The 57,671-nt window shown below is 40.6% G+C and carries 50 protein-coding genes, 1 other RNA gene and 1 riboswitch (2 of these 52 running past the window's edge); of the genes, 46 read left to right on the forward strand and 5 right to left on the reverse strand.

Going from position 1 to position 57,671, the window contains the following annotated elements:
- Window positions 1-746 carry the 5' portion of a 3-deoxy-7-phosphoheptulonate synthase gene (aroF, locus tag NQ560_RS00550; protein ID WP_005331864.1) on the reverse strand. It extends 268 nt beyond the left edge of the window, so only the first 746 of its 1,014 coding nucleotides appear in the window; it begins with the start codon at window positions 744-746; its stop codon lies off the left edge, out of view.
- Between the two features lie 294 nt (window positions 747-1,040).
- Between aroF and NQ560_RS00555 the strand changes: the two genes are divergently transcribed.
- From NQ560_RS00555 to tadA, 4 genes are read left to right on the forward strand one after another with little or no spacing between them, the layout of a single operon-like run.
- Window positions 1,041-2,360 (forward strand): hypothetical protein, encoded by a 1,320-nt coding sequence (locus tag NQ560_RS00555; RefSeq protein ID WP_005331866.1) that lies wholly within the window; start codon window positions 1,041-1,043, stop codon window positions 2,358-2,360.
- A gap of 35 nt (window positions 2,361-2,395) precedes the next feature.
- Window positions 2,396-3,835 (forward strand): deoxyguanosinetriphosphate triphosphohydrolase, encoded by a 1,440-nt coding sequence (locus NQ560_RS00560; RefSeq protein ID WP_005331867.1) that lies wholly within the window; start codon window positions 2,396-2,398, stop codon window positions 3,833-3,835.
- A 35-nt stretch (window positions 3,836-3,870) separates the two neighbouring features.
- Entirely contained in the window at window positions 3,871-4,902 is a 1,032-nt protein-coding gene (locus tag NQ560_RS00565; RefSeq protein WP_005331868.1) for a hypothetical protein, read from the forward strand.
- A gap of 12 nt (window positions 4,903-4,914) precedes the next feature.
- Window positions 4,915-5,388 carry a tRNA adenosine(34) deaminase TadA gene (gene tadA, locus NQ560_RS00570; protein ID WP_005331869.1) on the forward strand — a complete coding sequence of 158 codons (474 nt, stop codon included), beginning with the start codon at window positions 4,915-4,917 and terminating at the stop codon, window positions 5,386-5,388.
- Between the two features lie 49 nt (window positions 5,389-5,437).
- Here the strand turns inward: tadA and ffs are convergent.
- Window positions 5,438-5,701, reverse strand: an RNA gene (ffs, locus tag NQ560_RS00575) — signal recognition particle sRNA large type.
- A gap of 160 nt (window positions 5,702-5,861) precedes the next feature.
- Between ffs and NQ560_RS00580 the strand changes: the two genes are divergently transcribed.
- The 28 genes from NQ560_RS00580 to NQ560_RS00715 all read left to right on the forward strand — a co-directional run bounded on the left by NQ560_RS00580 (window position 5,862) and on the right by NQ560_RS00715 (window position 37,837).
- Window positions 5,862-7,610, forward strand: coding sequence for a B12-binding domain-containing radical SAM protein (locus NQ560_RS00580; RefSeq protein WP_005331870.1), 1,749 nt, complete (start codon window positions 5,862-5,864; stop codon window positions 7,608-7,610).
- A 182-nt stretch (window positions 7,611-7,792) separates the two neighbouring features.
- The gene (locus NQ560_RS00585; RefSeq protein ID WP_233420462.1) at window positions 7,793-9,265 is read left to right on the forward strand and encodes a VanW family protein; all 1,473 of its coding nucleotides are present in this window, start codon (window positions 7,793-7,795) and stop codon (window positions 9,263-9,265) included.
- A gap of 114 nt (window positions 9,266-9,379) precedes the next feature.
- Window positions 9,380-10,249, forward strand: a complete 870-nt coding sequence (locus NQ560_RS00590; protein ID WP_005331872.1) for an AIR synthase-related protein — start codon at window positions 9,380-9,382, stop codon at window positions 10,247-10,249.
- Window positions 10,250-10,276: 27 nt separating this feature from the next.
- Window positions 10,277-10,768 (forward strand): Lrp/AsnC family transcriptional regulator, encoded by a 492-nt coding sequence (locus NQ560_RS00595; protein WP_005331874.1) that lies wholly within the window; start codon window positions 10,277-10,279, stop codon window positions 10,766-10,768.
- Window positions 10,768-11,934: an aminotransferase class I/II-fold pyridoxal phosphate-dependent enzyme gene (locus tag NQ560_RS00600; RefSeq protein ID WP_005331879.1), complete on the forward strand. Its 1,167-nt coding sequence runs from the start codon at window positions 10,768-10,770 to the stop codon at window positions 11,932-11,934. The genes NQ560_RS00595 and NQ560_RS00600 overlap by 1 nt, the downstream gene beginning before the upstream one ends.
- A 252-nt stretch (window positions 11,935-12,186) precedes the next feature.
- Window positions 12,187-12,699, forward strand: a complete 513-nt coding sequence (locus NQ560_RS00605; protein WP_005331883.1) for a tRNA (cytidine(34)-2'-O)-methyltransferase — start codon at window positions 12,187-12,189, stop codon at window positions 12,697-12,699.
- 339 nt (window positions 12,700-13,038) lie between these two features.
- Window positions 13,039-13,599 carry a hypothetical protein gene (locus NQ560_RS00610; RefSeq protein WP_005331887.1) on the forward strand — a complete coding sequence of 187 codons (561 nt, stop codon included), beginning with the start codon at window positions 13,039-13,041 and terminating at the stop codon, window positions 13,597-13,599.
- 12 nt (window positions 13,600-13,611) lie between these two features.
- Entirely contained in the window at window positions 13,612-14,133 is a 522-nt protein-coding gene (locus NQ560_RS00615) for a hypothetical protein (RefSeq protein ID WP_005331888.1), read from the forward strand.
- A 13-nt stretch (window positions 14,134-14,146) separates the two neighbouring features.
- Complete coding sequence (locus NQ560_RS00620) at window positions 14,147-15,877, forward strand: V-type ATP synthase subunit A (RefSeq protein ID WP_005331889.1); 1,731 nt, start codon at window positions 14,147-14,149, stop codon at window positions 15,875-15,877.
- Between the two features lie 11 nt (window positions 15,878-15,888).
- Window positions 15,889-17,184, forward strand: coding sequence for a V-type ATP synthase subunit B (locus NQ560_RS00625; RefSeq protein ID WP_005331890.1), 1,296 nt, complete (start codon window positions 15,889-15,891; stop codon window positions 17,182-17,184).
- Window positions 17,185-17,196: 12 nt separating this feature from the next.
- Window positions 17,197-17,811: a V-type ATP synthase subunit D gene (locus NQ560_RS00630; protein ID WP_005331891.1), complete on the forward strand. Its 615-nt coding sequence runs from the start codon at window positions 17,197-17,199 to the stop codon at window positions 17,809-17,811.
- On the forward strand, window positions 17,808-19,658 hold the full coding sequence (locus NQ560_RS00635) for a V-type ATP synthase subunit I (RefSeq protein WP_005331893.1): 1,851 nt from the start codon (window positions 17,808-17,810) through the stop codon (window positions 19,656-19,658). Before NQ560_RS00630 ends, NQ560_RS00635 begins: the two co-directional genes overlap by 4 nt.
- Before the next feature lie 23 nt (window positions 19,659-19,681).
- Window positions 19,682-20,116 carry an ATP synthase subunit K gene (locus tag NQ560_RS00640; RefSeq protein WP_005331894.1) on the forward strand — a complete coding sequence of 145 codons (435 nt, stop codon included), beginning with the start codon at window positions 19,682-19,684 and terminating at the stop codon, window positions 20,114-20,116.
- Between the two features lie 105 nt (window positions 20,117-20,221).
- Entirely contained in the window at window positions 20,222-20,605 is a 384-nt protein-coding gene (locus NQ560_RS00645) for a hypothetical protein (RefSeq protein WP_005338039.1), read from the forward strand.
- Window positions 20,606-21,025: 420 nt separating this feature from the next.
- Window positions 21,026-23,437, forward strand: coding sequence for a glycyl radical protein (locus NQ560_RS00650; RefSeq protein ID WP_005331901.1), 2,412 nt, complete (start codon window positions 21,026-21,028; stop codon window positions 23,435-23,437).
- Entirely contained in the window at window positions 23,438-24,346 is a 909-nt protein-coding gene (locus tag NQ560_RS00655) for a glycyl-radical enzyme activating protein (RefSeq protein WP_005331903.1), read from the forward strand. It abuts the gene before it with no gap.
- A 16-nt stretch (window positions 24,347-24,362) separates the two neighbouring features.
- The gene (locus NQ560_RS00660) at window positions 24,363-25,844 is read left to right on the forward strand and encodes a rhamnulokinase (RefSeq protein ID WP_005331905.1); all 1,482 of its coding nucleotides are present in this window, start codon (window positions 24,363-24,365) and stop codon (window positions 25,842-25,844) included.
- A 63-nt stretch (window positions 25,845-25,907) separates the two neighbouring features.
- Window positions 25,908-27,410: a sugar ABC transporter ATP-binding protein gene (locus tag NQ560_RS00665; protein ID WP_005331906.1), complete on the forward strand. Its 1,503-nt coding sequence runs from the start codon at window positions 25,908-25,910 to the stop codon at window positions 27,408-27,410.
- Complete coding sequence (locus tag NQ560_RS00670; protein WP_005331909.1) at window positions 27,400-28,353, forward strand: ABC transporter permease; 954 nt, start codon at window positions 27,400-27,402, stop codon at window positions 28,351-28,353. The genes NQ560_RS00665 and NQ560_RS00670 overlap by 11 nt, the downstream gene beginning before the upstream one ends.
- 58 nt (window positions 28,354-28,411) lie before the next feature.
- Window positions 28,412-29,497 (forward strand): sugar ABC transporter substrate-binding protein, encoded by a 1,086-nt coding sequence (locus NQ560_RS00675; RefSeq protein WP_040015372.1) that lies wholly within the window; start codon window positions 28,412-28,414, stop codon window positions 29,495-29,497.
- 28 nt (window positions 29,498-29,525) lie between these two features.
- The gene (locus NQ560_RS00680) at window positions 29,526-30,173 is read left to right on the forward strand and encodes a class II aldolase/adducin family protein (protein WP_005331912.1); all 648 of its coding nucleotides are present in this window, start codon (window positions 29,526-29,528) and stop codon (window positions 30,171-30,173) included.
- A 192-nt stretch (window positions 30,174-30,365) separates the two neighbouring features.
- Complete coding sequence (locus tag NQ560_RS00685) at window positions 30,366-31,382, forward strand: LacI family DNA-binding transcriptional regulator (protein WP_005331914.1); 1,017 nt, start codon at window positions 30,366-30,368, stop codon at window positions 31,380-31,382.
- Window positions 31,383-31,446: 64 nt separating this feature from the next.
- Window positions 31,447-31,857 (forward strand): C-GCAxxG-C-C family protein, encoded by a 411-nt coding sequence (locus NQ560_RS00690; protein ID WP_005331915.1) that lies wholly within the window; start codon window positions 31,447-31,449, stop codon window positions 31,855-31,857.
- 102 nt (window positions 31,858-31,959) lie between these two features.
- Entirely contained in the window at window positions 31,960-32,454 is a 495-nt protein-coding gene (locus tag NQ560_RS00695; RefSeq protein ID WP_005331916.1) for a shikimate kinase, read from the forward strand.
- 272 nt (window positions 32,455-32,726) lie between these two features.
- Complete coding sequence (locus tag NQ560_RS00700; protein ID WP_005331917.1) at window positions 32,727-34,019, forward strand: UDP-N-acetylglucosamine 1-carboxyvinyltransferase; 1,293 nt, start codon at window positions 32,727-32,729, stop codon at window positions 34,017-34,019.
- 86 nt (window positions 34,020-34,105) lie between these two features.
- A riboswitch (SAM riboswitch) is annotated at window positions 34,106-34,204 on the forward strand.
- 135 nt (window positions 34,205-34,339) lie between these two features.
- A complete protein-coding gene (gene metK, locus NQ560_RS00705) occupies window positions 34,340-35,527 on the forward strand; it encodes a methionine adenosyltransferase (protein WP_040015373.1) in 1,188 nt (395 codons plus the stop codon).
- A 131-nt stretch (window positions 35,528-35,658) separates the two neighbouring features.
- Window positions 35,659-37,155, forward strand: a complete 1,497-nt coding sequence (locus NQ560_RS00710; protein WP_005331919.1) for a HAMP domain-containing sensor histidine kinase — start codon at window positions 35,659-35,661, stop codon at window positions 37,153-37,155.
- Window positions 37,148-37,837 (forward strand): response regulator transcription factor, encoded by a 690-nt coding sequence (locus tag NQ560_RS00715; protein WP_005331920.1) that lies wholly within the window; start codon window positions 37,148-37,150, stop codon window positions 37,835-37,837. The genes NQ560_RS00710 and NQ560_RS00715 overlap by 8 nt, the downstream gene beginning before the upstream one ends.
- Window positions 37,838-37,922: 85 nt before the next feature.
- Here the strand turns inward: NQ560_RS00715 and NQ560_RS00720 are convergent, their stop codons facing one another.
- Entirely contained in the window at window positions 37,923-38,684 is a 762-nt protein-coding gene (locus NQ560_RS00720) for a sulfite exporter TauE/SafE family protein (RefSeq protein ID WP_005331922.1), read from the reverse strand.
- 273 nt (window positions 38,685-38,957) lie between these two features.
- On the opposite strand from NQ560_RS00720, the gene rpsL reads away from it, so the two are divergent.
- The 10 genes from rpsL to NQ560_RS00770 all read left to right on the forward strand — a co-directional run bounded on the left by rpsL (window position 38,958) and on the right by NQ560_RS00770 (window position 48,930).
- Window positions 38,958-39,377, forward strand: coding sequence for a 30S ribosomal protein S12 (gene rpsL, locus NQ560_RS00725; RefSeq protein WP_005331923.1), 420 nt, complete (start codon window positions 38,958-38,960; stop codon window positions 39,375-39,377).
- Window positions 39,378-39,634: 257 nt separating this feature from the next.
- Window positions 39,635-40,105 (forward strand): 30S ribosomal protein S7, encoded by a 471-nt coding sequence (rpsG, locus tag NQ560_RS00730; RefSeq protein ID WP_207635665.1) that lies wholly within the window; start codon window positions 39,635-39,637, stop codon window positions 40,103-40,105.
- Window positions 40,106-40,122: 17 nt separating this feature from the next.
- On the forward strand, window positions 40,123-42,240 hold the full coding sequence (gene fusA / locus NQ560_RS00735) for an elongation factor G (RefSeq protein WP_005331926.1): 2,118 nt from the start codon (window positions 40,123-40,125) through the stop codon (window positions 42,238-42,240).
- Between the two features lie 129 nt (window positions 42,241-42,369).
- Window positions 42,370-43,563, forward strand: coding sequence for an elongation factor Tu (gene tuf, locus NQ560_RS00740; protein ID WP_005331928.1), 1,194 nt, complete (start codon window positions 42,370-42,372; stop codon window positions 43,561-43,563).
- A gap of 249 nt (window positions 43,564-43,812) precedes the next feature.
- Entirely contained in the window at window positions 43,813-44,370 is a 558-nt protein-coding gene (locus NQ560_RS00745; protein ID WP_005331930.1) for a hypothetical protein, read from the forward strand.
- A 68-nt stretch (window positions 44,371-44,438) separates the two neighbouring features.
- On the forward strand, window positions 44,439-44,855 hold the full coding sequence (locus NQ560_RS00750) for an immunity 70 family protein (RefSeq protein ID WP_005331932.1): 417 nt from the start codon (window positions 44,439-44,441) through the stop codon (window positions 44,853-44,855).
- Window positions 44,856-44,991: 136 nt separating this feature from the next.
- Window positions 44,992-45,444 carry a hypothetical protein gene (locus NQ560_RS00755; protein ID WP_005331933.1) on the forward strand — a complete coding sequence of 151 codons (453 nt, stop codon included), beginning with the start codon at window positions 44,992-44,994 and terminating at the stop codon, window positions 45,442-45,444.
- 53 nt (window positions 45,445-45,497) lie between these two features.
- The gene (locus NQ560_RS00760; protein WP_005331935.1) at window positions 45,498-47,057 is read left to right on the forward strand and encodes an SMI1/KNR4 family protein; all 1,560 of its coding nucleotides are present in this window, start codon (window positions 45,498-45,500) and stop codon (window positions 47,055-47,057) included.
- Window positions 47,058-47,309: 252 nt separating this feature from the next.
- The gene (locus NQ560_RS00765; protein WP_005331936.1) at window positions 47,310-47,468 is read left to right on the forward strand and encodes a hypothetical protein; all 159 of its coding nucleotides are present in this window, start codon (window positions 47,310-47,312) and stop codon (window positions 47,466-47,468) included.
- Window positions 47,469-47,577: 109 nt separating this feature from the next.
- Window positions 47,578-48,930: a M20 family metallopeptidase gene (locus NQ560_RS00770; RefSeq protein WP_005331938.1), complete on the forward strand. Its 1,353-nt coding sequence runs from the start codon at window positions 47,578-47,580 to the stop codon at window positions 48,928-48,930.
- An 88-nt stretch (window positions 48,931-49,018) separates the two neighbouring features.
- Here the strand turns inward: NQ560_RS00770 and NQ560_RS00775 are convergent, their stop codons facing one another.
- The gene (locus NQ560_RS00775; RefSeq protein WP_005331941.1) at window positions 49,019-49,957 is read right to left on the reverse strand and encodes a LysR family transcriptional regulator; all 939 of its coding nucleotides are present in this window, start codon (window positions 49,955-49,957) and stop codon (window positions 49,019-49,021) included.
- Window positions 49,958-50,111: 154 nt separating this feature from the next.
- On the opposite strand from NQ560_RS00775, the gene NQ560_RS00780 reads away from it, so the two are divergent.
- The 4 genes from NQ560_RS00780 to xylB all read left to right on the forward strand — a co-directional run bounded on the left by NQ560_RS00780 (window position 50,112) and on the right by xylB (window position 57,114).
- Window positions 50,112-51,545, forward strand: coding sequence for an aspartate ammonia-lyase (locus NQ560_RS00780; protein WP_040015375.1), 1,434 nt, complete (start codon window positions 50,112-50,114; stop codon window positions 51,543-51,545).
- Window positions 51,546-51,733: 188 nt separating this feature from the next.
- Window positions 51,734-52,870: an exonuclease SbcCD subunit D gene (locus NQ560_RS00785; RefSeq protein ID WP_005331944.1), complete on the forward strand. Its 1,137-nt coding sequence runs from the start codon at window positions 51,734-51,736 to the stop codon at window positions 52,868-52,870.
- On the forward strand, window positions 52,867-55,560 hold the full coding sequence (locus NQ560_RS00790) for an AAA family ATPase (protein ID WP_005331946.1): 2,694 nt from the start codon (window positions 52,867-52,869) through the stop codon (window positions 55,558-55,560). The genes NQ560_RS00785 and NQ560_RS00790 overlap by 4 nt, the downstream gene beginning before the upstream one ends.
- Before the next feature lie 96 nt (window positions 55,561-55,656).
- Complete coding sequence (gene xylB, locus NQ560_RS00795) at window positions 55,657-57,114, forward strand: xylulokinase (protein WP_005331948.1); 1,458 nt, start codon at window positions 55,657-55,659, stop codon at window positions 57,112-57,114.
- 13 nt (window positions 57,115-57,127) lie between these two features.
- Here xylB and NQ560_RS00800 read toward each other — a convergent pair whose 3' ends face one another.
- On the reverse strand, window positions 57,128-57,671 hold the 3' portion of the coding sequence (locus tag NQ560_RS00800) for a Cof-type HAD-IIB family hydrolase (RefSeq protein ID WP_005331950.1). Its footprint extends 239 nt past the window's final position; 544 of the gene's 783 nt are visible here — the last part of the coding sequence; its start codon lies off the right edge, out of view; the stop codon is at window positions 57,128-57,130.

Raw genomic sequence — 57,671 nt, forward strand, 5'->3', positions numbered from 1 at the left:
GTATTTCTTGTATAGGATTCAAATGTACGGACACCGCGCTCACATAAAATAACATTTTCATTACCGGATGCCATAATGTATTCTGCAGACATCAGCCACTCTTCGTAGGTAGCGTTTAGACCACGTTTCAGAAGAATCGGGCGGTCTACCTGTCCTAACTGTTTCAACAGATCGAAGTTCTGCATGTTTCTTGCACCAATCTGTATCAGGTCAACTTTTTCGTTGAATACATCCAGATATTCGGCGGACATCAATTCTGTAACGATTGGCAGTCCTGTTGCAGCTTTTGCTTCACAGAGGATATTCAGACCTTCAAGACCGAGTCCCTGGAATGAATATGGACTTGTACGAGGTTTGAAAGCACCACCGCGGAGCATGTTGGCTCCGGAAGCTTTCGCAGCTTTTGCAATCTCAAGAACCTGGTCTACAGACTCTACAGAACAAGGTCCGGCGATCAGCGCCAGATTATCTCCTCCAACCTTGACTCCGGACACATCGATGATGGAGTTGTCCGGGTGGAAAGCGCGGCTTGCTAATTTGTAAGGCTCCTGCACATGCATAACCTTTGTGACAGCAGGATCAACTTCGAAGAGTTTCGCGTCGATACGTGATGTGTCACCGATACAGCCGATGATCGTCATCTCTGCTCCTTCAATTACGTGAGTGTCCAGACCTCTTGCTTTGACCATATTTTCAACACGTTCAATATCTTCCTTTGGGGAAAGTGGTTTTAATACAATAATCATAATAGTAACTCCTTCTATACCTTTATATATGTAACATCTATAATATTCACACTGTAAAATTTTAGTTGTTTAAAGTGTGAAACTAATACATATAGTACCCCGTTAGAATAGCATTTGTCAATGGGTTTTATGAAAATATCTCTCATTATGTTCCAGTTTAATTAAGTTGACTTGATACAGGGCATTTGCTAAAATGAAAGAGGAAAAATAAGGGTTTATCTAGCAACAAAAAAGTTTACAAAGACAGAAAATTTTCAAGGGAGAGTAAGGGAAATTTAATAAGGAGGAAATGCGATGTTAGAGTTAACATTTGGGGAACAGGTCAAAATCGTTCTGAACCGTAAAGATATGACGATCAAGCAGCTTGCGGAGATGATTGAAGAACGAACAGGAAAGAAAATGTCCAGACAGAATCTGACGCAGAGACTGGCCAGAGATAATTTTCAGGAACAGGACATGCGTTTAATTGCATCTATATTAGAGTGCCCATTTCATCTGAGTATACTGGAAGAGAATGCGGATAGTGAATATACAACCCGTGAAAATATCAAAATCGATAAGCGAGCTGAAAATAATATTATTATAGATGAAGAACCACAACAGCTGACACTGAATCTGGAGTATGATGAACCAGAGCAGGTACAGGAAGAACAGCCGGTAAAAGCAAGGGAATTTGGCATATCTGGAGCAGAACGTGATATTACAATTGGAGAACTGGTAGATATCCATAAAGATTTAGATCAGATGGAAGAAACATCAGAATATGCAGACCAGACAGAATATGAAGAACCGGCAGAATATGAGGAGCCGGCAGAATATGAGGAGCCGGCAGAATATGAAGAACCGGCAGAATATGAAGAAGAGCCGCAGTCTTCGGAAGTTCCTGAGTATGACAAGCAGGAGGATGTGAAGGATATTCTGGAAGAAATGGCTGCGATAGAGGCTGAAGAGAAGAAGGCAAGAGAAGACAGAGAAGAAAGAGAAAGAGAAAGAGAGCGAGAAAAGGAACAGGAAAAAGAGCAGGAGAAGCCACGTGGCTGGAGGGCTTATTTCCCGCGCCGTAAGAAAAAGCAAGCAGAGGCGGTTCATGAGGACAAGCAGGAAGCTGCCACAGAACAGTTGGAGGCAGAATCTGCGATGAATCAGGCGCAGCCGGAAGACAAGACAGAAGAGGCTGTATCGGAAGAACCATATCAGGAGTCAGAAGAATATCAGGAGCCGAAAGAATATCAAGAAGCTGAAGAGCATCAGGAGCCGGAAGAATATCAGGAAGCTGAAGAGTATCAGGAGTCAGAACCGTACCAGGAAGAGGAGCAGGCATACGAAGAATATGTTGAGGAAAATCAACAGGATATGGAAGAAGAGTTTGCTGATACCGCACAGGATTGGGAAGCTCCGGAAGAAGAAAATGTGGGTGATATCAACCCATATACGGGCATGGAATATGAATCCAACAGTGTGAGAATGCATCCAAAGAGAATCGGTTATGTCCAGGTCTATGACAGAAGTGATCATCAGTGGACCGACATGACAGAGTGGGCATTCCTTGGATATCAGGAGCGCAAGAAAGCGCTTCTCGGCAAGGATTACGAGCCTCCGATTTATCTGGATTAAGTAATAGTAGATCATTTGTGAGGAGAAATAAGAAGATGAGATGGGAAGAACTTCTGTCGGCAAAGAGATGTCGTGGTGGACAGACGAGAGGGAGAAATGCTAAAAGTTCAGACTTGCGGAGTGAATTTGAAAAAGATTACCATCGAATTATTGGCAGTGCTTCATTTCGAAGACTTCAAGATAAGACACAGGTATTTCCACTGGATAAAAGTGATTTTATCCGGACAAGACTAACTCATTCTCTGGAGGTTTCTTCTTTTGCAAAATCTCTTGGACAGAACATCGGAGAAAACATTTTAGTTTACAAAAAAGATTCTGAGTTTACACCACAGATGAAAGAAGATATATGTAATATTTTGCAATGCGCAGGGCTGATTCACGATATCGGGAATCCGCCCTTTGGGCATTTTGGAGAAGATGTGATCCGGGAGTGGTTCGAACGGAAGCTGCCACTTATGACATATCATGGAAAGTCGATGGAACAAGTGATGAGCCGGCAGATGGTAGAGGATCTGTATCATTTTGAAGGAAATGCACAGGCGTTCCGGCTTGTGACGAAACTGCATTTTCTGGTGGATGAGCGAGGTATGAACCTGACGTATGCGCTTCTGAGCACCATTGTAAAATATCCGGTGCCGTCCACAGGAATCGACTTGGATTCCGGGGATATTAAGACGCGCAAGATGGGATATTATCTGGCAGATGAGAAAATGTTCCGTGAGATCGAGAGGGAGACTGGAACGAATGGCTGTCGGCATCCGTTGACGTTTATATTAGAGGCGGCAGATGACATAGCATATAAGACTGCGGATATCGAGGATGCATTTGTAAAAGGGTACTTAAGTTATCATACATTGCTGGAGGAACTTAAGGAACTGCAAATGATGTATCATCAGGAAACGAATATATTTCGCCCGGCGGATAAGCTGGAAGAGTTATATTTTCGGGGGAAAGAGATGCATGTGGCAAATCCAGAGGAGTATGCAGTAAAGAACTGGATCATCCGTGTTCAGGGATTTGTGATCAACTGCGCAACTTATGGGTTTACATCGAATTATGATGCAATTATGAAGGGTGAATATAAGTATGATCTGTTTCACGGTACTTACTGTGAGCGGCTGATGCAGCTTCTTGGTGACCTGGCATACAGAGAAGTCTTTACATCGGAACCTATTTATCGAATGGAAGTGACAGAATCTGTCATGCTGAGTGATCTTTTGAATAAGTTTATGACAGCAATCATCAAATATGATGACCCTTCGCAGAAATTAAATTCCATGGATCTTAGGATTGTGTCATTTATTTCTGATAACTATAAGCGGGCATATCATTGTCAGGCAGAGGGCAAGACGGAGGCGGAAAAACTGTATTTGAGGATTCTGCTTGTGACAGATTATATATGTGGAATGACGGACAGCTATGCAATGCGTCTTTATCAGGAAATGCGAGGAATGTTTTTGAGTGGAACAGAATAGACTGTGGTAAATGATACAAGTCAGGACGGATAGGATTGAAGAGGTTTATTCGATATCTGTATGAATATGAAGGGAATCAGAAAAAAAGAAATGTCGGGTTTGTAAAAGTCGAACAAGATGGGAAAGAAACAACGATTTCTGTACATGGGAAAGGGCTGTGTGGAAAAAGCAATGAAAACATTTCCTGTTATCTTATAAAATTGGATTCTGAGATGGGAAATATACTTTTCGTTCCGGCAGGAGAGATACAGATTGGAATGATTTCCTGCGGGGGATGTTTTTGCTATACAGAAGAACTGATAGGAGCTGGCTATGGAAAGACAGAGCAGAGTGTCGGTCAGACGTGTGAGAAAAAAGACGACATTTGTGGGCTTGGTCTTGGTGATCCCAAGGAAGCATTTTATGTAGCGCTTTGGAATGAGGAAATGTATGGAGACCTTGATATTGCGAGGGCGAAGGTCTTTCAAGAATTCGATAGTGATAAAACCGCCGGGGAATCTAAGAGTATTAAGAGTATAGACGAAAAAGAGGCAGAGGTAGAAACGCAGTTCGGGGACGATGAAGAGACAGAAAATCTGGAAGAAGAACAGCCAGAGAAAAAAGAACAGGAAACAGTAGAAGAATCCTCGGAGAAAAAGGAACAGGAAACAGTAGAAGAGTTCCCAGAGAAAAAAGAACAGGAAACAGTAGAAGAATCCTCGGAGAAAAAAGATCTGAAAAAAGACGATAGAGACACAGATTTGCAAAATTTCCGGCGGCAGATCATGAAAATCCAGCGTGGAGAAATCAGTATCCTGCCACGATGCGAGTGGAAACTTGCCAATAATAATTTTCTGCTTCATGGATATTATAATTACCGGCATCTTGTTCTGATTGACGAAGGTAATCAATTAAAGCTGGGAGTTCCTGGCATTTATCATGAACGGGAAGCAAGAGCGGCGGCAACATTTGGATTTCCGGAATTTATTGCAGAAGCAGATGTGAATGTGACGCTTGAACCACAGGAACGAAATGAAAATCAGCAATTCGGCTACTGGTGCCGGCAGGTGCGAAGACCGCCGAGATAGTAAGGAGTAAAAATGACTGCAGATGAAAAATATATGCGGGAGGCAATCAAACAGGCGAAAAAGGCATATGCTATCGGAGAAGTTCCGATTGGCTGTGTAATCGTGTATCAGGACAAAATTATTGCTCGCGGATATAATCGAAGAACAATCGATAAAAATACACTGGCTCATGCGGAGCTTCAGGCAATCCGTAAAGCAAGTAAGAAAATGGAAGACTGGCGGCTGGAAGAATGTACGATGTATGTGACTCTGGAGCCGTGCCAGATGTGCTCCGGTGCAATCGTTCAATCTCGAATGACAAGAGTTGTAGTTGGCTGCATGAACCCAAAGGCAGGATGCGCAGGATCTATATTAAATCTATTGCAGATGCCGCAGTTCAATCATCAGGTAGAGCTTACAACAGGGGTTCTGGAAGAAGAATGCAGTCAGATGATGAAAACATTTTTTAAAGAACTGAGAGAAAAACGTAAAAAAAATAAGCAATAATCCGTAACTTTGGATTATTGCTTTTATTTGTGCACGAATAATATTTTTTTCGTGCGTTGTGCGTCGAACACGATCCAACGAACGTTACCCTGGCAGTAAACTCAACCCAGGCACCCTTACGGCACCCGAAAGATTCCACTTAGTGCTGCTTCGTTCCCGACCTGACACGGTTCATGGATTTTCGTCGCGTAAGACCCAGATATCAACGCCACATACCAGGGGCGGCTTCACCAGACCAATGCCCTCGGCACAACATCACCCCTGCTATAGCGGATTGCAGGTTCAAGGTACCGCTACCACCCCGGCTGCACAAGTCCATATTATAACGGAAGATGGTGGAAAAGTCAATTGGGGACGGGGTTTTTTCAGTTTTACCCCGGTTCTTTTTCAAAAAAACCCCGTCCCCAATTGAACTTTAACCTGTCCCTTTTTGATTTCAGGTGGTATAATCGTTCGAAAAGGAGCATATATTTATGAAGATTTTACTTGTCGCGATCAATGCGAAATATATACATTCGAACCTTGCCGTGTATTGTCTGAAGACATATGCCGAAAAGAATATGCCGCAGGATGTGAATGTTCAGATAGAACTGGCGGAATATACGATCAATCAGAACAGAGATGAGATTTTAAAAGATATTTATAGGAGACAGGCAGAGATGATCTGTTTTTCATGCTATATCTGGAATCTGGATTATGTGGAGTCGATGATTCGGGATGTGAAAAAAGTTATGAAAGATGTAATCATCTGGGCAGGGGGACCGGAGGTGTCCTATGACTCCCGGGAGACTTTGGGGAGGCTGCCGGAACTGACTGGTGTGATGAAAGGGGAAGGTGAGAAGACATTTGCAAAATTATGTAAAGTGTATGGGAAGCGTTCCGAAACATCAGAATTATCGCTGGAGCAGATAGACGGGATTACATTCCGATGTCCGGATGGGACGATCTGTGAGCGGCCGTGGCGTGTGCCAATGGATCTGAGTGAGGTTCCATTTGTCTATCACGATATGAAAAAGTTCGAGAACAAGATCATTTATTATGAGACGAGCCGGGGGTGTCCATTTTCATGCAGCTATTGTCTGTCTTCGATTGATAAGCGGCTTCGATTCCGGAGCCTGGATCTAGTGTTTAATGAACTGCAGTTTTTCCTGGATCATAAGGTTCCGCAGGTGAAGTTCGTGGATCGTACATTTAACTGTAAACATGACCATGCTATGGCAATCTGGAAATATATTCAGGAGCATGACAATGGAATCACGAATTTTCACTTTGAAGTTGCGGCGGATTTGCTGAATGATGAGGAAATCAGACTGATCCGGCAGATGCGTCCGGGACTGATCCAGCTGGAAATCGGGGTGCAGTCTACGAATACGGATACGATTCGGGAGATTCGAAGAACAATGAGGCTTGAGGAAGTCCGTGAGCATGTGGCAAGGATAAAAGAAAAGGGAAATATCCATCAACATCTGGATCTGATCGCAGGACTTCCGTATGAAGACATAAAAAGCTTTCGAAAGTCATTTGATGATGTCTACAGCATGCGCCCGGACCAGTTACAGCTTGGTTTTCTGAAAGTGTTAAAAGGTTCGTATATGCAGGAGATGCAGCAGGAATATGAGCTGCGATATAAAGATGAGCCGCCGTATGAAGTACTTTCTACAAAATGGCTTCCATATTCAGATGTAATTGAGCTGAAAGGGATTGAAGAAATGGTGGAAATCTACTATAATAGTGGACAATTCACCCATGTAGTGGAAGCGTTGGTGAAAAACTATGCATCTGCATATCAGATGTACCAAGATTTGTGGCAGTATTATGAAGAGCATGATTACATGGGGATTCAGCACCGAAGAAGCGCCCGGTATGAGATCGTGCTGGATTTTGTGAAAGAAAAATATCCAGAGCAGGCAGACGTAATGCGGGAACTTCTGACTTATGATTATTATCTCAGGGAAAATGCGAAGAGCCGTCCGGAATTTGCAGGCGAAGATGCAACAGACAAGCGGTTTGTCAGAGCATTTTATGAAGAAGAGGAAAAAGAACGAAAGCATTTGCCGGGATATGAACAGTTTGATAGAAATCAGATGCGCAAGATGACGCACCTGGAATATTTCCCGCATATGGGGAAAATGTTACTTTTTGATTACAAGTTTCGAAATCCATTGAATCAGGAAGCGAGAACGTGTATGATAAAGAAAGATTCGTTGGAAAGAAGAGGATAGAGAATGAATTTCAATGATAAAAAGACAAGGAGAATCATTTCAATCGTAGTACTTGTTGTGATTGTCGCGATGGTGGCAACGATGATTATCCCTTATATGATGGCCTAGAATAAACCGGAAAGGATGCAGAAAATAAGATGGCGCGAAGAAGACGCAGGAGAATGACCAGGAAACAGGCGAGAATGAGAAGACGCAGAATCAGGATTGCAGGATTTTGTCTTGCAGGCTGTATTCTGATACTTGGAATTGTCTGTGGCGCGTTTCATCACTATGTATCACAGTTTCCGGAGGATAAGATTGCAGAGAATATCTATGTCGGAACCGTAGATCTGTCCGGGCTTTCAAAAAAAGAGGCACTAGAGAAACTGGCCGGTCAGAAGAAAGCAGATCAGAAGCAGACGGTATCGTTGACTGTGGAAGGTCAGAAGGCAGAAGCGACACTTGAGGAATGTGGATTTGATTACGCAGACGTGAAGGCGAATGTGAAGGCTGCCATGGACTATGGAAAAAGCGGCGGACTTTTTGGACGATATAAGAGTCTTCGTAAACTATCTAAAGAAAAAGTTGTCCTGAGCCCGGAATATACATTGGATCAGAAAGCGACGGAGAACATTCTGGAAGAACGGGCAGTTCCATTTGCAAAGCACGCACAGAATGCGACCATTACGAAAAGTGGAAGCGGACTTCAGATTAACAAAGAGGAAATTGGCGAGACCGTAGATAAGAGTGGAACTATAAAAGCAATTAAGAAACATTTAAATGACTCCTGGGATCATGGATCATTCGCCATGGAGGCAAAGGTAAAAGAAGAACAGCCAAGTGTGACAGAGGCGGATCTGTCCACGATACAGGATGAACTTGGCTCATTTTCTACAGATGCCGGAGGCGGAGAACGCTGGAAGAATCTGAAAAATGGTGTGGAGAAACTGAATGGTACAGTCGTGATGCCGGGAGAACAGATTTCGGTTCACGATGTAACAGCACCATATGATGAAGAACATGGATATGTGCAGGCAGGTTCTTATGAGAATGGTCAGGTCGTAGATACATATGGCGGTGGCATCTGTCAGGTTTCCACGACACTCTACAATGCAGTGCTATTCTCTGAATTGAAAGTCGTAAAACGGTATCCACATTCGATGCTGGTGTCCTATGTACCGCCGTCAAGAGATGCGGCAATTGCCGGTGACACGAAAGATTTTGTGTTTGAAAATAACTATGATACTCCGATTTACATTTTTGGAGAGATTGATGACGATAATCAGCTTTGTTTTGCAATTTACGGAAAAGAGACAAGAGATAAGACAAGAAAGATTGAATTTGAGTCGGAAGAGGTATCGACAGAAGAGCCGGGAGTCAAGTATAAAGCAGATGCTGAACTGGCGCTTGGAGAGATGGAAGTGACCGGAAGTGCACATACGGGGAAAGAAGTAAAACTTTGGAAGATTGTCTATGAGAATGGTAAGCAGGTGAGCAAAGATGTCATTAACGAAAGTACTTACAGCAAAGCGGACAAAACCATTTCTGTAGGAATCAAGACAAAGAACAGCAGTGCGGCAGCGGTTGTGAAAGAAGCAGTCTCAACACAGGATAAAGTAAAGATACAGGCGGCGATTGGCGAGGCGAGTTCCATGGAATCTTCGTCTGAGCAGTAAGAATGCCGGGAGGAATTTTCTGCCGGGTAAAAAGAACAGATTTGTTTTTTTTGAAAATCAGGAAATCAATGAGAAAATAAATGGAATAAAAGACAGGAGGTGAACAGACAAGATATGAAGTTTGAGACAGAACATGGCTGTGTGGTCAGTGAGATGGCAACAGCTTACGGAAATTCAAAACAGATAGGAAGATATGCAATTGCGGCGGCAATGAATGAAGTGCTGACGCGGGCGGAACGGGTGGATCAGATGGAAATCAGAGTCTGTGCACCGCTGGAAGAAAAGAAAACGCATCTTTATGATGTGAAAGCTGAAGCCGCGCGCTGCGCAAGAGAACACGGTCAGACGTTTTGGGAGCCGGAGATTATCCGCGCAGCCTGGGCAGCAGGTACATTTGTACAGGTGAACGCTTTGGCGGCTGATGTAAAGCAGCAGGCGTGGAACAAGGAGACGATGCGAGCCGGTCAGGACATTGTCCTTACAAAATGGATTGGTCTGGAGGGAACTCTACGTATTCTGGATGAAAAAAGAAGAGAACTTGGAAAGCGTTTTTCCGGAACTTTTTTGCATCAGGTAGAGGAATTCCGAGAGACCATCTTCGCAGAACGTGAAATCAGGGTTGCAAAAGCCGGAGGCGTATCTGTCATGCGCCAGGTTGGAGAAGGCGGTATCTTTGCCGCACTTTACAGACTGGCTAAGGAAGCTGATACCGGACTTGTAGTGGATCTCAAGGCAATGCCTGTGAGACAGGAAACAATCGAGATTTGTGAATATTATAAGCTCAATCCGTATCAGCTTGCTTCCACGGGAAACATATTAATGATATGTGATGACGGGGAAGCACTGGCAGATGCGCTTCGAAAAGAGGAGACAGAGGCGGCTGTGATCGGACGCCTTACGGATAATAATGACAAAATAATACAGAATGGGGAGGACATCCGCTATATCGACCGTCCTGCTCCGGACGAATTGATGAAGATATAGCAGAATCCTCCAAAGTGGAGGTTTAAGATGAACGAAATTCGTAGTGAGATATTAAAACATCTGGAAAAGAACAGCAAAGCTGATCTTGGGGAACTTGCAATTTTACTTGGGACAGACGAAATTTCTGTTGCAAATGAAATTGCAGACATGGAGAAAGAAGGGATTATCTGTGGTTACCATACACTGATCGACTGGGACAAAGCCGGAAGAGGTTTTGTGAATGCATTGATCGAAGTTCGCGTGACCCCGCAGAGAGAGCGTGGATTTGACCATATGGCTGACCGTATTGTGAACTATCCGGAAGTAACTGCAGTTTACCTGATTTCCGGATCTTATGATTACCTTGTCAGCATTGACGGAAAGACACTGATGGAAGTATCAAGATTCGTATCAGAGAAGTTATCGACTCTGGAAGGTGTAGTAGGAACAACGACACATTTCGTCTTAAAGAAATATAAGGATCATGGAACGATTCTGAAACATGAGAAAAAAGAAGAAAGGATACCGGTGATGCCATAATGAGAGATCCATTATCTAAGAAAATAACCGGCATTGCACCGTCAGGTATCCGTAAATTTTTTGATATTGTAAGCGAGATGCCAGATGCAATTTCCCTTGGAGTGGGGGAGCCGGATTTTGACACTCCTTGGAGAGTACGGGAGGAAGGAATCTATACTCTGGAAAAAGGACGTACATTTTATACGTCAAATGCAGGACTTAAGGAACTGCGTCAGGAAATCAGCAACTACCTGGACAGAAAGATCCATGTGCGTTATGACTATGTGCATGAGGTTATGGTAACGGTTGGCGGAAGTGAGGGAATTGACCTTACCATGCGTGCTATGCTAAATCCGGGAGATGAAGTGCTTGTGCCTGAGCCGTCTTATGTATCCTACGCACCGTGTGTCACACTGGCAGATGGTGTGCCGGTGCCGATTCCGATGAAAGAGGAGAATGAATTCAAACTAACAGCAGAAGAACTGGAAGCTGCAATCACACCGAAGACAAAAATTCTGGTGCTTCCGTTCCCGAATAACCCGACCGGCGCGATCATGACAAAAGAAGACCTGGAACCGATTGCCAAACTTGTAGAGAAATATGATCTCTATGTATTGTCTGATGAGATTTATTCAGAACTGACTTATAAGACAGAACATGTTTCCATTGCATCCCTTCCTGGTATGCGGGAGAGGACGCTGGTCGTAAATGGATTCTCAAAAGGTCTTGCCATGACGGGATGGAGACTGGGGTACATATGCGGACCGCAGATCATCATGGAGCAGATGGTGAAGATCCATCAGTACGCAATCCTGTGTGCACCGACAAACAGTCAGTATGCAGCAATCGAGGGATTGAAGAACTGTGATGATGAGATTCAGAAGATGCGCACAGCATATAATGAGAGAAGACGTTATCTTATGCATACGTTTAAAGAAATGGGGCTTCGTTGCTTTGAGCCATTTGGAGCATTTTATGTGTTCCCGAACATTCAGGAGTTTGGGATGACGTCTGAAGAATTTGCGACGGAACTGCTTCGAGAGGAGAAGGTCGCAGTTGTTCCGGGAAGTGCATTTGGTGCAAGTGGAGAAGGATATATCCGAATTTCCTACGCATATTCATTGGACGATTTGAAAGAAGCGCTCGGACGGGTAAATCATTTTATCGAAAAACTGAGAAAAAAATAGAGGCTTTGATATTGTTAAAAAAATGCTAATAAAGCCTGAAAATAAAGAAAAAATGAAAGGGAAGAGACATATCTGCAAGCATACAGGTATGTCTCTTTCTGCAAGTAATTTGTTCATAATATGCAAAAAATATCAATTAAGATAGAAAGAAAAACACATTTTTACTAGAAAAACCATTGACTTATTGTATAAAATTAAGTACAATTTTGTACAAATAGTTTTTTTGAATAAATGCAGAAAGGTGATAGATAAATGCTAAATATCGTACTGCACGAACCGGAGATACCAGCGAATACTGGGAATATCGGACGCACATGTGTGGCAACTAATACCAGATTACATCTGATCGAACCATTAGGATTTCGTCTGGATGAGAAAAACCTGAAACGGGCCGGTATGGATTACTGGGGAAGTCTGGATGTGACTACATACATTGATTATGCGGATTTTCTGGAACGCAATCCAGGAGCAAAGATCTACATGGCGACGACCAAGGCACCGAAGGTGTACACGGAAGTGAGTTATGAACCGGATTGCTATATTATGTTCGGAAAAGAGAGTGCGGGGATACCGGAGGAGATTTTGGTACAACATCAGGAAGACTGTGTAAGAATTCCGATGGTGGGTGATATCAGATCTTTAAACTTAAGCAATTCCGTGTCGATTGTTCTTTATGAAGCTCTGCGGCAAAATGGCTTTGCAGGGATGAATCTGGAAGGACATCTGCACAGATTACACTGGGGAGACTCAGGGAAACTATTATAATAGCCTTCATGAAAATATAAAAACACTCTGTAAATATATGAAAAAATGATAAATTTATAGATTTTCCAGGTTTGGTATATTATAATTTCAATTAGAAGGTTTATTCTATCTAAAGGGAGAGGTGGTGAGCAAACGGCAGAAGCAGCCATTGAGAAGAAGGGGGAACGGAAAACCTCTGGAGTTCTTAATGTGAAGCTTGGGGAAGCTTTGTACTGCTGAGTCCCAGACACGGACAATGGGATGAAAGCCTGAAAGAAGAATTAAAAGTCCGAAAAATGCCATAACAGCAGATGCTGTGGCATAACAGAACCAAGAAAATAAAGAAAAGGAAGTGAACTTATGGAATTACAGATTCAAGACTTAGTTTCGTCAATCCGCAAAGACGGAATTGAGGCGGCTAATGCAGAAGCAGAAGCAATTATTTCAGAAGCTAAGAAAAAAGCAGAAACAATTGTAGCAGATGCGAAGGCTGAGGCTAAGAGTGTTCAGGAAGCTTCAGAAAAAGAGATCGGTATTCTTAAAGAAAGCGCTGCAATCAGTGCAGAGCAGGCAAAAAGAGATGCTATGCTTGCATTCAAAACTGAGGTACAGGCTGAATTTGAAAAGATTCTTTCAGCAAAGATTGAGAACAATCTCTCAGACGCAGCTCTTGGAAAACTGATCCACGCTGTAGTATCAGATGAAGATGTGAAGAATTATGCAGTTGAAGTTTCAGAAGTGAACGATTCACTCAAAGCAGAACTTGCAGAAGAGATCAAGAATGGACTTGAAATCAGACCTACAAAGGGTGTCCGCGCAGGATTCCGTTTGGCTGCAAAAGACGGTTCAGGTTATTTCGACTGTTCTGATGATGAGATCATGCAGATGCTGATGCCATACTTCAGAGATCTCGATTTCTAACAGGAGGTGCATATGGCTTCATATTATTACTTGATATCAAGCCTGCCGGACCTGAGAACAGACGGGGAGATGCCATTTTCCTATGAGGAATTTCTTGGCATGTGCCAGTCAAATGTAAGTGAATCAAAGTATGAGTGCTTAAAGAACCTGACACTTTCGTCAGAAGAGGGACCAATCATGAAAGAGTGGGCTGCCTCTTATAAGAATCTTATGAGCGAACTCAACTATCAGAGAAGTGTAAATCTGGGAAGACCATATCTGGCATCCTATGATAAGGATTCTGTGACTGCACAGGTAGCAGGAGCAGCGCTGGCTGCAAAGAATCCGCTGGAAGCAGAGAAGATCTTGCTGGATTATGAATTTGATAATCTTGATTCATTGGTAGGCTTGCATACTTTCGATGATGTATATTTATTCGGGTATGCGATTAAATTAAAATTGCTTGAACGCCAGAGCTGTTTTGTTCAGTCAAAAGGACAGAAGGAATTCAAACGTCTTTTTGATCAGGTGCAGCAACGCGTATATAGCTTATAACAGGAGAGAATTGATGGAAACAGTAACAGGATATGTAACTGGTATTAACGGAAACCTGGCAAACGTCAGCTTTGATGGTGCAGTTCATAAGAACGAAGTTGCTTATATTCTTGTTGATGGAAAACGTCTTAAAGGAGAGGTTATCCGAATCAACAATGGTGTTGCCAGCATGCAGATCTACGAGATGTCAAATGGTATCAAAGTCGGAGATCAGGTAGAGTTTACTGGTGAGCTGATGAGCGTAGAACTTGGACCAGGTCTGTTAACCCAGGTATTTGATGGACTTCAGAACCCGTTGCCGGATCTTGCAGAGCAGTGTGGATTCTTCCTTGAGAGAGGTGTGTATCTTGATCCTATTCCAGATAGAGACTGGGAGTTCACACCATCTGTAGCAGTTGGAGATTCCGTAGAAGCAGGAGATTCAATCGGTAGTGTTCCTGAAGGATTATTTAAACATGAAATTATGGTTCCGTTCACACTGAAAGGTAGTGACTGGACAGTTAAATCTATTAAAGAAAAAGGCTCTTATAATGTAAGAGCAACAATTTGCGTGATCGCAAACAGCAAAGGTGAGGAGAAAGAACTCAGCATGGTAATCTCACAGCCAATCAAACAGGCTGTAAAATGCTATGATGAGAGACTTCGTCCGGACGAGCCGCTGGTAACACAGCTTCGTTGTGTAGACGCATTCCTCCCGGTAGCAAAAGGTGGAACATTCTGCGTTCCTGGACCTTTCGGAGCTGGTAAGACAGTTCTTCAGCATATGGAAGCAAAGAATGGTGAGGCAGATATCGTTATCGTGGCAGCTTGTGGAGAGCGTGCCGGTGAGGTTGTAGAGATTCTGAAAGAGTTCCCTGAACTGGAAGATCCTAAGACAGGAAGATCTCTTATGGAAAGAACAATCATCATCTGTAATACATCTTCCATGCCGGTAGCGGCCAGAGAGGCTTCCTGCTACACAGCCGTAACACTTGCAGAGTACTACAGACAGATGGGACTTGACGTTCTTCTTCTTGCAGATTCTACAAGCCGTTGGGCACAGGCGATGCGTGAGATGTCAGGACGTCTGGAAGAGATTCCAGGTGAAGAGGCATTCCCGGCTTACCTTGAGTCTACAATCGCTTCTTTCTATGAGAGAGCTGGTAAAGTAAGACTTAAGAATGGTAAAGTCGGATCTGTTACAATCGGTGGTACAGTATCACCAGCCGGTGGTAACTTTGAGGAACCTGTAACACAGGCAACACTGAAGGTAGTTGGAGCATTCCACGGACTTTCAAGAGAGCGTTCAGATGCTCGTAAATACCCTGCAATCCATCCGATGGATTCATGGTCTAAATATACCGGTGTTGTAGATATGGGACGTATCGAAGAGGCTCGTGCAATCCTTACAAGAGGAAACGAGATCAATCAGATGATGAAGGTAGTTGGTGAGGAAGGAACATCCGCAGAAGACTACATCATTTATCAGAAAGGCGAACTTCTTGATGCTGTATATCTTCAGCAGAACTCATTCGATCCGATTGACGCAGCATGCCCACCGGAGAGACAGAGACAGGAATTCGATAAACTTTATGAAGCATTAATGGCGTCCTATGATTTGGAAGACAAGAATGAAATTCGAAGCTTCTTCAACCAGTTGAGACAGGAATTCCTTGACTGGCATGGTACTGTCTTTGAGACACCAGAATACCATGAGCAGGCGAAGAAGATTGAGGAATTCTACAAGTCAAAAGCAGTTGAGTAGGAGGTTCTAAAGTGCAGAAAGTATATACAAAAATTGAATCAATCGTCGGTAACGTTGTTACTGTTAAAGCAGAAGGTGTTCGTCTTGGCGACCTTGCTTTAGTAGGTGACAGTTACGCGACAGTTATTAAACTTGACAGAGACATTGTATCTCTTCAGGTATTTGCAGGTGCACAGGGTGTTGGAACCAACGATTCTGTTCGTTTCCTTGACAGACCTATGATGGTTTCCTTCTCAGAGCATCTGCTCGGACGTGTATTTGACGGAGCAGGAGTTCCAAGAGACCACGGTCCGGCACTTACAGAGAACATGATTCCGATTGGTGGACCTTCATTTAACCCTGCAAAACGTATTCTTCCTAAGAATATGATCCGTACAGGTATTCCGATGATCGACGTGTTCAATACACTGGTAGAGAGCCAGAAACTCCCGATTTTCTCTATTTCAGGTGAGCCTTACAATGCGTTACTTTCACGTATCGCTCTTCAGGCAGAAGTAGATGTTATCGTACTTGGAGGTATGGGTCTGAAATATGACGATTACCTTACATTCCGCGATACACTTGAAAAAGGTGGAGCAATGAGCCACACAGTTATGTTTATTCATACAGCAGCTGACCCGATCGTTGAGTGTACACTGGTTCCAGATATGTCTCTTGCTGTTGCAGAGCAGTTCGCTCTTGCCGGAAAGAAAGTACTTGTACTTCTTACTGACATGACAAACTACGCAGATGCACAGAAAGAGATGGCTATCACGATGGAGCAGGTACCATCAAACCGTGGTTATCCGGGAGACCTTTACAGTTGCCTTGCATCTCGTTATGAGAAGGCGGTTGATATCGAGGGTGCAGGTTCTATCACAATCCTTGGTGTTACAACAATGCCAGGTGATGATGTAACTCATCCGGTACCTGATAATACAGGTTATATCACTGAAGGTCAGTATTATTTGAAAAATGGACATATCGAGCCATTCGGTTCTCTTTCACGTCTGAAACAGAACGTAAATGGTAAGACAAGAGATGACCACCGTGCATTGATGGATGGCATGATTCGTCTGTACTCACAGTACAAGGAAGCTCTCGAGAAGAAATCCATGGGATTCCTTATGAGTGAATGGGACGAGAAACTCCTGAAATACGGTGAATTGTTCGAAACAAAATTAATGGACCTTAGTGTTAATATCCCACTTGAAAATGCACTTGATCTTGGTTGGGAAATTCTTGCAGAGTGCTTCGAGCCAAATGAGACTGGTTTGAAGACAAGTCTTCTGAAAGAAAGATGGCCAAAGAAAGAGGCATTAAACTAAAAGGAGTAGTTGATGGCTATCAAACTTACAAAAAATGAGCAGAAGGTGCAGAAAGACCACCTGAAACAGTATCAGCGCTATCTTCCTACTCTGCAGCTTAAAAAACAGCAGTTGCAATCGGTAATTATGAAGACGAAAGCTGAACTGGAGCAGAAGGAAGTCGAACGTGCTCAGATGATTGGAGACTTGGATGACTGGGTTGCAGTTTTCGCGGAGAATGAAATCTTCGATGAAGAGAAAAAACTCGATCACCTGGTACAGCCAGAGACAGTTATCTGTAAGAATGAGAACATCGCAGGTGTAACGGTTCCAACATTTCAGGAGCTGACATTTAAAGACATTGTTTACGATGTTGACGACTATCCTTTGTGGGTTGATACTGCAATTGTAAAACTTCGTGAGATTGCTCGTCTGGATGCATTGGTATCTACACTTCGAAAACAGGAAACACTTCTTGAGAATGAGCTTCGTGCTACATCTCAGAGAGTAAATCTGTTCGAGAAAGTTAAGATTCCGGAGGCAAAGGAGAATATCCGTGTGATTGGTGTATTCCTTGGAGATCAGCAGACAGCGGCAGTTGTTCGCGGAAAGATTTCAAAGAAAAAACTTGTGGAGGCGGCAAAATGATTGAAAAGATGAAAATGGTCTATGTCGTGTCATCCGTCTCCAAGAAAGATGAGATGCTCGATGGACTTCGGGATCTCGGACTTCTGCATCTGGCAGAGAAGAAAAGTCCGGCACGCGCAGCGTCAGAAAGATTTACAACACTTTCTAAGACTGCCGGAGTATTATTAGACTATGCGCCGGATAAAAAATCCAAGGGGAAAGAAGAAGCTCCGATCCTTTCAGACGAACAGTTTGAAGAGATGTATCAGGGCGTGCTTGCAGCACTAGACAAAAAGTCAGCGCTGTCCCAGGAAATGAGTGCAGCAGGTGCAGAGATAGAACGAGTAAAAGCATGGGGCGATTTCGCACCGGCTGAATTAAAAGAATTAAAAGAAGCAGGGTATGATCTTCATTTTTACCGTCTGGCAAAAAATGAATTTGAGATGGCTGAGCAGGATCCGGAAGTTAAAATGATCCGTCTTGCTACTATTGATAAGATGGATACCGTTGCTGTAATCGGAGCTTTGCCGGCAACAATTCCGGCAGCAGAGTTCGCAATTCCGGAAAAAGGAATCAGTGAACTTACAAAAGAGATTGAGGAGTGCCAGCGTCAGAACGCAGAGTGCGACGAGATTCTTAAAAAAGCTGCTGTATATGATGCCAGTTTTCAGGCTCAGATGCTCAAAGCTCAGAACGAGGAGAATTATTCTTCCGCAAGTGAGACCGCAGAAAGCGATGAGGATTTCGTATGGATTTCAGGATATCTTCCAGAGGAAGACCTTCCAAAATTCAAAGAAGCGGCTTCAGCAAATAAATGGGCTTGGGCGCAGGAAGACGTAGCAGAGGACGACGATCAGGTACCTACGAAAGTTAAATACGGAAAAGTCTCCGGACTGATCCAGCCGGTATTTGATATCTTAGGAATCCTTCCGGGATACAGAGAGTCTGATATCTCACTTTGGTTCTTCCTGTTCTTCACACTGTTCTTTGCAATGATCATCGGTGATGCCGGATATGGTATGCTGATTCTGATCGGAACAATAGTATTTGCAGTGAAGACAAAAGGCGAAAAGAAATATAGCAACATAGTTTACTTATTATTTGTACTTTCAATTGCAACCGTTATATGGGGAGCGATTACCGGTACCTGGTTCGGAATGGAGTCAGCAATGAATGTTCCGTTCTTGAAAGCACTGGTAATTCCAAGCTTTGCAAACTATCCGGATTACTTCGGAGTTACAGCTCTTGCACAGCAGAACACGATTATGAAGTTCTCATTCTCTGTAGGAGCAATTCAGATGGCGCTTGGTAGTCTGATCTCTATTAAGAAAAAGATTGCTGAGAAGAACCTGAGCTGGGTTGCAGACCTTGGCTGGCTCGTAGCAATTGTAGCAATGTATTTATTATCACTTTATCTGGTAATCGGAGAGAGCATTAACATCACACCGGTATTTGCAATGATTGGTGTAGCATTTTTACTTGTTGTTCTCTTCGGTGCAATGTCACCGGATCGTACATTTGCACAGGGACTGAAAGCTGGTCTTGCAGATGCGTTTACCGTATTCCTGAATACGATCAGCTGCTTTGGTAACGTAATGAGTTATATCCGTCTGTTCGCAGTAGGTATGGCAGGACTTGCCATTTCTCAGAGCTTTAACGGAATCGCAGCAGGATTCCACGGACCGCTTATTATTCTCGCTGTTGTAGTTGTACTCATCGGACACGGACTGAATATTATCATGTGTTTCCTGTCAGTCGTAGTACACGGTGTCAGACTGAACGTTCTGGAGTTCTCAGGACAGGCAGGACTGGAGTGGACAGGAATTGCATACGAACCATTTAAAGTAAACGATAAAATTATTAAATAGTATTTAATTAAAGGAGAAAAATTATGAATTTAGCATTTGTTGGAATGGCAGCTGCACTTGGTTTATCTGCTTCAGGATCAGCATTCGGTGCAGGATTTGCAGGACAGGCAGCAGTAGGAGCATGGAAAAAGTGTTATGCAAGTGGAAAACCGGCACCGTTCATCATGATCGCGTTCGCTGGAGCACCTCTTACACAGACAATCTACGGATTCCTTCTTATGAACTTTATCAAATCAGCAGTAGAAGGCGGAGCAGACGCAGGACTGGCACTTGGTGTTGGTATCTTCTGTGGACTCGCAATCGGACTTTCAGCATTATTCCAGGGTAAATGTGCCGCTGGAGCATCTGATGCATTAGGAGCAACCGGAAAAGGTACAGCTAACTACTTCATCGTAGTAGGTATCGTAGAGACAGTAGCCCTCTTCACATTGGTATTCGGCTTACTGCTCTTAGGTTAATAAAAAACAGAATACAGAAAAATTTGAGCGGAACAGCAATTGCTGTTCCGCTTTTTTTCTTTCTGCATATGATAAAGCAGATGAATTTTGTGGGAGTGTATGAACATGGATGAAAAACTTCCTTACTATATGGCGTATCCAATGCCGCTATTATATGATGATGAGCGTCAGAACCAGAGGGATTATGAATATATGAAGAGTGTATATCCAGGAACGGCAAAGCGTCTGATACCATATATCGAAGAGGAATGTGACCGTCTGGAGTATACGGGGAGCGTTATGTATGACGAATATCCAGACCGGCTGCAGTTGTTGCTGCTTTGCAGAAGAATTTATAATCGCGCGAAAGAAGATGAAACAAAGAAAGATGAAGCAAAAGAAGGCGAGGAAACAGGCGAGTGGCTGCAGAATCTGATCCAGGTCATGACTTATCAGGAACTGTGTCAGAGAAGACGGGAAAACAGAAGTATGAGACGGAAATATTATTAAAAATTGAAAGGAATAAAAAGAATAAGGGAGCGTAAACTGCTACATGAAGAATTGGAAAATAGGCAGACTGTGAAAAAGCAGTCTGCCTATTCGTTATTCTTAGTGGTTGTGCAGAATGCACGAATAGATATAAAAATAACAAAAAATGTAACATGTTTCATACAAAAAAATAAAAATAGCAGAGGAACAGAAAACAAGTATAATCCAATACTTTACGTAAATAGCAAAATATATCATCAAAAAATGTAAATGGTTACATTTAAAATGACTAAAAAAACAGAAAACAAAGAAAATTGTGCAAATTTACTAAAAAATAAATAGATAATTGACGATGATTATTTATAGTGCTATGATTTGTTTATCGATAAGAAATGTAACAAGTTACATATGGACGGAAATTGATTACAGGGAGGTAATTGTATGAATGAAAGAATTCAGCGGCTTCGAAAAGAGCTGACAGAACAGAAACCGTATGTAGATGGTGAGAGATGTAAGATATTTACAGAATCTATGAAAACAACAGATGGTCTGCCGATTATTATCCGCAGGGCAAAATCTTTTTATGAAGTGCTGGATAAAATGACAGTCTGGGTAAAACCAGGGGAATTGATTGTTGGTAATATGGCAAAAAACGCAAAGAGTTCACCAGTATTTCCAGAATATTCTGCTCAGTGGATTCTAGAAGAGTTAGATGGAAAACCGTATCGATGGGAAGACAGACCTGGAGACAAATTTTATATTTTGCCAGAAGATGAAAAAATAGTTCGCGAATGTGCAGAATATTGGAATGGAAAGACACTTTATGATTATGTTCGCAAAAATCTGCCAAAGGAAGTCAATGATGCATGGGATGCAGGAGTCACAGATGAAACATGGGTATGTGCAGCCGGACTGGGGAATGAGATTGTTGATTATAAAATGGTTGTTGAGAAGGGTCTGGAAGATGTATTGACAAGAATTCAAGAGAAAAAAGACAGCATTGATATTCTGGATCCAGACGCGCTGAAGCAATTACATTTCCTGGAAGCAGCAAAGCTTGGAAATGAAGCAGTGTTAAATTATTCCAACCGACTTGCAGATAAGTGTGAAGAAGAAGCAGGAAAAACAGATGATTCAGAGTACAAGAAAGAGTTAATGGAGCTGGCTGAGATTTGTAGATATGTACCGTTTCATCCAGCGAGAACATTCCAAGAAGCTGTACAGTCAATTTTCATGGTTCTCCTTGCCGTACATATGGAATCTAATGGACATGCAATTTCACTTGGTAGATTTGATCAGTATGTATATCCTCTTTATAAGAAAGATATTGAAGAGGGAAGAATTACAAAAGAAAAAGCATTAGAGATTATAGAATGTTTCTTCATTAAATGTAATGAATTAAACAAACTTCGTTCCTGGCCAGATACAGAATTTTTTATGGGATATCAGATGTTCATTAATCTGGCGATTTGTGGACAGACTGTAGAAGGAAAGGATGCAACAAATGATATTTCAAGAATGTGTATTCAGGCGTGCAGAGAACTGAAATTAATCACACCTTCTGTGTCAGTCAAGTGCTTTGATGGAACGACAGATGAAGTGCTTATGGATGCGCTGGAGGCAACGATTGAACACAAAGGTGGAATGCCTGCATTTTATAATGATAAAGCATTTATAAAAATTTTGAGAGAGATGGGTGTTGCTGAAGAGGATCTGGTTGACTGGTGTCCGGATGGCTGTATTGAGGCATCTATTCCTGGAAAATGGGATTTCGCAGCAAAAGGACCTTGGCTCAGTATTGAAAAGGTTCTGGAAATAACATTGAATAATGGAAAAGACCCGGCAACAGGAACTGTGTTTAGAAAACCAGACAAAGATATTGTGGCAAGCTCATCTATGGAAGATATCTTTGAAGAATATAAAAAGACTTTGAAATACTTCCTGGATCTGAATTGTCTGACAGAACACATCAATGATGAAGTCCATGTGAGATATGACTTAAATGCTTTCAGGTCTTCGCTTGTACAGGATTGTATCGGAAGGTGTCTGGATTTGGTTGAGGGTGGTGCATTGTATTCAGCAGATGGAGGTCCGACAGCAGGAACCATCAGTGCGGGAGATGCATTAACAGGAATTGAGTATCTTGTATTTGACAAAAAGATACTGACAATGGAACAGTTGTTACATGCATGTGCCACAAATTTTGAGGATGAGTCAACAACTCCGACAGGAAAAGAGATTCAGATGATCATGAAAAATAAAGTTCCAAAGTTTGGAAATGATGATGACTATGCAGATAAATGGGTTGTAGCAATCGAGGAATATGTTGGACATAGTCTAAATCATGATTATAAGAGTTCAAAATATGGAAAAGGTCCAGTACCTTGTTGTTTCGCTTATAGCCAGACGCCGGTAACCGGAAATATTTCATTTGGAAGCCGTATTGGAGCAACACCGGATGGAAGATCAGCAGGAGAACCGGTAAATAACGGAGTATCTCCGGCAAATGGTTCCGAACGGAACGGGGCAACTGCTGCATGCAATTCTGTTGCAAAGATTCCTACAATCTATGACCAGAAAGGAAATATTTTCAATATGAGACTTGCACCATCTACAATTGCAAACCAGGAATCCAGACAGAAAATTCTTGATATGATGCGGGCATTATTTGATAAGGATGCAGAGCAGATTCAGTTTAACGTTGTAGATAATGAAGTCTTAAAAGAAGCACAGAAAAGACCGGAGGACTTCCCAGATTTGATGGTTCGAGTATCTGGATACAGTGCATTATTTACCTCACTGGGAGTTGCGTGTCAGAATGATGTGATTAATCGAACAGAGGTTGAGATGTAAATGGAAAAAGCAAGGATTTTCAATATTGAACGTTGCGCAACAGAAGATGGACCAGGAATTCGAACAACAGTGTTCTTGAAGGGGTGTAACCTTCGATGCAAATGGTGTGCAAATCCAGAGTCACAGTCTTTTAAACCGGAAATCCTTTTTAAAGAAATAAAATGTATTGGCTGCGGGAAATGTATAAATAGCTGCCCGCAGCAGGCTATTAAGAACATGCCGGGGTACGGAATGATTACAGACTCTGATGAATGTAAATTGTGCGGGACATGCATAGATGGATGTTATGCAGATGCAAGAGTCAGACAGGGAACGGATTACACAGTGGAAGAATTGATGGAGGTTCTGGGGCGAGATGAACATTACTATCTTGCATCAGGAGGAGGGATTACATTTAGCGGTGGAGAACCGTTAATGTATTCAAAATTCATTCATGCGTGTGCGAGAAAGATAAGAAAAAGAGGCTGGAATATATTGATAGAGACTTGTGGGCAAGTACCACAAGAAAATATTGAAATGATTGCTTCTGATGTAGATACAATTTATTGTGATTATAAACATTATGATCCTGAAAAGCATAAAGAGCTGACAGGAGTGGATAATCGACAGATCATCAGTAACATTCGGTGGATAGATGAACATTTTGAAGGGGATTTTTATCTGAGATATCCATACATCCCAGGATGCAATGATGGCACAGAAGCGATTGAACAATTCCTGAAATTCGCAGAACGGCTTTCAAAGGTGAAAGAAGTGGTATTTTTACCATATCATCGGTTAGGACTTCCAAAATATCAGGGACTTGGAAGAATGTATGAAATGGGAGATATGAAATCACTGAAAGTTCAGGATTTGAATTTCCTGAAAGAATATGAAAATAAATATGATTTAAAAATAAAAATTCAATAAGAATAGGGGACAGAGTATGGGGGAAGTAAATAAGACCATGGTGGCACTGGATTGTGGAAACTCATCCTATCGAGTAGTTCTTGGAAGATATCGGGATGGAAAAATAGAAAGTACAGTTATAAAACAGATTCCCAACGGAATGGAAAAAGTCGGAGAGTATTACTACTGGGATATCAGGAAGATATTTGATGGTTTTATAGAAACTTTAAAAAGTATTGTTGACAGTGGTGAAAAAATCGATTCTATCGGAATTTGTACATGGGGAGTTGATTTTGCCATGTTTGATTCGAATGGCGAGATGATTCAGAATCCGCTTTGTTATCGAAATACAATTGGTGAGCGCGTGCTGGCTTCGCTAAGTGAAGATGAAAAGAAAAAAATGTTTTACCAGACAGGGATTTTGTGTGACAAAATTAATTCCGTTTATATGCTTGCAGGAATGAATGAAGAATTTTCAGATGTAATGGAAAAAGCAGATAAATGTCTGATGGTTCCGGATGTTTTGAATTATTTCTTGACAGGGAAGATGGTCAACGAGCCAAGTGAGTTAAGCACAACACAGCTTATGGATGTGAAAGAGAAGAAAATCAGTTCCGAGATATGTGAAAAATTTAAAATTTCGGAAAAATTATTCTCTGAAATTGGCGTACATGGAACGAAAATCGGGGATATAAAAAAAGAGGTTCTCAGAAAACTTGGAATTGATTATGAGATTCCAATCATATGTGTTCCGTCTCATGATACAGCATCTGCCGTTGCCGCAATTCCAGCACAGGAAAAGGATTTTGGATTTGTAAGCTGTGGAACATGGTCGCTGATAGGAACGGAACTGGATGAGCCAATTCAGAATGACGAAGTGATTCGGTCCAGTCTGACAAATGAACTTGGCGCATTTGGAAAGATTACTTTATTAAAGAACAACGCAGGAATGTTTATAGCAAACTGTCTTCGAAAAGAATTGTGTGCTGCTTATGGAAGAGAAGTACCATGGAGCGAAATTACACAGATGGCAGAGAGTGCAAAAGGAGAGGTTTTCATTGATCTGAATGACATTAGATTTTTTAATCCGGAAAGTATGTCACGGGAAGTCTGGGGATCTCTTACAGAGAGCGGACAGGCAGACGGTGAAATGGAATGGGGGATTTTGTTTAGGGCATTTTATGAATCACTGGCCTGCTCTTATGCAATCACACTTGAAGATGCACAGAAGATTAGCGGCAGGAATTTTGAAAAAGTGTATATTGTCGGTGGCGGAGCCGCAAGCAGTATTTTGCTGAGGCTGATGTCGGGTTATACAGAAAAACCAGTTGTGGTATGTTTTGGAGAAAGTACTTCTATGGGAAATCTGGCAGTACAGTTAAAGTATTTCGAACCAGAGTTAGAACTTGGGGATATCCGAAATATTATCGCAAAATCTTATCGTACAGAACTGATACAGGAAAAGAATGAAAATGCAGAGAAAATAAGAATGCTTTACAGAGCAGTTTTAAACCATTAGATAGCAGGGAGGGAAGAAGAAAAGTAACAAAATGCAGCCAAAGAGGAAGGAGGATAAAAAGAAATGCAGGACAATATATTAGAAATGCGAGATATTACGAAAAGTTTCTTTGGAGTAAAAGTCCTGAAAAATGCTCAGTTGACAGTGAAAAAGGGTCAGGTACATATTCTACTGGGAGAAAATGGAGCAGGAAAATCTACACTGATCAAAATATTGTCAGGTGCATATGCCAGAGAAGAAGGAACCGTGATTTTAGATGGAAATGAAATGCCGCCAATGCCGCCGGGAGAGGTAATTAAGGCGGGTGTCAGTGTAATCTATCAGGAATTCAATCTTGTTCCGGAAATGTCAGTATATGAAAATATTTTTCTTGGAAAAGAGATTGTAAAAGGAGGCCGTGTAGACCATAAGAAAGAGATTGAAGAAGCGAAAAAATGTATGGATCGCGTGGGACTGGATTGCAGCCCGAAGACTTTAATTTCAGAATTGAGCGTGGCGAAAAAACAGCTGGTAGAGATTGCGAAAGCAATATCAAATGATGTTAAAATCCTGGTTCTGGACGAGCCAACAGCAGCAATCACTGATAAAGAAACAGAAATGTTGTTTGATATTATCAGAGAACTGAAAAAGCAAGGAATAGGTATTATTTATATTTCTCATCGCCTGAGTGAACTTTTGGAAATCGGTGATGTATGTACGGTTATGAGAGATGGTGAATATATCGATACTGTTAATATCAAAGATACGACAGAGGATGAATTGACACGGTTGATGGTAGGACGTCAGGTTTCTTTTGAAAAACTGGAAAATCCGCACTTAAAGAAAGACGAAGTTGTACTTTCCGTAAAAAATCTGAATTATAAGAATCTGGTAAGAAATGTATCCTTTGATCTGCACAAGGGCGAGATCCTTGGATTTGCAGGACTGGTAGGAGCCGGAAGAACCGAAACAGCAAAAACAATTATTGGAGACTACAAAAAAGACAGCGGTACAGTAATCTACAAGGGAAAAGAAATCGGAACGAACTTATCAGAGAACATTAAGAACGGAATTGTATATCTAAGTGAGGACAGAAAAGATGAAGGATTGATTCTGATGCATTCCGTGGCAGAAAACATTGCACTGCCAAATCTTCCGAAGTTGTGTAAACCGTTTTTAAATCGAAGAAAAGAGCGCAGTGTTTCCAAAGATTATATTAAAAGTCTGAAAATCAAGACGTTTTCAGAACTGACAGATGCGAAGAACCTGTCAGGTGGAAACCAGCAGAAAGTTGTTATTGCAAAATGGTTATATTCGGATGCTGATATTTATATTTTTGATGAGCCTACCAGAGGAATTGATGTAGGTGCCAGAGATGAAATATATAACATTATGTATGATCTGATTGCAAAGGGAGCCTCCATTATTATGATTTCATCAGATCTGGTAGAAGTATTGAAGATGAGTGACCGGGTTGTGGTTATGCGGGAAGGACGCATAAATGGAATTGTCGAAAATGATGGAATGCTGACTCAGGAAGAGACTATGAAAATGGAACTTGCGGAGGAGGAAAAACATGAAGGATAAACGAGTAAATATATCGGACTGGATAATTTATATAGGAATGATTTGTATTTTCGTTGTATTTACAATCATTTGTTCAGCCCTTGGAAAACAGTTCTTAACGCTGAATAACGTTATGAATATTATTAATCAGGCCAGCATTAACGCAGTAGTAGCTATTGGAGCATCGCTAGTTATTCTGACAGGAGGGATAGATCTTTCTGTAGGATCCGTCGTAGGATTTGTTGGAATATTTCTTGCACTGAGACTTCAGGAAGGAATGCCAATTCCTGTTGCGATTATCCTTTGCCTGGTGCTTGGAGCGGCAGTCGGACTTTTTAATGGTATACTTATCAGTTATGGAAAGGTTCCGGCATTTATCGTAACACTTGGTTCTATGCAGGCAGTCAGAGGTCTGGCTCAGATTATCAATGGAGGACAGGCAGTATCTGGATTCCCGTTGGAAATCGGAGCTGTTATGAAAACAAAATTATTTGGAGTAATTCCAATAGGTGTACTGTATGTAATTGTATTTTATGCAGTAATGATCCTGATTCTTTCCTATACAAAATTTGGACGCCGTATTTACGCGCTTGGAGGAAATGAACATGCGGCAAGACTTTCTGGTATTAAAGTAAAAAGACTAGAAGTTGCGGTATATGTACTGTGTGGAATTTTCGCAGCATTTGCAGGAGTTATGCTTCTTTCAAGATTGTTATATGCAGATCCAAGTGCAGGAAACTCTTATGAGATGAATGCAATCGCAGCATCTGTTATCGGTGGAATTTCCATGTCAGGTGGAAAAGGAAGACTTGCAAATACAGTCGCAGGTGCAATTATTCTGGCAACACTCACAAATGGTCTTCAGATTATGAACGTAGCTACATATTATCAGACGGTCATTACAGGACTTGTAGTTATTGTTGCGGTATTTGTAGATAAGAGAAAAGAAAGAAAAGCTGAGTAATATCAGAATGATATATGAAATAAATGCACACTTAAAAACAAAACGAAGGAGGAAGATTATGAAGAAAAAATTAGTGAGTATGATTCTCTGTGTAGCAATGGTGGCTACAATGGCTGTTGGATGTGGAAGCGGAGCAAAAAACAGCGGCAGCAGCAACAATGACAAGGTGGCAGATGCAACGACAGAAGTTTCCGATGCGCTTGTAGAGGAAATGAAATCTATGGTTCCAGATGGAGATTACAGTAAATATACAATCGGATTTTGTGGTATGACATTGAATAATGAGTATCATATTATTGTTGCTAATGCAGTACAGCAGGCATGTAATGCATTAGGAATCAAATGTGAGATTCAGGCAGGATCACAGCATGCATCGGTTGAGGAACAGTTGACAATTATTGAGAACTACGTTTCACAGGGCGTAGATGGTATCATTCTTGTACCGGCGGCTTCCGAAGGTCTGATTTCAGCTCTTCAGGAGTGTGAATCTGCAAATATTCCAGTTATCAATCTAGATACAAAGTTAGATGATTCTACATTAAAGACACTTGGCAAAGATATTCCATTCTATGGAACAGACAACTATGTCGGTGGTCAGCTCGTTGGTGAAGAGGTTGCGCAGATGTATCCGGATGGATGTAAAACAGCAATCTTAAGAGGTGTTCAGGGTCAGACAAATGATGATGACAGATATAATGGATTCCTTGATAAAGCAGGTGATGTTGTTGATCTTGTTGCAGAGCAGCATGCAAACTGGGAGACAGATCAGGGTTACACAGCAATCCAGAATATTATTCAGGCAAATAAAGATCTTCAGGTTATCTATTGTGAGAACGACCTGATGGGAATCGGAGCTTATCAGGCAGTAGATGAAGCCGGACTTACAGATCAGATTAAAATTTTCTCATATGATGGTGTGACAGAAGGATTACAGTATGTAGTGGATGGAAAGTTTGTGTCAACTTGTGCGCAGCAGCCAATTAAGATGGGTAAATTAGGTGTTGCAAACATGGCTAAGATCTTCGCAGGTAAAGATGCAGAATCTTACATTGATACAGGATGCGAACTGATTACAAGCGAGAATGCAAAACAGACGCTTGAAGAGACAAAGAAATACACAGCTGAAATTAGTCCATCCAAATAATTAAGGAAGGAAATCAGGAGGGCAGGACATGAATTATAAAAAATTAATCGTAGATAGTGGAAAACGTATGGCAGGATCTGGATTAACCGTAGAGACATGGGGAAATATCAGTGTCAGAGATTCAGAAACAGGTCTCGTATATCTGACACCGAGTGCAATGCTTTACGATACAATCGTGGAAGATGATGTTGTAGTATGTACTTTAGACGGAAAGATTGTGGAAGGAACAAGAAAACCGACGATTGAGACAGAGATGCATTTGTCTGTGTATAGAAACAGAGCAGAAGTGAATGCGGTTATTCATACACATCCACTGTATTCTATGGTTTACGCAGCGCAGGGAAAGGATATTCCACTGATTATTGATGAGGCAGCTCAGATTATGGGAGATGTATGTAGATGTACGGAGTATGCACTTCCGGGATCACAGGAACTTGCAGACAATTGTGTAAAGGCGCTGGGAGAAAAGGCAAATTCATGTCTGATTCATTCTCATGGAGCAGTATGTGTCGGAGAAAATATGGAAGGCGCTTTTAAAGTTGCAAAAGTGTTGGAAGTTACATCCCAAATTTACTATATGATAGAAGCAACAGGTGGAAAACCAGTAGGAATCTCTGACGAAAATATAGCAGCGATGCAGGATTTTGTGAAAAATTCATATGGTCAAGGAAAATAAATAATAGTTAAAATAGGTGTGCGTTATTTATTGGGGATTACAAGACGGAGGTTTATCTGTAGAGTAATCCCCTTTTGTTCTATATATGGAAAGAAATTGACATAAAAAAATGGCTATATTATAATTTGAAATAAATAGAACGGACGCCCGAAGAGAGGCCCCTTAAAATAGTTGGGGGGATAGAATATATTAATGGAAGAAAAAAATAAAAAGAGCCAGGGGAAAAAATATCTGGGGATTCGGGAAATTGCAAAGATGGCTGGAGTATCAACTGCAACAGTTTCCAGAGTTATGAATCATCCAGAAAAATGTTCGGCAAAGACAATAGAAAAAGTCACAAAGATAATAGAAGATAATCATTATATACCGAACGATACGATTAAATCTATTTTTGCAAACGAGTCTAATATTATAGCGGTCTTTATACAAGATATTAATAATCCGTTTTATACAAAACTGGTGCTGGAAATTAATGAATTGTGTTTTGAAAATAATTATATGTTATTGATTTGTGACACGGAAGATGATCAGAATAAAGAAAAAGCTTATTTAGAATATTGCATAGCAAAAAGATGTGCAGGAATTATTCTGACTGAAGGGTATTCATGGGAAATATTTAAGAATGCAGATGTACCAGTGGTATTTTTTGATCGAGGACGAGATGAAAAGTCGGTTTATGTTGCCTCAGATAATTATGAAAGTGCTAGAAAAGTTGTGAATTATCTGTGCAATTTAGGTCATGAAAAGATTGCGTTTGTTGGGGCAATGGGAGATTTTGAATCTGTGCAGTGTCGATATCGGGGATATAGGGATGAACTAAAAGCGCGAGGCGTTACCTTTGAACAGCAATATGTATATGGAGAGAGAGGGTATATGTGTGCTGAAATGGGACGAAATGCACTGAGGTATTTTCTGTCATTGGAGGAACCGCCAACAGCAATTTTTTGTGCCTGTGATATACTAGCACTTGGTGTGGTAAATGCTGCGCAAAAAATGAATATTAAAATTCCGGAGCAATTATCAGTATGCGGCTTTGATCATGTTATGGATGATTATTTTTATGTACAGTTAACGACAGTGGAACAAGATGTACCGGGAATTGCGAAAGCGTTATTTGAGGAAATCATTAATTATCAAGATGATCCACGTCGCAGAATTGTAAAAAGTAAATTTATATATGGAGAAACATGTGCCCGGGTTCAGGGATAATGAAATATGAGGATATATTGAAGCCGCAACTAAGGCGCGCAAGATAATAGAAAGGAATTGAAAAATGGAAACAAGAGTAGACAAAGTTGCAGAAAAACATAAGAGTGGATACAACTGTGCACAGGCAGTAGCGTGTGCATATTGTGATTTGGTTGGAATTGATGAAGAAACGATGTTTCGTTTGACAGAAGGGCTTGGCCTAGGAATGGGCGGCATGGAAGGAACATGTGGAGCTGTCACAGCAGCCTGTGTAATTGCCGGTGCCAAGAATAGTACTGTGGAAATGGGTGGTCCGGGAAGTAAAGGGGCAACTTATAAAATGTCCAAAGAAATTGTGCGCAGATTCAAAGAGGAGAGTGGCAGCGTAATCTGTAAGGAATTAAAGGGAGTCGAGACAGGAACGCCGGCAAAAGCCTGTCCGGATTGTGTGAAAGATGCAGCCCGCATATTGGAAGAGGTTGTATTTGGCGAGTAGAAAAGTCACCTGTCCATTAGAGGCTGCATATAATAAAAGGAAAAGATGAAAGCACATTTATTATAAAAGGAAGAAAAGCAAAAATAGAAGGATAAAAACATCATGGATAACATCATTTTAATAGGTATGCCAGCGGTTGGAAAAAGCACCGTGGGTGTTATTGTTGCAAAGCGCCTGGGTTATAATTTTGTAGATACAGATCTGGTCATCCAGGAAAAGGAAGGAAAGCTTCTTAGAGAGATCATAGCAGAGGCTGGACCGGACGGTTTCCTGGAAGTAGAGGATAGGATCAATGCTGAAATCGAGGCGGAAAAAACAGTAATCGCACCGGGCGGAAGCGTTGTATATTGTGAAAATGCAATGAAACATTACAAAGAAATCGGAAAAGTCGTATATTTGCAGGTATCATTTGAAACAATAAATAAGAGACTTAGAAATGCAAAGAGCCGTGGAGTCGTACTGCGTGACGGACAGACATTGAAGGATTTATATGAAGAACGTGTAAAATTGTTTGAAAAATATGCAGATGTGACAGTGTGCGAAGATGGTTTGGAACTGGAAGAAACGATTGAGAAAGTGTTGGCGAGTCTGAACTAATCCATGCGACGGAAGTTCAAATGTTACAAAAACATTACGTAAATGTAAAAAATATTTTACGTGGCAAGTGTTTTGTGCTATACTGTTGTGGTACCCATAAGAGGGCGTGTTATTGTCATGCCATAAAAATATGACTTGACATACGGGGAGTTTATATAATATACTGTCCCTCGACCATGCATTTTTGTCTCGCTCAGGGATAAGGAGCTTGAGAGAAGGAAAGATGCATAATATTTTAGAGAATATTGGTAGAATATATAGAGGTGTTATCTATGGAGCAATATATTATTAAGGGAGGTCACCCGCTTGTAGGCGAGGTGGAGATTGGTGGAGCGAAGAATGCGGCACTTGCGATTCTTGCTGCAGCAATTATGACAGATGAGACAGTCCGTATTGAGAACCTTCCAGATGTTAATGATATTAATGTACTTCTGGATGCGATTGCAGGTATTGGAGCAATGGTACAGCGTACAGACCGCCACACTGTTAAGATCAATGCGAAAGCAATTCATGATTTCAATATTGAATATGATTATATTAAAAAGATTCGTGCATCTTATTATCTGTTAGGAGCTATGCTTGGAAAGTATAAGCATGCAGAAGTTGCACTGCCTGGAGGATGTAATATCGGAAGCAGACCGATCGATCAGCATCTGAAAGGATTCCGTGCACTTGGAGCAGATGTAGAGATTGAATATGGTAAGATTCTTGCTGAAGCGGACCGCCTGGTCGGAAAGCACATTTACTTTGATGTAGTCAGTGTTGGAGCAACCATTAATGTTATGATGGCAGCTACAATGGCAGAGGGACTTACCATTATGGAGAATGTTGCAAAAGAACCTCACGTTGTTGACGTTGCAAACTTCCTCAACAGCATGGGAGCAAATATCCGTGGTGCCGGAACAGATGTGATCAAGATCCGTGGTGTTCAAAAACTTCACGGAACAGATTATTCTGTAATCCCAGATCAGATTGAAGCCGGAACATTTATGTTTGCAGCAGCAGCTACAAAAGGTGATGTGACAGTGTTGAATGTAATCCCAAAACATCTGGAAGCAACAATTGCAAAGCTTCTTGAAATTGGCTGCGAAGTAGAGGAATTTGACGATGCAGTTCGTGTAGTGTCAAAGGGAGACTTAAGAAGCACACATGTGAAGACATTACCATATCCGGGATTCCCGACAGATATGCAGCCGCAGATGGGCGTTACACTGGCTTTATGCAAAGGGACAAGTATTGTGACAGAGAGTATCTTCGAGAATCGTTTTAAATATCTTGACGAGCTCGCAAGAATGGGTGCCAATGTCAAAGTAGAAGGAAATTCTGCAACGATTGAAGGTGTTGAGAAGCTTTCAGGAGCAAGGGTAAGCGCACCGGATCTTAGAGCAGGAGCAGCACTTTGCATTGCAGGTCTTGCAACTGACGGAATCACGATTGTTGACGACATTGTGTATATCCAGAGAGGATATGAGCGTTTCGAGGAGAAAATCCGTGGAATCGGCGGAATCATTGAACGTGTGTCTACAGAGCGTGAGATTCAGAAGTTCAAGCTGAAAGTCAGCTAATACAACAGAAAGTAAGATATGTATATTGACATTTCTTATGTATTGCGATAAAGTCATACATGTTACAAGATAATAATAATATTTTTCTCTTATTCAGAGCAGTGGAGGTACAAAGGACCTGTGAAGCTGCGGCAACCCCCGGTTCGGGAAGGTGCCGACCTGAGCGAGTAATCGAACAATAAGAGGATTGGCTTATGAAATATAAACAGTCCACTTAGTGTGGGCTGTTTCTTTGTGCAATGAACCCGCCATGCTATGTGCATTTTCAGGGTTTTAGCGAATCTCAGAATAAGAGTGAAGAACATGAAAAGGAGAAGAGAATGGAAAGACATTTATTTACATCAGAATCAGTAACTGAAGGACATCCGGATAAGATGTGCGACCAGATTTCAGATGCAATCCTGGACGCCCTTATGGAGCAGGATCCAATGAGCCGTGTTGCCTGCGAGACATGCACAACAACAGGTCTTGTTATGGTCATGGGAGAAATCACGACAAATGCTTATGTGGATATTCAGAAGATTGTAAGGGATACAGTCCGCGAGATTGGTTATACTCGTGGAAAATATGGATTTGATGCAGATACATGTGGTGTGATTACAGCAATCGATGAGCAGTCTGCAGATATCGCGCTTGGAGTTGACAAAGCTCTGGAAGCAAAAGAGAATAAAATGTCTGAAGAAGAGATTGCAGCAATCGGAGCAGGAGATCAGGGAATGATGTTCGGATATGCTTCCGATGAGACGCCGGAACTGATGCCATATCCGATTTCACTGGCACACAAGCTTGCAAGAAAACTGACAGAAGTCAGAAAAGACGGTACATTAAAATATTTAAGACCAGACGGAAAAACTCAGGTTACTGTAGAATATGATGAGAATGGTACGCCGAAGCGTCTGGATGCAGTTGTACTTTCTACACAGCACGATCCGGATGTGACACAGGAGCAGATTCACGAAGATATTAAGAAATATGTTTTTGACCCGATCATTCCGGAAGGAATGGTAGATGAGAATACAAAATTTTTCATCAACCCGACAGGTCGCTTTGTAATCGGTGGACCACACGGTGACAGCGGACTGACTGGAAGAAAGATTATTGTAGATACTTACGGTGGAATGGCTCGTCACGGTGGTGGAGCATTTTCCGGAAAGGATTGTACAAAGGTAGACAGATCTGCAGCTTACGCAGCACGTTATGTTGCTAAGAATATCGTGGCAGCCGGAATTGCTAAGAAATGTGAAATCCAGTTATCTTACGCGATCGGTGTTGCACACCCGACATCTATCATGGTAGATACATTTGGAACAGGTAAGCTTTCAGATGAGAAGCTTGTTGAAATCATCCGTGAGAATTTCGATCTTCGTCCGGCTGGAATTATCCAGATGTTGAACTTAAGAAGACCGATTTATAAACAGACAGCAGCTTACGGTCACTTTGGACGTACAGATGTAGATCTTCCATGGGAGAAGACAGACAAAGCAGAGTTACTGAAAAGTTATCTGTAAGATTGATTTATAAAATTTTTAGAAATGTTTATGGACGCTTTCGTGTGAAGCGTCCTTTTTCATGCTATACTTGATTTTAGATGCAAAAGTGCATTTTGAGTGAGACCTGAACTTAAAAGGAGATTTATTTTATGAAATTTAAGACCAGGCTGGTAGTAGCGTTTTTTACAATTATATTAATTCCACTTGTATTATCTTCGGCGCTTGTGTGTATGGTTGGAAAATATCAACTTAGTTCTATTGAGAAAAATTATGGGATCAAGAATACGACAGTCGAGAGTCTGGCTAGTTCTGTAACCGTTCTTACACGGCTGACAGAACAGCCATATCGTGAGCTGGAGGCATTGATACGGGAAAATCCGGAAGAAATGGAAGATGCAGCACAACTGGAAAGTCTGAATGGTGAACTGCAAGATAAAAAATCTTATCTTCTTGTGAGAAAGAATGATACGATTGCCTATATTGGTACGGAGGCTTCTAAAGCTGAGAAAGTCATCAGCCAGCTCCCGGAGTATGGAGCGGCCGAGACGACATCAGAAAATGGCATGTATCTTGGAGGAAAAGCACAAGTCCTTCTAAAACAGATTGATTTTCAGTATTCGGATGGAAGTGAAGGCAGTGCATTTATTGTGACAAATGTAGGAAGCCTGATTCCGGAAGTGAAAAATCTGTTCGTGGAGATTATCGTATGCATTTTCCTGGTACTTGTATTTACCGCATGTGTGCTGATCATCTGGATTTACAGAAGTGTCATGGGACCGGTCGGAAAGATGCGGGAGGCAACAAAAAGTATAAAAGAAGGAAATCTTGACTTTGAACTGCCGGTTGAGACAGATGACGAGCTCGGACAGCTCTGTGGGGATCTGGAAGACATGCGAAAACGTCTGAAGAATACGGCAGAAGAGAAACTGAAATTTGACAAAGAAAATAAAGAATTGATCAGTAACATTTCCCATGATCTAAAGACACCTGTGACGACCATCAAAGGTTATGCAGAAGGAATCATGGACGGTGTGGCAGATACTCCGGACAAAGTGGCAAAATATGTACGGACCATTTACAATAAAGCGAGTGAGATGGACGTACTGATCAACGAGCTGACTCTTTATTCAAAAATTGACACGAACCGTATTCCGTACAATTTCACAATTTTATCTGTGAATGATTATTTTAATGATTGTTCAGAGGATTTGTCTTTGGATTTAGAGGCAAAAAATGTGGAATTTGGTTATTTTAATTATGTAGAACCTAAGGTCAAGGTTATTGCAGACCCAGAACAAATTAAGAGAGTGGTGCATAACATTGTGAATAACTCTGTAAAATATATGGATAAAGACAAGCCAAAGATTAATTTGCGCGTCAAAGATGTAGGGGATTTTGTTCAGATCGAAATCGAAGATAACGGAAAAGGAATTGCGTCAAAAGATCTGCCAAATGTGTTCGAGAGATTTTATCGGACGGACGCATCAAGAAATTCCTCAAAAGGAGGAAGCGGTATTGGTCTTTCTATTGTAAAGAAGATTATAGAAGAACACGGTGGAAAAATCTGGGCAACGAGCCGGGAACATACCGGGACAACCATGTATTTTGTGCTTAGAAAGTATCAGGAGGTACCAGTAAATGAGTAAAATATTAATCGTAGAAGATGAAGAGACAATTGCAGATCTGGAAAAAGATTATCTGGAACTGAGCGGATTTGAGGTGGAAGTTGCAAATGACGGAGAGACAGGACTTGAAAAAGCCCTGAAAGATGAATACAGCTTGTTCATACTGGATCTCATGCTTCCGGGTGTGGACGGATTTGAAATCTGTAAGAAAATCCGAGAAGAAAAAAATACACCAATCATCATGGTATCCGCAAAGAAAGACGATATTGATAAAATCCGTGGGCTGGGACTCGGTGCAGACGATTATATGACAAAACCATTCAGTCCGAGCGAGCTGGTAGCAAGAGTAAAAGCACACCTCGCAAGATATGACCGCCTGACAGGAAGCGCAGTGGAAAAGAATAAAATTATTGAGATCCGCGGACTCCGTATCGACACAACTGCAAGACGCGTATGGGTCAACGATGTAGAGAAGACATTTACAACAAAAGAATTTGATTTACTCACATTCCTTGCAAGCCACCCGAATCACGTATATACAAAAGAAGAACTGTTCCGGGAAATCTGGGATATGGAATCTATCGGAGATATTGCGACTGTGACTGTTCATATCAAAAAGATCCGAGAAAAAGTAGAAGTAGACACATCAAACCCACAGTACATTGAGACAATCTGGGGCGTGGGATACAGATTTAAAGTATAAAAATTAAATTGGGGACGTAGCACTTTAATAAAGTACTACGTCCCCATCGCTGATTAAGGCTGCCCCTTTTGGTGATTGTGCTGAATTAATAAATCCCAAGTGCTTTTAGTGCAAGCAGGAATAATACGAATACAATACTTGGTCTGGCAATTTTAGAACCGTTTTTCATCACAAGTCCGGCACCGATGTATCCGCCAAGCATATTGCAGGCTGCAGATGCAAGTCCGAGACTTAAAACGCCTTGTCCATTGTAAAGAAAGATTGCAAGTGCGGTCAGGTTCGTAGTCAAGTTGATGACTTTTGCCTGTGCATTTGCGGTCTGGATGTTCAGATGAGCAAATACTGTGAACGCGATAATTAAAAATGTTCCGGTTCCCGGTCCATAGAATCCGTCGTAACATCCAACGATAAATGCAGCTATCGTTGCAGTTAAGTAAGTTCTTCGATTCAGAGTGATCTCTTCACTCCCTTCATCGTTAAATAATTTCTTGTTTAATACGAGAAATGCAGATACCGGAAGGATTACCATTAATACATAGGAAAGAATGTGTTCCGGGACGCGAAGGGAGATCTGTGCACCGATGAAAGAACCGCAGATCGCAGCGACTACCGCAGGCGCTGCCAGCTTTAAATTAATGAGTTTTGCTTTCGCAAAACGGTAAGTGGCAAGTGCAGTTCCGAATGGACTGGATATTTTATTCGTGGCAATTGCTGCATGAGGCGGAAGCCCGGCAATTAAAAAAGCTGGAAGTGAAATCAGACCGCCGCCACCACCGATGGCGTCGACGAGCCCGGCGAGAAAAACAAGCGGGCATACGACTAAAAATGTATGAAGTGTGATATTCATATCAAGTGTTCTCCTGTCTTTTGTAAAATACTTTGATTCCAAAAAAGAAATCTTTTTTATTATAGAGAAAGATAATTTAAATGACAAGGGGAAAATCCATGAAAAACGTTATGTAAATCCGTAGAAAAACTCTGTAAAAATCTTGCAAAACCCCTTGACAATTAAGCGGTTTCATAATACTATAATCTAGCGTGCATAAAAAGGCATTAGTTTTTAGTGCGCATATTTCGTGTAAACGAGGCAACTTATTACTATCATAGGAGGTGAAAGAGAATGCCAACATTTAACCAGTTAGTAAAAAAAGGACGTCAGACATCTGTAAAGAAGTCTACAGCTCCTGCACTTCAGAAAGGGTACAATTCTCTTAAGAAAAGAGCAACTAATGAGTCTGCTCCACAGAAGAGAGGCGTATGTACAGCTGTTAAGACAGCTACACCTAAGAAGCCTAACTCAGCTCTTAGAAAGATCGCCAGAGTTCGTCTTTCTAACGGTATCGAAGTAACAAGCTATATCCCAGGAGAAGGACATAACCTTCAGGAGCATAGTGTTGTACTTATTCGTGGAGGAAGAGTAAAAGACCTTCCAGGAACAAGATACCACATCATCAGAGGAACACTTGATACAGCAGGTGTTGCTAAGAGAAGACAGGCTCGTTCTAAATACGGCGCTAAGAGACCAAAAGACGCTAAATAAATCCTGAGCACTTAATGAGCATGACCGCAAGGGAAATGTGAATTTAGTACGAAGATTGTTCTTCGGAACTTAGCGAGGTAGTTCACGAGCTTAGTAAGAAGAACTGCCATATGAATTTATATTCACAAACAGAACTATGATTGAGTAAGTTGCGAGACATATAGATGTTGAGTTATGTCTTTGCACTACACTGTATCATCAGAACGACACATGTGAGTACCTATGAATTAATCAAAATGTTTAAGGAGGGAAGGACCGTGCCACGTAAAGGACATACTCAGAAAAGAGACGTATTAGCAGATCCAATGTACAATAGTAAAGTGGTAACAAAGCTTATCAATAACATCATGTTAGACGGTAAGAAGGGTGTTGCACAGAAGATTGTATATGGAGCATTCGAAAGAATCGCAGACAAATCCGAGAAGCCAGCAATCGAAGTATTCGAAGAGGCTATGAACAACATCATGCCAGTACTTGAGGTAAAGGCAAGACGTATCGGAGGAGCAAACTATCAGGTGCCAATCGAGGTAAGAGCAGACAGAAGACAGACTTTAGCGCTTCGCTGGCTTACAACATATTCCCGTCAGAGAGGCGAGAAGACAATGGAAGAAAGACTGGCAAATGAGATTCTTGATGCAGCAAACAACACTGGTGCATCTGTAAAGAAGAAAGAAGACATGCACAAGATGGCTGAGGCAAACAAAGCATTTGCTCACTATCGTTTCTAATATTTTAGGAGGCAATAATGGCTGAGAGACAATATCCATTAGAGAGAACCAGAAACATCGGTATCATGGCTCATATTGATGCTGGTAAGACTACACTGACAGAGCGTATTCTTTACTATACCGGTGTAAACTATAAGATTGGTGATACTCATGAAGGTACTGCTACTATGGACTGGATGGAGCAGGAGCAGGAAAGAGGTATCACAATTACTTCTGCAGCTACAACATGTCACTGGACATTGGAAGAGAACTGTAAGCCGAAGCCGGGTGCTCTTGAGCATCGTATCAATATCATTGATACTCCGGGACACGTTGACTTTACTGTTGAGGTAGAGCGTTCACTTCGTGTACTGGACGGAGCGGTAGGTGTATTTTGTGCTAAGGGTGGTGTAGAGCCGCAGTCAGAGAACGTATGGCGTCAGGCTGACACATACAACGTTCCAAGAATGGCATTCATCAACAAGATGGATATCCTTGGTGCTGATTTCTACAATGCTGTAGATCAGATCAGAACAAGACTTGGTAAAAATGCAATCGTTCTTCAGCTGCCAATCGGTAAAGAAGATGATTTCAAGGGAATCATTGATTTGATGGAAATGAAAGCTTACATCTACAACGATGATAAGGGAAATGACATCACAATCACTGATATTCCGGAAGATATGAAAGATGATGCTGAGCTTTATCACACAGAGATGGTTGAGAAAATCTGTGAGTTAGACGACGAGCTTATGATGATGTATCTTGAGGACGAGATTCCTTCAGTTGATCAGTTAAAGGCAGCTCTGAGAAAAGCAACATGTGAGTGTACAGCAGTACCTGTAACATGTGGATCAGCATACAGAAATAAAGGTGTTCAGAAGATGCTTGATGCAGTTATCGAGTACATGCCTGCACCAACAGATATCCCACCAATCGAAGGTGTGGATGAGGATGGAAACAATGTTGTAAGACATTCTTCAGACGAGGAGCCATTCTCAGCACTTGCATTCAAGATTATGACAGACCCATTCGTTGGTAAACTGGCATACTTCAGAGTTTACTCTGGTACAATGAACTCCGGTTCTTATGTACTGAATGCTACAAAGAATAAAAAAGAGCGTGTTGGACGTATCCTTCAGATGCATGCCAACAAGCGTGAAGAGCTGGATAAGGTTTATTCCGGAGATATCGCTGCAGCTATCGGATTCAAATTCACTACAACAGGTGATACAATCTGTGATGAGCAGCACCCAGTAATTCTGGAGTCTATGGAATTCCCAGAGCCAGTTATCGAGCTTGCTATCGAGCCTAAGACAAAGGCTTCCCAGGGTAAACTTGGTGAGTCCCTTGCAAAACTTGCAGAAGAGGATCCTACATTCCGTGCACACACTGATCAGGAAACTGGACAGACAATCATCGCCGGAATGGGTGAGCTTCACCTGGAGATTATCGTTGACCGTCTTCTTCGTGAGTTTAAAGTAGAAGCTAACGTTGGTGCACCACAGGTTGCATACAAAGAAGCATTTACTAAGGCTGTTGATGTAGATAGCAAATATGCTAAACAGTCTGGTGGACGTGGACAGTACGGACACTGTAAAGTTAAATTTGAGCCAATGGATGTTAACGGTGAGGAGACATTCAAATTCGAGTCTACTGTAGTTGGTGGAGCTATTCCGAAAGAGTACATTCCGAAGATCGGAGAAGGTATTGAGGAAGCTATGCAGTCAGGTCTCCTTGGAGGATTCCCGGTTGTTGGTATCCACGCTAACGTATACGACGGATCTTACCATGAGGTCGATTCCAGTGAGATGGCTTTCCATATCGCAGGATCCCTCGCATTCAAGGACGCTATGAAGAAAGCTGACCCGGTACTTCTTGAGCCTATCATGAAGGTTGAGGTAACAATGCCAGAAGAGTACATGGGAGATGTTATTGGAGATATCAACTCACGTCGTGGACGTATCGAGGGTATGGATGATCTTGGCGGTGGTAAGATCGTACATGGTTATGTACCACTTGCAGAGATGTTCGGATACTCTACAGATCTTCGTTCCAGAACACAGGGACGTGGTAACTACTCAATGTTCTTCGAGAAATACGAGCAGGTACCAAAGTCTGTACAGGAGAAGGTATTATCCAACAAAAATGCTTAATTCCTTGTAAAAAGGCGTAAAAAGGCTTGAAAAACTGTATGATTTGAAATATAATCAAAACTAGCCGAGTAATCGTAAAATATTTTTAGAAAATGCTTTAAAAGCATATATTTAAGGAGGATATTCAAAATGGCAAAGGCTAAATTTGAAAGAACAAAACCGCATTGTAATATCGGTACTATCGGTCACGTTGACCATGGTAAAACAACTCTTACAGCTGCTATCACAAAGACACTTGCAGCAAGAGTACCAGGAAACACAGCAGAGAACTTTGAAGATATCGATAAAGCTCCAGAAGAGAGAGAACGTGGTATCACAATTTCTACAGCTCACGTTGAGTACCAGACAGAGAAACGTCACTATGCACACGTTGACTGCCCAGGACATGCTGACTACGTAAAGAACATGATCACAGGAGCTGCTCAGATGGATGGAGCTATCCTTGTTGTAGCTGCTACTGATGGTGTTATGGCTCAGACAAGAGAGCACATCCTGCTTTCTCGTCAGGTAGGTGTTCCTTACATCGTTGTATTCATGAACAAATGTGACATGGTTGACGATCCAGAGCTTCTTGAGCTCGTTGAGATGGAAATCCGTGAGCTGTTAGACGAGTATGAGTTCCCAGGAGATGACACACCGATCATCCAGGGATCTGCTCTTAAAGCTCTTGAAGATCCTAGCTCAGAGTGGGGAGACAAGATCATGGAACTCATGGATGCTGTAGATTCTTATATCCCAGATCCAGAGCGTGATACAGATAAGCCATTCCTTATGCCAGTAGAGGATGTATTCTCTATCACAGGACGTGGTACAGTTGCTACAGGTAGAGTAGAGCGTGGTGTTCTTCATGTATCTGACGAAGTAGAAATCGTTGGTATTCACGAAGATACTAAGAAGACAGTTGTAACAGGTGTTGAAATGTTCCGTAAACTTCTTGATGAAGCTCAGGCTGGTGACAACATCGGTGCTCTTCTTCGTGGTATCCAGAGAACAGAAATCGAAAGAGGACAGGTTCTTTGTAAACCAGGTTCAGTTACATGCCACAAGAAATTCACAGCTCAGGTTTATGTACTGACAAAAGACGAGGGTGGACGTCATACTCCATTCTTCAACAACTATCGTCCACAGTTCTACTTCAGAACAACAGACGTAACAGGTGTTTGCGAGCTTCCAGAGGGAACAGAGATGTGCATGCCTGGAGATAACGTAGAGATGACAATCGAACTGATTCACCCAGTTGCTATGGAGCAGGGACTTCGTTTCGCTATCCGTGAGGGTGGACGTACTGTAGGATCAGGACGTGTTGCTACAATCATCGAGTAATATACGCGAAAGCAATGAATAAAGCGCCAATCAAGGCGAAAAAAAGAGACTGCAAGCTTGCTTGCAAGTCTCTTTTTTTCGCCTTGGAAGTGGGCATTTTACGAATGCCCGCGAACGAACGACGAAGTCGTGAGATTGGCGCATATACAAGAGATTTGTTATCAGAATATTAACTCAAAACCCCAGAGGCTTAGGCTTCTGGGGTTTTGAGTTGTATAAAAAGGTAAGAATAGAGTTTTGTTATGCAATATGGTATACTTAGAAAAACGCAATGCAAACTTGGCTTTAGGGGAAAAACAAATGGCTTCAAGAAGTTTTAGAGTATTTGGAACAAGAAAAGATTTAGAAAGTGTATTTTATGAATTTCAAGAACTTAATTTAGTTAAATATTATAAATGTGGTAGAAATGAGAATAAAATTGATGATATTACTAAAACTATTTATTTTGGTATTTCTCTCAATGGAAGTCACATAGGAAATCAATATCTTGTTATAAAAGATGACAAATCAATATGCTTTGATAAATATAAACATATATCTCAATATCTGAATGAAACGAGTGTTTCTATTAATCTTGGCGGATTATATGATGAAAATACAATTGTGCCTACAACTGTATCTACAATATGGTATGACAATAAAATTAGCAAAGAAATCTTCAATGATTTAAGAAAAATTATGAAAAGATATGCTTCTACAACTATCAATGGATATATGATATTAAAAAATGCTTATAGTAAAAAGGAGCAGTTACGATTTGTAACTATAGGTGCTCAAAGCCCGAGAGAATACGATTTAATGGTTTAACGAAATTGTGAGTTTACAAAAAAAGTCAGATAACGGTGGCATTGCATAGCAAATAGTGGAGGGATGATATGGCGGTAGGGTTTAAAGTAGGCTATTATTGGTTTCAAGTTGGAACAAGTGATTTTTTGCATTCTTTTTTTTCTACGATATGTATTCGGCTCGAACATGGGAAATGGGGGCGTGTTTATCCCAAATTAATGGGAGAATTATATCAAGGATGTTTAAAAAATCAAGATTTAAATGAAGGGCTAGAGGAATTGCGTAAAGTAAGAAAAGAACTGAAAAATTTTCCGCCCTCTGATGTAATATGGGATGCTGAAGACTTAAGTTTAACACCGCCTTGGGGAAATAATATTAGTTCAGATATTACAGATTTGTCTAATTATTTTGTTACCAGTGATGGAAGAGATTTGATTTCCGTTTTAAGCGAGGCGATGAATGAAGCAAAAGAAATGCAGTGCGATATTGAGATTGATAATTTATAATAGTTTAAAAATCAGAAGGAAGAGTTCCGATTATAGTAATTAGATAAACTTGATTTATAAATTATTAAAATACGAAAATCGCTATATCAATAAACGCAGTTGATATTACAAAAATAAATCGAGGAAAGGGAGTAATATGAACAGTACGCTTGTTTTTTATATATTTTTTTGTATATTGTTGATTAGCTCGGTGATAATTATCGTAACACGTTGGAAGAGATATACGAAATATTCTAACGGGACATATATAAATGCAGGACAGAATCTGATATTTGAAACAGAAATGTCTCAAAGTGAAATAATTCGGCAACTGAAAACTCATAATGCCAATGATACATTAGAGTATGATTTTTTTGAAAAAAATAACGAATACTTTCTCAAAGTAAAAGGTATAAAACGAATATTTTTTAACGGAATATTGACAGCAACTTTTAAGGTTGAATTTTGGGGAAATACACAAAAGTATATTATTATTCATCGATGTAATAACTTTCAGTTATTGTATTCGTCTGGATATGAAGCGGAAATATTTGAATTTATGGTAAAAAAATTAAATTGCGTTCCTCAAAAAGAGGTAAAAGAAATTTAATATAATTAGATGTCAGATAATTGTGGGTTGTAGAATTGAGAAAGGGATAAGTTATGGTAAAGGCAGCAAAAAGTTATCAACAAAAATATGAAAAAATAATGGGTGAGTCTGGTGAAGATGAACTTTGGAGTGATATTGAAAGGGCTATAGCTGAATTTAAAAAGAAAGTCGAATTGGGAAAAGCAGACGGATACTTCTGGAATATGTATTTTAATTTGCTGCGCAGCAATAGACTTATGTTTGCAGGAATAAATAAAGCTTTTATAACCGGTGATATGGCTTATATGTTGAATGGGATTTATCAGGAAAATCGTTTCAATTGCATTTATAGAAATAGAGCGAATAGCGGAGGAACACAGACAATTAATTTCATCGAAGCTGTGATTGCTTATTTTTGTAATGATTACAAGCTGTTGGAAAAAATCATGCCGTTTGAGGCAGGACCTGCTAGTTACAGTTATTCAGCTTCGTATTATAATATGGTTTATGCCATGACATATCATGATGATGAGGTGGGAAAGAAAGCGCAGGCAGAATTAAGTACATTTATGGAGAAAAAACGGACACAATTTGATTTAAAACTAGCAAAATTTTTCTATGATTTATATCAGAAAGATGTGGACGGAGTTAATTGCGGATTACAGGAATTGTGTGATCTTATGGGAAAATGTAAGTGGATTAATGAACACATTTATGGGCTGGATAAAGACATTCAAACTTTGGGAAAGATGGTGGCAATATTTATACATGGTTTGTATCATATAGCTATGAAGTTTTTGGAAGGCAGTCCATTACTTGATAAGATTAAGATGCCCGAACATAAGAGCTTTATAAAAGAATATGAAGAATTTAATATAGAGAAGAATTTTCCGGAACCGCATAATTTAATTAATTTTGATCCGATTGCAAAGTTTATAAATTTAAGTATAAAGACAGAAATGATACCGGAAGTATCTTTCAGTAAATCAGGAAGAATGTATGTAAATGACGGAAAAAGATTTGAGAAAAGGTTGTTTGATAATTTGCAAAAAAGTAAGGCTTTACCATTTGAATTAAAGGAAGAAAAATATAAACTGCCAGCAGTATATAAAGAGTTCATATGTAAATATGATGGTCTGAGCTTAGAGAATGGCTGCACATTCTATTCGCTTGAAGAATTAGATGCTATGAATAAAGACTTGCAGGTAAATATATATCAGCCAGATATCGTTGCTGTTGGAGATGATGGTGGTGACCTGGTCTTTCTGATGAAGCAGGAAAAAGAAGCGAAAACCGTTTATCTGGTAGATGCGGGTGATTATGATTTGGAAAGTCCGTATCAAATTATTCCGGATTTTAATAAATGGATGGAAAAAGGATTTGAAATCGAAGATATAGATGGAGAAGATGTAAGAGGAGTTGACTATGGTGATCTATATTTAATAAAAATGCCGAAAGAAGGAGTAAAAGGATTGGTAACAATAAAAAGGGCTTTCAATTTGGAAATGAGTACGGGAGAGTTATTGCAAAAATCGAAAAGTTTGCCAACAAAATTGTTATCAAACATCACAAGTTCAAAAGCAAATATAATAGCTGAGAAAATAGGCATGCCAGGGCTATTTGAAATAAGGTAAGAACTTTTTGACATTTCCACAGATACTTGATAATATGATTATAGAAAAAGAGTGCTACTGATAGACGGTTAGTCCGCTTTACTATTAAGATATCAAAGATAACCGCTTAGTGAACCGACCCCCAATAGTTAGATTTTTTGGTCTAACTTCTGGGGGTCGGTTCACTTCTGGGGTTTTTAATATAATAGAAAAGTGAGAACGCTGTAGCATATAAATTGTATTCTACAGGAAGTTATGATAGGATAATAATAGTTGGCCAGAAAAGAAAATGGAGAGTATTTGTTATTGTCTAAATTTGATGAGGAAGTTGTTTTTGAATATCATATTACAATCCGAGATGAAGATTTTAATCTTGGTATTTTGACAATGCGCACACCGGAAGGAGTATTTGAAGCCGATTTTGATGCGTAAAGACGATGCAACGAGCGAGGGGACTATTACGTGATCCTACATGGATTATATACGTTATAGAATTAAAAATTTTAACAATAATAATAAAAAAATTGGAGGATAAATTAAGATGAAAGAAAAGATTCATGCATTATCAGAAGAGATGGTTGCTAATTTGGGAAGATTGGTAGCAATTGATTCACAGCTTGGCACACCGGAAGAAGGAAAGCCATTTGGAGAAGGACCAGCTAAAGCACTTAGCGTAGGACTTCAAATTGCGGAAGAGATGGGATTCCGTACAGTGAATTTGGACAATTATTGTGGTTATGCAGAGATGGGAGAAGGAGACGAAATTGTTGGTATCGCCGGACATCTTGATATTGTACCTGTAGGTGGAGATTGGAGCTATAATCCATTCGAATTGACACGTAAAGGTGATTATGTGTATGGACGTGGAACTACAGATGACAAAGGACCTGTGATGGAAGCTCTTTATGCGATGAAATTACTGCGTGATTCAGGCGTAAAACTTAATAAACGTGTTCGTCTTATTATGGGATGTAATGAGGAAACAGGTTCTAGATGTATGCAGCATTATAATGAAGTAGCTGAGGAGTTATCCTGTGGATTTACTCCAGATGCAAGTTTCCCATGTATTCATGGAGAAAAAGGTCATATGGGTATGACTGTGTATTCTAAGAACACAAAGATTATTGCTATGAATGGTGGTTTTGTATCTAATGCAGTATGTGATAACTGCACAGCAGTTATTCCGGCAGAAGATGGTCTGAAAGAAAAATTGGAAGCCGCTTTTGCTAACACAAAACTTCAGGAATATAAAGTTACAGAAGAGAATGGAGAAATCCATATTGAAGCGAAAGGTGTTCCGGCACATGCAAGTACACCGACATTTGGTGTGAATGCAGCAGGCGTGATATTTGAATGTCTGGAGCAAGTTGGATTCGAAGATGACTTTGTAAAATTCTATAATTCACATATTGGAACTTCTTGTGATGGAGTTGGAGTTGGATTAAAATGCCAAGATGCATATGGAGAATTGACACTTTGTAACGGAATTGTGAAAACAGAAGATGGTGTGATCTCTTGTACAATTGATATCCGTGTTCCGGTTACATTTAAAGAGGAAGATATCCGCAGTATGTGTGAAGGAAAATTAGAGGATGAAAATGGACGAATTGAAATTAACAGTATCGGGAATCCATTGTTTTTCCCAAGAGAGTCACCGCTGGTAGAGGCCTTATACAAAGCGTATGTTGATGTGACAGGAGATACGGAAAATGAGCCAATGGTAATTGGTGGGGGAACTTATGCAAAAACATTGAAAAATATTATTGCATTTGGACCGGAAAAACTAGGAGTAGATTATCGTATCCATGGTTCAGATGAATATATTCTTGTATCCGAGATGGAAGAAGCTGTTCTGATTTATATGGAAGCAATCAAGAATCTTCTTGCTATATAGAATGTAAAAATATAATAATAAAATCAGGATCATCTGTGAGGCGGGTGCTCCTGATTTTATTATTTCATAGGAAATTCTATTTCCAGTGTTATTGAGGGAGAGCAATTTTTAGAAATTCTTCCATAGCTCTGCTGATGTAGCGTCCTTTTTTCCAGTAAAATGATACATTTCGATTACAGTTCTTGCCGGGAAGTTTATAAAAAATAAGTTCTGAAGTTGCCGGTGCGCTTGCGAGCAGGAGATCCCCGATAAAAGTGATCCCCATTCCAGAACAGGCGATATTATAGGCGGTCATCTGTTGATCTAGTCGAAAAATTGTATGCGGAGTAAAGTTGTTTTCCTGGCAAATCGTTAGAGCACGCTTACCGGTATCGTTATCTGAACGTAGAATAATAAAGGGCTCATTTGCAAAACTGTTTAGTGGAACGGAAAGAACCTCCGGAGAAAGGAAACTACCGTCATGAATGGTCTCAATAGGAATCTGATATTCTTGCAGTCGGGTATTTACGGAGTAGCTTTTGGGAACGGCAAGTAAAAGATGTTCTTTTTGATAAACATAGTGATCAAAAATCTGCTCATCTAAAATACAGTTATCGATCATTAAATCTAGTTTTCCTGCTTGGAGGAGCAGAGAAAGATTCGCGCTGCTTTCCTCTACGAGAGAAATCTGGATATTAGGAAATTTTTGGGAAAAATCAGCGATAAGAGAAGGAAGTACCCATGAAGAAAAAAAGTTACTTCCGCCTATGTTGAGTGTTCCGGTTTTTAAATCTCCTAAATCGCGAATAAAATTTTTCAGATTATTTTCAATATCCATAATTTTTTCAATGGCCTGTATATAATGTTCGCCGACCTCTGTCAGTTGTAAGGGTTTTGTGCTTCGGTCAAAGATAGGAGAACCGATGCGATTTTCTATTCGTTTTACATTTGCACTTAAAGAAGGCTGCGAAATAAAAAGGCTGGCGGCAGCTTTTGAAAAACTTTTTTCTTTATATACTTCATAGACATATTTCATTCCTTGAAACATATTATCCCCCTTTGAAAATATAACTTTTAAGCTATATAATCTATAAAAATATATGTATTTGATTATATTATAGCAGGTATATATAATAAGGACAACTAAAAGAAACGAACCAAAATGATTCGCTGGGAGAATGAATGGTAAAAGGAGAGTAACTATGGACGATATGAAAAAAACGGATTATCGTGTAGAAAAAGATTCTATTGGGGTAAAGGATATTCCGGAAGAGGTATATTATGGAGTGCAGACTTTGCGTGCAGCAGAAAACTTTCACATCACAGGTCTGAATATGCATCCGGAGATTATTAACAGTCTTGCATATATCAAAAAAGCGTCAGCTATTACAAACTGTGAAGTCGGTATTCTTGAGAAGAAAAAAGCACAGGCTATTGTACAGGCTTGTGATGAGATTATTGAAGGAAAATTTCATGATGATTTTATAGTAGATCCTATACAGGGGGGAGCAGGAACTTCTTTAAATATGAATGCCAATGAAGTCATTGCCAATCGTGCAATTGAGATTCTTGGAGGAAAAAAAGGAGATTATACAATTGTAAATCCGAACGATGATGTGAACTGTGGCCAGTCGACAAATGATGTCATACCAACTGCCGGAAAGATGACTTCACTTCATCTGTTGCAGAATTTAAAGAAACAACTTCTGCGTCTTTATGATGCGCTTAATGAAAAAGCGAAAGAGTTTGATCATGTAATCAAGATGGGACGTACGCAGATGCAGGATGCAGTGCCGATTCGTCTGGGACAGGAATTTAAAGCATATTCAGTAGCGATCATGCGAGATATCCACAGAATGGACAAGGCAATGGATGAGATGCGTACTCTCAATATGGGAGGAACCGCCATTGGAACAGGTATCAATGCAGATGAGAATTATTTGAGAAGAATTGTTCCTAACCTTTCAGAAATTTCAGGAATGGAGTTTATACAGGCATTTGATCTGATAGATGCAACACAGAATCTGGATTCCTTTGTTGCTGTTTCCGGTGCAGTGAAAGCATGTGCCGTAACACTTTCAAAAATGTCTAATGACCTTCGACTTATGTCATCCGGTCCGCGTGCTGGTTTTGGAGAGATTAATCTTCCGGCAAAACAGAATGGTTCCTCTATTATGCCTGGTAAAGTAAATCCGGTTATTCCGGAAGTAGTTAATCAGGTAGCGTTTAATATTATTGGAAATGATATGACAATTACAATGGCAGCCGAAGCAGGACAGTTAGAATTAAATGCATTTGAGCCGATCATTTTCTATTGTATGTTCCAGTCTATCGATACGCTTGGCTATGCAGTTGAGACACTCGTAGATAATTGTATCGTAGGAATTACGGCCAATGAAGAAAGATGTCGTCAGTTGGTAGAAAACAGTGTAGGAATCATTACAGCGATTTGTCCGCATGTAGGTTATGAAAAAACAGCAGACATTGCGAAAAAAGCAATTAATTCCAATGAATCTGTAAGAAGCTTGATTTTGAAAGAAAATATTATGGATGAAGAGGAACTGAGTCGAATTCTTGATCCAATTCATATGACAGAACCAGGTATTTCAGGAAAAGATGTTCTTATGAAAATTTAAGATGAAAAATTAAGATGAAAATCACATATGATATATGCCCCAGAGTTTTAGGACTCTGGGGTTTTGTATTTATTACACAGGAAAGATTTTGAGTGATATAGTCAGGAGAGAGAATGGTTGATTACAGAAAAAAACATCGATATAATAAAAGCACATGAGATTAAAAATAAGAATGAGGTGTGGCTGCCATGAAATTTATACATATATCGGACTTGCATCTGGGAAAACGTGTGAATGAGTTTTCGATGCTGGAAGATCAAAGAGATATTTTGAAGAAAATACTTACTGTCGTTGATGAAGAAAAGCCGGAGGCAGTTTTCATTGCTGGAGACGTCTACGATAAATCAATACCGCCTATAGAGGCAATCCAGTTATTTGATGATTTTTTGTGTCAGTTATCAAGAAAAAAAGTGCAGACATTCATAATTAGTGGTAATCATGACAGCGCGGAGAGAATTGCATTTGGTGGTCGATTGATGAGAGAAAGTGGTGTGTATGTTGCACCGGCATATTCTGGAAATACAGATTCGATTGTACTGACAGATGAATGGGGACCGGTTAATATTTATTTGTTACCATTTGTAAAGCCAGTAAACGTAAAGCATTTTTTTGAAGAGGAACAGGTGGAAAACTATACAGATGCTTTGCGCGTTGCAGTGGAGCAGATGAAAGTAAATCCGGATGAAAGAAATGTAATCGTGACACATCAGTTTGTAACTGGGGCGAAGAGAAGTGAGTCGGAAGAGATTTCTGTGGGGGGAACAGATAATGTAGATGTAAATGTATTCGAAAATTTTGATTATGTAGCACTGGGCCATATTCACGGACCGCAGAAGATTAGCAGAGAGACAGTGCGATATTGTGGAACTCCGTTAAAATATTCCTTTTCGGAGATTCACCACAAAAAGTCTGTGACAATCGTAGAAATGAAACAAAAGGGAAATGTAGTTATTCGAACAAAAGAATTGAATCCTTTACATGACTGGTATGAGATAAAAGGAAGCTATATGGAAGTGGCGGAAAAATCTTATTATGACAGTCTGGACAGAAATTGTTATATGCATATTACATTGACAGATGAAGAAGATATACCAGACGCGGTACGGAAATTACAAGTCATTTATCCGAATCTTATGAAATTGGATTATGACAATCAAAGGACGCGTGGAAGGAAATCATTTGCGGATGTGCAGGAAGTAGAAGAAAAAACACCGTTTGATATATTTGAAGATTTATATGAAAAACAGAATAATCAGGAAATGAATGAAGAACAGAAGCAATTGATTCATTCGTTAATTGAAAAAATCTGGGAGGATAAGAATTGAGACCGAAAAAATTAAAACTATCTGCATTTGGACCGTATGCAGGTTGCGAGGAACTGGATATGGAAAGGCTTGGAACAGGTGGATTGTATTTGATTACCGGAGATACAGGAGCAGGTAAAACGACAATTTTTGATGGTATTGTCTATGCATTATATGGTGCGGCCAGTGGTGAGAATCGGGAACCGGCAATGCTTCGGTCAAAATATGCAGATGCGCAGGTTCCGACAGAGGTAGAACTTCTTTTTGAAAATGGGGGGCAGGAATATAAAGTCCGGAGAAATCCGGAGTATGAACGGCCGGCAAAAAAAGGTGGAGGAATGACACTTCAGAGGTCAGAGGCCGAATTGACATATCCGGATGGCCGTGTAGTTACAAAACAAAAAGAAGTGAATAAAGCAATTATTGAAATTTTAGGTCTGAATCGAAATCAGTTTCTTCAAATCGCGATGATTGCACAGGGAGATTTTCAAAAATTATTACTGGCAGATACAAAAGAAAGACAGGGAATTTTCCGGGAGATTTTTAAGACAGGCGGTTATCAGATTTTACAGGAAAAATTGAAAGCGGAATCAGGTAAACTTTCGGATGAGCTGGAATTTGCAAGAAGAAGCGTAAATCAATATTTAGAAGGAGTGTTGGGAAAAGAAGAGATCAACTTTGCAAAACTTCCTATGGAAGAAGCAATTGCTGCGATAAAAGAATTGATAGGATTAGATCAGGAAGAAGCGGAAAATATAAATTGCAAGCTTCAGAATCTACAAAAAGAGTTGGAGCAGATACAAGAGCATTTACAAAAAGCGCAGACGAGAGAGCAGACGATTCGTACGCTTGAATTGGCTGAAGCTGATTATATAAAGGTGCAGGAACAAGGTGAAAAAATTCAACAGGAGTGGGAAGGACAAAAGAAAAAGCAGGAAAATAGAGAGGAGCTGGAAGTAAAAATTGCTCAAATTCAGACACAGATATCGATTTATCAAGAACTAGAAGAAAAGAAAAAGAGAATAATAGAAAGAAAAAAATTTCTAAAAGAGGAGAAAGAAAGGTTACAAACGCAGGACATTGAAAGAGAAGAGTTACAAAAGCGTCTGAAGGATGATGAAAGTGAGAAAATACAATTGGAAAATGAGCCGGAACGGAAAACGGAATTACTGTTTCGAAAGGAAAAATTAGATTCTGAAAAAGAAGAACTAAAACAGGTTGTGGAAAATACAAAGAAGTATCATTTACTTTGTGGAAAGCTTTCCGAGATTCAGGAGCAGTATGTGGATAAAGCTCAGATTGCAAAGGAAAGAAAGACAGAGTATGATCTCGCATATCAGACATTTTTAGATGGACAGGCAGGGGTGCTGGCAAAGCATTTAAAAGAAGGAGAAGCGTGCCCAGTGTGCGGCTCCAAAGAGCATCCTAAGAAAGCTTGTGGTACGGAATATATCCCGTCACAGAAGGAACTGGAAGAAGTTAAGCGAAAATGGGAACAGGCAAGGAATCAGATGGAGGCTTCCAGCCAGGAGGCGGCTGAACTATTGGGAAAAGTAAATGCTCAAAAAGAACGGGCGGCGGATCAGAAGCAGATTGAGGAGCAAGAAAAAAGACTCACAGATGAAGAATACAAACTTCAAGAACAAATGAAAAGTAATAAGAAAAAGGTTGAAAGATATCAATTACTCCAAAATCAGATTCAGAAGATACAAGAGCAGATTACTACGAAACGTGAGGAACGAGAAAAAATATCTGGTCAGATTGCAGCTTTAAAAGCAGAGATAGATATGGAAAACAAACAGTTTGAAGAGCAACAGCAGAATCTTAGGTATGAAGACTGGAAACAGGCTGAGATAGAACTTCAGAACCTGCAGACAGTGAAAAGAAACAGCCGGGCGGAATATGAAGCAGCTCAGAAAAATCTGCAAAAATGGAATGGCGATATGCGAAAGCTAGAAGGGAAACTGGAGCAATGCAACAAGCAGCTTGAGAATCTCGGAGAATTTTTTGTGGAGCGCGAACAGGAAAAAAAGACAACATTAGTGGAACAAAGAGCTGATTATGAAAGAATGTTAAAAGAGCTTCAATTACGACTGGCGACAAATCAAAAAGCTCTTTTGAATATTGAACAGAAGTCGAAAGATATCATAGTTTTGGAACAAAAATGGGCGCTGGTGAAAGCACTGTCAAATACGGCAAATGGAAACATTTCCGGGAAAGAAAAGATCATGCTGGAAACTTATGTTCAGATGGCGTACTTTGAACGGATTTTACAGCGGGCAAACGTAAGATTTATGGTTATGTCGGAGGGACAATATGAACTCGCAAGAAGTGTTGTGGCTGGAAATAATCGAAGCCAGAGTGGTCTGGAACTAGATGTCATTGATCATTATAATGGCACAAGACGAAGCGTTAAGACATTGTCTGGAGGAGAGTCTTTCAAAGCTTCGCTTTCATTAGCGCTAGGGCTTTCGGATGAAGTTCAGTCAAGAGCCGGAGGAATCCGTCTAGATACGATGTTTGTGGACGAAGGTTTTGGCTCGTTGGACGAAGAATCACTGGAGCAGGCAATAAAAGCGCTGGCTGGATTGACGGAAGGCAATAAACTTGTTGGAATTATTTCTCATGTAGGAGAATTGAAGGAAAGAATTGACAGACAAATTATAGTGACAAAGGAAAAAGCCGGAGGAAGTCGGGCGGAGATTATTTGAAAGGAAATTGCTCAATCGTTTTGCAAAGAAAGAAGGTTGTTTGGTTCTATAAATTGAGGTAAGATAGATGTAACAACATGCGAGGGAGGCAAAGTGATGTTATATATTGGCGTTGATCTTGGAACTTCAGCGGTAAAATTGTTAATGATGGATGAAAACGGCAATATTCAGAAAATTGTATCAAAAGAATATCCATTATATTTTCCATACCCGGGCTGGTCAGAACAGAATCCACAGGATTGGTTTGCGCAGTCAATGGAAGGAATAAAAGAACTGACATCTGAATGCGATAAGAGTCAGGTGGCTGGCATCAGTTTTGGCGGACAGATGCATGGGCTGGTAGCACTGGATAAAGACGATCAGGTAATTCGTCCGGCAATTTTATGGAATGACGGAAGAACTGCAAAAGAGACTGACTATTTGAATCAGGTCATCGGAAAGGATAAATTATCCGAGTATACAGCGAATATTGCATTTGCAGGCTTTACAGCGCCAAAGATTCTCTGGATGAAGGAAAATGAACCGGAAAATTATAAAAAAATCGCAAAGATTATGCTGCCAAAAGATTATCTGGCTTACCGGCTTTCAGGTTCGTTTTGTACAGATATGTCAGATGCTTCGGGAATGCTTCTCATGGATGTGGAAAACAGATGTTGGTCAAAAGAAATGTTAGATATATGTGGTATTACAGAAGAACAGTTGCCAAAATTGCATGAAAGTTACGAAGTAGTAGGAACTTTACGGCCGGAAATCGCAGAAGAACTGAGATTTTCAGAAAATGTAAAGGTAATCGCAGGTGCTGGAGACAACGCAGCAGCGGCAGTCGGCACAGGAACGGTCGGAAACGGAAGATGTAACATTTCCCTTGGAACATCAGGAACAATCTTTATCTCCAGTGAAAAATTCGGAGTAGATAAGCATAATGCCCTTCATTCATTTGCGCACGCAGACGGACACTATCATTTGATGGGCTGTATGCTGAGCGCGGCGTCCTGTAATAAGTGGTGGAATGAAGAAATTCTCGGAACAAAAGATTATGCCGCAGAGCAGACGGACATAAAAAATCTTGGAGAAAACAGAGTTTTTTATCTTCCATATCTGATGGGAGAACGATCTCCACATAATGACCCAGACGCGAGAGCCATGTTTATCGGTATGTCCATGGACACAACAAGGGCAGACATGACACAGGCAGTGTTGGAAGGCGTAGCATTTGGGCTTCGCGATTCTCTGGAAGTGGCAAGAAGTCTTGGTATTCAGATTGACCGGACAAAGATCTGCGGTGGTGGTGTAAAAAGCCCACTGTGGAGAAAAATTATTGCAAATGTCATGAACTTAAAAGTAGATGTGATTGAAAGCGAAGAAGGTCCGGCACTTGGCGGTGCAATGCTGGCAGCAGTTGGATGTGGAGAATATCCAGATGTAGAAACGATTGCCGAAAAGCTTGTAAAAGTTGTGGATACAATTGAACCGGAACCAGAACTTGTAGCGAAATACGAAGAACGGTATCAGCAGTTCAGAAAATTGTATCCGGCAGTGAAAGGGTTGTTCTAGATAAATTCATTGTTTATAGTGTTTGAAGAAATTCCCGCAACGTTTTCTCGACAGAATCTGTCGTATGTGTTGCGTAATCAGCAACGCCGGTGGCAGCAGTCGTCATGGCATAGCTTGTGTTGGACAGCTGCAACATTTCCAGATCATTGTACTGATCTCCGAATGTGATACCATTCTTTGGATCCATGCCAAGGGAAGATACGATATTGGAAAGAGCAGAACCCTTGTTGGCATTCGGTGCAATGAAATCAATCCAGATATTTCCAGAGGTCACAATCTTGATCCGATCAGCGAAACGCTCTTGAAAATAGGCGCGAAGACGTTTTTCAGTTCCGTCAAAATCACATACGGCGATTTTGATAAAAGGTTCTTTGATATCACGTACATTTTGGACAACGTCCATGTCATAACCAACATCGTTACGGATATGATCGATGTAGTCAGAATCTTGTGAGTCGGTATATCCGGTTCGGGCTGTAGAAATTAAAGTGTGGCAATGACCATATTCTTTTGCAGCGTCTGCGATTTCGTAGATAAGACCAGTATCAATATGTCCT

Origin of the sequence: Dorea formicigenerans, from assembly GCF_025150245.1 — a bacterium.
Lineage (GTDB): Bacteria > Bacillota > Clostridia > Lachnospirales > Lachnospiraceae > Dorea > Dorea formicigenerans.

Excerpts from the sequence above, each read along its gene's own strand:
- NQ560_RS00555 (WP_005331866.1), top strand. The coding sequence starts at position 1,041 with ATGTTAGAGTTAACATTTGGGGAACAGGTCAAAATCGTTCTGAACCGT.
- NQ560_RS00560 (WP_005331867.1), top strand. The coding sequence starts at position 2,396 with ATGAGATGGGAAGAACTTCTGTCGGCAAAGAGATGTCGTGGTGGACAG.
- tadA (WP_005331869.1), top strand. The coding sequence starts at position 4,915 with ATGACTGCAGATGAAAAATATATGCGGGAGGCAATCAAACAGGCGAAA.
- NQ560_RS00580 (WP_005331870.1), top strand. The coding sequence starts at position 5,862 with ATGAAGATTTTACTTGTCGCGATCAATGCGAAATATATACATTCGAAC.
- NQ560_RS00585 (WP_233420462.1), top strand. The coding sequence starts at position 7,793 with ATGAGAAGACGCAGAATCAGGATTGCAGGATTTTGTCTTGCAGGCTGT.
- NQ560_RS00590 (WP_005331872.1), top strand. The coding sequence starts at position 9,380 with ATGAAGTTTGAGACAGAACATGGCTGTGTGGTCAGTGAGATGGCAACA.
- NQ560_RS00595 (WP_005331874.1), top strand. The coding sequence starts at position 10,277 with ATGAACGAAATTCGTAGTGAGATATTAAAACATCTGGAAAAGAACAGC.
- NQ560_RS00600 (WP_005331879.1), top strand. The coding sequence starts at position 10,768 with ATGAGAGATCCATTATCTAAGAAAATAACCGGCATTGCACCGTCAGGT.
- NQ560_RS00605 (WP_005331883.1), top strand. The coding sequence starts at position 12,187 with ATGCTAAATATCGTACTGCACGAACCGGAGATACCAGCGAATACTGGG.
- NQ560_RS00610 (WP_005331887.1), top strand. The coding sequence starts at position 13,039 with ATGGAATTACAGATTCAAGACTTAGTTTCGTCAATCCGCAAAGACGGA.
- NQ560_RS00615 (WP_005331888.1), top strand. The coding sequence starts at position 13,612 with ATGGCTTCATATTATTACTTGATATCAAGCCTGCCGGACCTGAGAACA.
- NQ560_RS00620 (WP_005331889.1), top strand. The coding sequence starts at position 14,147 with ATGGAAACAGTAACAGGATATGTAACTGGTATTAACGGAAACCTGGCA.
- NQ560_RS00630 (WP_005331891.1), top strand. The coding sequence starts at position 17,197 with ATGGCTATCAAACTTACAAAAAATGAGCAGAAGGTGCAGAAAGACCAC.
- NQ560_RS00635 (WP_005331893.1), top strand. The coding sequence starts at position 17,808 with ATGATTGAAAAGATGAAAATGGTCTATGTCGTGTCATCCGTCTCCAAG.
- NQ560_RS00640 (WP_005331894.1), top strand. The coding sequence starts at position 19,682 with ATGAATTTAGCATTTGTTGGAATGGCAGCTGCACTTGGTTTATCTGCT.
- NQ560_RS00645 (WP_005338039.1), top strand. The coding sequence starts at position 20,222 with ATGGATGAAAAACTTCCTTACTATATGGCGTATCCAATGCCGCTATTA.
- NQ560_RS00650 (WP_005331901.1), top strand. The coding sequence starts at position 21,026 with ATGAATGAAAGAATTCAGCGGCTTCGAAAAGAGCTGACAGAACAGAAA.
- NQ560_RS00655 (WP_005331903.1), top strand. The coding sequence starts at position 23,438 with ATGGAAAAAGCAAGGATTTTCAATATTGAACGTTGCGCAACAGAAGAT.
- NQ560_RS00660 (WP_005331905.1), top strand. The coding sequence starts at position 24,363 with ATGGGGGAAGTAAATAAGACCATGGTGGCACTGGATTGTGGAAACTCA.
- NQ560_RS00665 (WP_005331906.1), top strand. The coding sequence starts at position 25,908 with ATGCAGGACAATATATTAGAAATGCGAGATATTACGAAAAGTTTCTTT.
- NQ560_RS00670 (WP_005331909.1), top strand. The coding sequence starts at position 27,400 with ATGAAGGATAAACGAGTAAATATATCGGACTGGATAATTTATATAGGA.
- NQ560_RS00675 (WP_040015372.1), top strand. The coding sequence starts at position 28,412 with ATGAAGAAAAAATTAGTGAGTATGATTCTCTGTGTAGCAATGGTGGCT.
- NQ560_RS00680 (WP_005331912.1), top strand. The coding sequence starts at position 29,526 with ATGAATTATAAAAAATTAATCGTAGATAGTGGAAAACGTATGGCAGGA.
- NQ560_RS00685 (WP_005331914.1), top strand. The coding sequence starts at position 30,366 with ATGGAAGAAAAAAATAAAAAGAGCCAGGGGAAAAAATATCTGGGGATT.
- NQ560_RS00690 (WP_005331915.1), top strand. The coding sequence starts at position 31,447 with ATGGAAACAAGAGTAGACAAAGTTGCAGAAAAACATAAGAGTGGATAC.
- NQ560_RS00695 (WP_005331916.1), top strand. The coding sequence starts at position 31,960 with ATGGATAACATCATTTTAATAGGTATGCCAGCGGTTGGAAAAAGCACC.
- NQ560_RS00700 (WP_005331917.1), top strand. The coding sequence starts at position 32,727 with ATGGAGCAATATATTATTAAGGGAGGTCACCCGCTTGTAGGCGAGGTG.
- metK (WP_040015373.1), top strand. The coding sequence starts at position 34,340 with ATGGAAAGACATTTATTTACATCAGAATCAGTAACTGAAGGACATCCG.
- NQ560_RS00710 (WP_005331919.1), top strand. The coding sequence starts at position 35,659 with ATGAAATTTAAGACCAGGCTGGTAGTAGCGTTTTTTACAATTATATTA.
- NQ560_RS00715 (WP_005331920.1), top strand. The coding sequence starts at position 37,148 with ATGAGTAAAATATTAATCGTAGAAGATGAAGAGACAATTGCAGATCTG.
- NQ560_RS00720 (WP_005331922.1), bottom strand. The coding sequence starts at position 38,684 with ATGAATATCACACTTCATACATTTTTAGTCGTATGCCCGCTTGTTTTT.
- rpsL (WP_005331923.1), top strand. The coding sequence starts at position 38,958 with ATGCCAACATTTAACCAGTTAGTAAAAAAAGGACGTCAGACATCTGTA.
- fusA (WP_005331926.1), top strand. The coding sequence starts at position 40,123 with ATGGCTGAGAGACAATATCCATTAGAGAGAACCAGAAACATCGGTATC.
- tuf (WP_005331928.1), top strand. The coding sequence starts at position 42,370 with ATGGCAAAGGCTAAATTTGAAAGAACAAAACCGCATTGTAATATCGGT.
- NQ560_RS00745 (WP_005331930.1), top strand. The coding sequence starts at position 43,813 with ATGGTATACTTAGAAAAACGCAATGCAAACTTGGCTTTAGGGGAAAAA.
- NQ560_RS00750 (WP_005331932.1), top strand. The coding sequence starts at position 44,439 with ATGGCGGTAGGGTTTAAAGTAGGCTATTATTGGTTTCAAGTTGGAACA.
- NQ560_RS00755 (WP_005331933.1), top strand. The coding sequence starts at position 44,992 with ATGAACAGTACGCTTGTTTTTTATATATTTTTTTGTATATTGTTGATT.
- NQ560_RS00760 (WP_005331935.1), top strand. The coding sequence starts at position 45,498 with ATGGTAAAGGCAGCAAAAAGTTATCAACAAAAATATGAAAAAATAATG.
- NQ560_RS00770 (WP_005331938.1), top strand. The coding sequence starts at position 47,578 with ATGAAAGAAAAGATTCATGCATTATCAGAAGAGATGGTTGCTAATTTG.
- NQ560_RS00775 (WP_005331941.1), bottom strand. The coding sequence starts at position 49,957 with ATGTTTCAAGGAATGAAATATGTCTATGAAGTATATAAAGAAAAAAGT.
- NQ560_RS00780 (WP_040015375.1), top strand. The coding sequence starts at position 50,112 with ATGGACGATATGAAAAAAACGGATTATCGTGTAGAAAAAGATTCTATT.
- NQ560_RS00785 (WP_005331944.1), top strand. The coding sequence starts at position 51,734 with ATGAAATTTATACATATATCGGACTTGCATCTGGGAAAACGTGTGAAT.
- xylB (WP_005331948.1), top strand. The coding sequence starts at position 55,657 with ATGTTATATATTGGCGTTGATCTTGGAACTTCAGCGGTAAAATTGTTA.